55 protein-coding genes and 2 tRNA genes (1 of these 57 running past the window's edge) are annotated in these 57671 nt (G+C 54.9%); 4 read left to right on the plus strand and 53 right to left on the minus strand.

The window, feature by feature from the left end; translation table 11 throughout:
- Nucleotides 1–2 precede the first annotated feature (2 nt).
- A tRNA-Gly gene (locus tag FGQ86_RS00775) sits at nucleotides 3–75 on the plus strand.
- 84 nt (nucleotides 76–159) lie between these two features.
- On the opposite strand, the gene FGQ86_RS00780 is transcribed toward FGQ86_RS00775, so the two are convergent.
- On the minus strand, nucleotides 160–897 hold the full coding sequence (locus tag FGQ86_RS00780) for a metallophosphoesterase (RefSeq protein WP_033126622.1): 738 nt from the start codon (nucleotides 895–897) through the stop codon (nucleotides 160–162).
- A 146-nt stretch (nucleotides 898–1043) separates the two neighbouring features.
- On the opposite strand from FGQ86_RS00780, the gene FGQ86_RS00785 reads away from it, so the two are divergent.
- A tRNA-Gly gene (locus FGQ86_RS00785) sits at nucleotides 1044–1116 on the plus strand.
- Nucleotides 1117–1279: 163 nt separating this feature from the next.
- On the opposite strand, the gene FGQ86_RS00790 is transcribed toward FGQ86_RS00785, so the two are convergent.
- The 16 genes from FGQ86_RS00790 to FGQ86_RS00865 form a co-directional block, all read right to left on the minus strand.
- Nucleotides 1280–1546 carry a hypothetical protein gene (locus FGQ86_RS00790; protein WP_138302732.1) on the minus strand — a complete coding sequence of 89 codons (267 nt, stop codon included), beginning with the start codon at nucleotides 1544–1546 and terminating at the stop codon, nucleotides 1280–1282.
- Between the two features lie 197 nt (nucleotides 1547–1743).
- Nucleotides 1744–3540: an aspartate--tRNA ligase gene (gene aspS, locus FGQ86_RS00795; RefSeq protein ID WP_138302733.1), complete on the minus strand. Its 1797-nt coding sequence runs from the start codon at nucleotides 3538–3540 to the stop codon at nucleotides 1744–1746.
- A gap of 79 nt (nucleotides 3541–3619) precedes the next feature.
- Complete coding sequence (hisS, locus tag FGQ86_RS00800) at nucleotides 3620–4885, minus strand: histidine--tRNA ligase (RefSeq protein ID WP_330635913.1); 1266 nt, start codon at nucleotides 4883–4885, stop codon at nucleotides 3620–3622.
- Nucleotides 4876–6351 (minus strand): coproporphyrinogen dehydrogenase HemZ, encoded by a 1476-nt coding sequence (gene hemZ / locus FGQ86_RS00805; protein ID WP_138302734.1) that lies wholly within the window; start codon nucleotides 6349–6351, stop codon nucleotides 4876–4878. Before hemZ ends, hisS begins: the two co-directional genes overlap by 10 nt.
- Nucleotides 6352–6470: 119 nt before the next feature.
- Nucleotides 6471–7091 (minus strand): MBL fold metallo-hydrolase, encoded by a 621-nt coding sequence (locus tag FGQ86_RS00810; protein WP_033126627.1) that lies wholly within the window; start codon nucleotides 7089–7091, stop codon nucleotides 6471–6473.
- Nucleotides 7092–7185: 94 nt separating this feature from the next.
- Nucleotides 7186–9474 carry a bifunctional (p)ppGpp synthetase/guanosine-3',5'-bis(diphosphate) 3'-pyrophosphohydrolase gene (locus FGQ86_RS00815; protein WP_033126642.1) on the minus strand — a complete coding sequence of 763 codons (2289 nt, stop codon included), beginning with the start codon at nucleotides 9472–9474 and terminating at the stop codon, nucleotides 7186–7188.
- Nucleotides 9475–9589: 115 nt separating this feature from the next.
- Entirely contained in the window at nucleotides 9590–10114 is a 525-nt protein-coding gene (locus FGQ86_RS00820; protein WP_033126628.1) for an adenine phosphoribosyltransferase, read from the minus strand.
- 71 nt (nucleotides 10115–10185) lie between these two features.
- Nucleotides 10186–11961, minus strand: coding sequence for a single-stranded-DNA-specific exonuclease RecJ (gene recJ, locus FGQ86_RS00825; protein ID WP_033126629.1), 1776 nt, complete (start codon nucleotides 11959–11961; stop codon nucleotides 10186–10188).
- Between the two features lie 120 nt (nucleotides 11962–12081).
- Entirely contained in the window at nucleotides 12082–14259 is a 2178-nt protein-coding gene (locus tag FGQ86_RS00830; protein ID WP_033126630.1) for a protein translocase subunit SecDF, read from the minus strand.
- A 34-nt stretch (nucleotides 14260–14293) separates the two neighbouring features.
- On the minus strand, nucleotides 14294–15697 hold the full coding sequence (gene scfB, locus FGQ86_RS00835) for a thioether cross-link-forming SCIFF peptide maturase (protein WP_138302735.1): 1404 nt from the start codon (nucleotides 15695–15697) through the stop codon (nucleotides 14294–14296).
- Between the two features lie 98 nt (nucleotides 15698–15795).
- A complete protein-coding gene (gene scfA, locus FGQ86_RS00840; RefSeq protein WP_033126632.1) occupies nucleotides 15796–15939 on the minus strand; it encodes a six-cysteine ranthipeptide SCIFF in 144 nt (47 codons plus the stop codon).
- Nucleotides 15940–16026: 87 nt separating this feature from the next.
- Nucleotides 16027–16401 carry a TIGR04086 family membrane protein gene (locus FGQ86_RS00845; protein ID WP_138302736.1) on the minus strand — a complete coding sequence of 125 codons (375 nt, stop codon included), beginning with the start codon at nucleotides 16399–16401 and terminating at the stop codon, nucleotides 16027–16029.
- Between the two features lie 93 nt (nucleotides 16402–16494).
- A complete protein-coding gene (gene spoVT, locus FGQ86_RS00850) occupies nucleotides 16495–17043 on the minus strand; it encodes a stage V sporulation protein T (protein ID WP_033126634.1) in 549 nt (182 codons plus the stop codon).
- 92 nt (nucleotides 17044–17135) lie between these two features.
- The gene (locus FGQ86_RS00855) at nucleotides 17136–17678 is read right to left on the minus strand and encodes a hypothetical protein (RefSeq protein WP_033126635.1); all 543 of its coding nucleotides are present in this window, start codon (nucleotides 17676–17678) and stop codon (nucleotides 17136–17138) included.
- Nucleotides 17669–18376: a DnaJ domain-containing protein gene (locus FGQ86_RS00860; protein ID WP_138302737.1), complete on the minus strand. Its 708-nt coding sequence runs from the start codon at nucleotides 18374–18376 to the stop codon at nucleotides 17669–17671. Before FGQ86_RS00860 ends, FGQ86_RS00855 begins: the two co-directional genes overlap by 10 nt.
- The gene (locus tag FGQ86_RS00865; RefSeq protein ID WP_138302738.1) at nucleotides 18369–19211 is read right to left on the minus strand and encodes a DUF5685 family protein; all 843 of its coding nucleotides are present in this window, start codon (nucleotides 19209–19211) and stop codon (nucleotides 18369–18371) included. The genes FGQ86_RS00860 and FGQ86_RS00865 overlap by 8 nt, the downstream gene beginning before the upstream one ends.
- A gap of 174 nt (nucleotides 19212–19385) precedes the next feature.
- Between FGQ86_RS00865 and FGQ86_RS00870 the strand changes: the two genes are divergently transcribed.
- On the plus strand, nucleotides 19386–19829 hold the full coding sequence (locus FGQ86_RS00870; RefSeq protein WP_033126638.1) for a GatB/YqeY domain-containing protein: 444 nt from the start codon (nucleotides 19386–19388) through the stop codon (nucleotides 19827–19829).
- Between the two features lie 103 nt (nucleotides 19830–19932).
- Here the strand turns inward: FGQ86_RS00870 and FGQ86_RS00875 are convergent, their stop codons facing one another.
- From FGQ86_RS00875 to pth, 9 genes are all read right to left on the minus strand, one after another.
- Nucleotides 19933–21117: a M20 family metallopeptidase gene (locus tag FGQ86_RS00875; protein WP_138302739.1), complete on the minus strand. Its 1185-nt coding sequence runs from the start codon at nucleotides 21115–21117 to the stop codon at nucleotides 19933–19935.
- A gap of 4 nt (nucleotides 21118–21121) precedes the next feature.
- Nucleotides 21122–22306, minus strand: coding sequence for a PatB family C-S lyase (locus tag FGQ86_RS00880; RefSeq protein WP_138302740.1), 1185 nt, complete (start codon nucleotides 22304–22306; stop codon nucleotides 21122–21124).
- A 24-nt stretch (nucleotides 22307–22330) separates the two neighbouring features.
- Nucleotides 22331–23065 (minus strand): amino acid ABC transporter ATP-binding protein, encoded by a 735-nt coding sequence (locus FGQ86_RS00885; RefSeq protein ID WP_138302741.1) that lies wholly within the window; start codon nucleotides 23063–23065, stop codon nucleotides 22331–22333.
- Between the two features lie 58 nt (nucleotides 23066–23123).
- Nucleotides 23124–23807: an amino acid ABC transporter permease gene (locus tag FGQ86_RS00890; RefSeq protein ID WP_138302742.1), complete on the minus strand. Its 684-nt coding sequence runs from the start codon at nucleotides 23805–23807 to the stop codon at nucleotides 23124–23126.
- Nucleotides 23808–23816: 9 nt separating this feature from the next.
- Nucleotides 23817–24668, minus strand: coding sequence for a transporter substrate-binding domain-containing protein (locus FGQ86_RS00895; protein WP_138302743.1), 852 nt, complete (start codon nucleotides 24666–24668; stop codon nucleotides 23817–23819).
- A gap of 197 nt (nucleotides 24669–24865) precedes the next feature.
- Entirely contained in the window at nucleotides 24866–26095 is a 1230-nt protein-coding gene (locus FGQ86_RS00900; protein ID WP_138302744.1) for an acetylornithine/succinylornithine family transaminase, read from the minus strand.
- A 168-nt stretch (nucleotides 26096–26263) separates the two neighbouring features.
- A complete protein-coding gene (locus FGQ86_RS00905; RefSeq protein ID WP_033127057.1) occupies nucleotides 26264–27328 on the minus strand; it encodes a peptidyl-prolyl cis-trans isomerase in 1065 nt (354 codons plus the stop codon).
- 53 nt (nucleotides 27329–27381) lie between these two features.
- Complete coding sequence (mfd, locus tag FGQ86_RS00910; protein WP_138302745.1) at nucleotides 27382–30720, minus strand: transcription-repair coupling factor; 3339 nt, start codon at nucleotides 30718–30720, stop codon at nucleotides 27382–27384.
- A 4-nt stretch (nucleotides 30721–30724) separates the two neighbouring features.
- Nucleotides 30725–31309: an aminoacyl-tRNA hydrolase gene (gene pth, locus FGQ86_RS00915; RefSeq protein ID WP_138302746.1), complete on the minus strand. Its 585-nt coding sequence runs from the start codon at nucleotides 31307–31309 to the stop codon at nucleotides 30725–30727.
- A gap of 145 nt (nucleotides 31310–31454) precedes the next feature.
- Between pth and FGQ86_RS00920 the strand changes: the two genes are divergently transcribed.
- The gene (locus tag FGQ86_RS00920) at nucleotides 31455–31883 is read left to right on the plus strand and encodes a hypothetical protein (RefSeq protein ID WP_033127161.1); all 429 of its coding nucleotides are present in this window, start codon (nucleotides 31455–31457) and stop codon (nucleotides 31881–31883) included.
- A gap of 63 nt (nucleotides 31884–31946) precedes the next feature.
- Here the strand turns inward: FGQ86_RS00920 and FGQ86_RS00925 are convergent, their stop codons facing one another.
- The 27 genes from FGQ86_RS00925 to glmS all read right to left on the minus strand — a co-directional run.
- Nucleotides 31947–32210, minus strand: a complete 264-nt coding sequence (locus FGQ86_RS00925) for a hypothetical protein (protein ID WP_033126509.1) — start codon at nucleotides 32208–32210, stop codon at nucleotides 31947–31949.
- A 138-nt stretch (nucleotides 32211–32348) separates the two neighbouring features.
- Nucleotides 32349–33008, minus strand: coding sequence for an HAD-IA family hydrolase (locus FGQ86_RS00930; protein WP_033126508.1), 660 nt, complete (start codon nucleotides 33006–33008; stop codon nucleotides 32349–32351).
- A gap of 130 nt (nucleotides 33009–33138) precedes the next feature.
- Nucleotides 33139–33918 (minus strand): RNA polymerase sporulation sigma factor SigG, encoded by a 780-nt coding sequence (sigG, locus tag FGQ86_RS00935; RefSeq protein ID WP_033126516.1) that lies wholly within the window; start codon nucleotides 33916–33918, stop codon nucleotides 33139–33141.
- Between the two features lie 185 nt (nucleotides 33919–34103).
- Entirely contained in the window at nucleotides 34104–35711 is a 1608-nt protein-coding gene (locus FGQ86_RS00940) for an MBL fold metallo-hydrolase (RefSeq protein WP_033126507.1), read from the minus strand.
- A 50-nt stretch (nucleotides 35712–35761) separates the two neighbouring features.
- Nucleotides 35762–36502: an RNA polymerase sporulation sigma factor SigE gene (gene sigE, locus FGQ86_RS00945; RefSeq protein ID WP_033126506.1), complete on the minus strand. Its 741-nt coding sequence runs from the start codon at nucleotides 36500–36502 to the stop codon at nucleotides 35762–35764.
- 23 nt (nucleotides 36503–36525) lie between these two features.
- The gene (locus FGQ86_RS00950; protein ID WP_033126505.1) at nucleotides 36526–37314 is read right to left on the minus strand and encodes a sigma-E processing peptidase SpoIIGA; all 789 of its coding nucleotides are present in this window, start codon (nucleotides 37312–37314) and stop codon (nucleotides 36526–36528) included.
- 233 nt (nucleotides 37315–37547) lie between these two features.
- Nucleotides 37548–38777, minus strand: coding sequence for a cell division protein FtsZ (gene ftsZ, locus FGQ86_RS00955; RefSeq protein ID WP_033126504.1), 1230 nt, complete (start codon nucleotides 38775–38777; stop codon nucleotides 37548–37550).
- Between the two features lie 168 nt (nucleotides 38778–38945).
- A complete protein-coding gene (locus tag FGQ86_RS00960) occupies nucleotides 38946–39689 on the minus strand; it encodes a hypothetical protein (RefSeq protein ID WP_033126503.1) in 744 nt (247 codons plus the stop codon).
- Nucleotides 39690–39740: 51 nt separating this feature from the next.
- Nucleotides 39741–40826 (minus strand): putative peptidoglycan glycosyltransferase FtsW, encoded by a 1086-nt coding sequence (locus FGQ86_RS00965; protein WP_033126502.1) that lies wholly within the window; start codon nucleotides 40824–40826, stop codon nucleotides 39741–39743.
- A gap of 13 nt (nucleotides 40827–40839) precedes the next feature.
- Nucleotides 40840–42198 (minus strand): UDP-N-acetylmuramoyl-L-alanine--D-glutamate ligase, encoded by a 1359-nt coding sequence (gene murD / locus FGQ86_RS00970; protein WP_033126501.1) that lies wholly within the window; start codon nucleotides 42196–42198, stop codon nucleotides 40840–40842.
- Nucleotides 42199–42220: 22 nt separating this feature from the next.
- Entirely contained in the window at nucleotides 42221–43177 is a 957-nt protein-coding gene (gene mraY / locus FGQ86_RS00975) for a phospho-N-acetylmuramoyl-pentapeptide-transferase (RefSeq protein ID WP_033126500.1), read from the minus strand.
- Between the two features lie 84 nt (nucleotides 43178–43261).
- Nucleotides 43262–44890, minus strand: coding sequence for a penicillin-binding transpeptidase domain-containing protein (locus FGQ86_RS00980; protein WP_347562462.1), 1629 nt, complete (start codon nucleotides 44888–44890; stop codon nucleotides 43262–43264).
- Between the two features lie 188 nt (nucleotides 44891–45078).
- Nucleotides 45079–46887, minus strand: a complete 1809-nt coding sequence (locus tag FGQ86_RS00985) for a penicillin-binding transpeptidase domain-containing protein (RefSeq protein ID WP_242842861.1) — start codon at nucleotides 46885–46887, stop codon at nucleotides 45079–45081.
- 57 nt (nucleotides 46888–46944) lie between these two features.
- Nucleotides 46945–47502: a hypothetical protein gene (locus tag FGQ86_RS00990; RefSeq protein ID WP_033126497.1), complete on the minus strand. Its 558-nt coding sequence runs from the start codon at nucleotides 47500–47502 to the stop codon at nucleotides 46945–46947.
- A gap of 40 nt (nucleotides 47503–47542) precedes the next feature.
- Nucleotides 47543–48478 (minus strand): 16S rRNA (cytosine(1402)-N(4))-methyltransferase RsmH, encoded by a 936-nt coding sequence (gene rsmH / locus FGQ86_RS00995; protein ID WP_033126496.1) that lies wholly within the window; start codon nucleotides 48476–48478, stop codon nucleotides 47543–47545.
- An 11-nt stretch (nucleotides 48479–48489) separates the two neighbouring features.
- Nucleotides 48490–48930, minus strand: coding sequence for a division/cell wall cluster transcriptional repressor MraZ (mraZ, locus tag FGQ86_RS01000; protein ID WP_033126495.1), 441 nt, complete (start codon nucleotides 48928–48930; stop codon nucleotides 48490–48492).
- A gap of 320 nt (nucleotides 48931–49250) precedes the next feature.
- Entirely contained in the window at nucleotides 49251–49493 is a 243-nt protein-coding gene (locus tag FGQ86_RS01005) for a hypothetical protein (RefSeq protein ID WP_033126494.1), read from the minus strand.
- 59 nt (nucleotides 49494–49552) lie between these two features.
- On the minus strand, nucleotides 49553–50392 hold the full coding sequence (locus FGQ86_RS01010) for a DegV family protein (protein ID WP_033126493.1): 840 nt from the start codon (nucleotides 50390–50392) through the stop codon (nucleotides 49553–49555).
- A gap of 129 nt (nucleotides 50393–50521) precedes the next feature.
- Nucleotides 50522–51757 carry a putative peptidoglycan glycosyltransferase FtsW gene (locus tag FGQ86_RS01015; protein ID WP_242842860.1) on the minus strand — a complete coding sequence of 412 codons (1236 nt, stop codon included), beginning with the start codon at nucleotides 51755–51757 and terminating at the stop codon, nucleotides 50522–50524.
- Nucleotides 51758–51901: 144 nt separating this feature from the next.
- The gene (locus FGQ86_RS01020) at nucleotides 51902–52504 is read right to left on the minus strand and encodes a manganese catalase family protein (RefSeq protein ID WP_033126492.1); all 603 of its coding nucleotides are present in this window, start codon (nucleotides 52502–52504) and stop codon (nucleotides 51902–51904) included.
- Between the two features lie 3 nt (nucleotides 52505–52507).
- The gene (locus FGQ86_RS01025; protein ID WP_033126491.1) at nucleotides 52508–52780 is read right to left on the minus strand and encodes a spore coat protein CotJB; all 273 of its coding nucleotides are present in this window, start codon (nucleotides 52778–52780) and stop codon (nucleotides 52508–52510) included.
- A complete protein-coding gene (locus FGQ86_RS01030; RefSeq protein WP_033126490.1) occupies nucleotides 52780–53109 on the minus strand; it encodes a spore coat associated protein CotJA in 330 nt (109 codons plus the stop codon). The genes FGQ86_RS01025 and FGQ86_RS01030 overlap by 1 nt, the downstream gene beginning before the upstream one ends.
- Nucleotides 53110–53261: 152 nt before the next feature.
- A complete protein-coding gene (locus FGQ86_RS01035) occupies nucleotides 53262–53540 on the minus strand; it encodes a metal-sensing transcriptional repressor (protein ID WP_033126514.1) in 279 nt (92 codons plus the stop codon).
- Nucleotides 53541–53604: 64 nt separating this feature from the next.
- Nucleotides 53605–54840, minus strand: coding sequence for a serine hydroxymethyltransferase (gene glyA / locus FGQ86_RS01040; protein ID WP_033126489.1), 1236 nt, complete (start codon nucleotides 54838–54840; stop codon nucleotides 53605–53607).
- A gap of 162 nt (nucleotides 54841–55002) precedes the next feature.
- Entirely contained in the window at nucleotides 55003–56265 is a 1263-nt protein-coding gene (locus FGQ86_RS01045) for a trypsin-like peptidase domain-containing protein (protein WP_138302747.1), read from the minus strand.
- Nucleotides 56266–56376: 111 nt separating this feature from the next.
- Nucleotides 56377–57480 (minus strand): UDP-galactopyranose mutase, encoded by a 1104-nt coding sequence (gene glf / locus FGQ86_RS01050; protein ID WP_347562464.1) that lies wholly within the window; start codon nucleotides 57478–57480, stop codon nucleotides 56377–56379.
- Between the two features lie 38 nt (nucleotides 57481–57518).
- Nucleotides 57519–57671, minus strand: partial view of a glutamine--fructose-6-phosphate transaminase (isomerizing) gene (glmS, locus tag FGQ86_RS01055; RefSeq protein WP_033126486.1) — the end only. The gene runs 1674 nt beyond the window's last position; only the last 153 of its 1827 coding nucleotides appear in the window; its start codon lies off the right edge, out of view; it ends in the stop codon at nucleotides 57519–57521.

The following is a 57671-nucleotide window of genomic DNA, read 5'->3' on the forward strand; positions in this document are numbered from 1 at the left end:
ATGCGACAGTGGCTCAGTTGGTAGAGTACGACCTTGCCAAGGTCGGGGTCGCGGGTTCGAGCCCCGTCTGTCGCTCTCATTTAAAAAGCGTTGAAGCCTGATTCTTATAGTGGTTTCAACGCTTTTTCTTTTCTGGTTTTTGCAGACAACCGCTGATTGTTACGCGATCCTCACAATCTGTTCATATATAATAATTTCTTTATCATTAATAGCATAGTTATCGTGGTAGTGCCCCATAAACCATTTTTTAAAGACAGCCTTCTGTCTGATTTCTTCCAGATAATCTGTGAGAACATCTGGTTTATATTCACCAAGAGAATACAATAATGTGCTGCTGGTAGCACCGCAATGAGTAACGATAAAGTCCACCCTATTATCTGTATTCGCTAAATTTTTGCGCCCTTCTTCCATTTCCTCTTGGGATGGCAATTCTTCTCTCCACCAGGATACATGATTGACCCTGAACATCTTTTCATAATCATGTTTCCATTTCTTAATTCTGGGATCATCCTTTTCCAAAATGCCATCTTGAATATCATGGCTGCCTGCGCCGCCGAAGGTCCAGAATGCCCTTCCTTCGATATGAAAGATCTGGCCGCGCATAAGGTGGATCACGGAAGGACGGATAAAATGTACTTTTCCTCCGCGCCACTTCGCGACCGACATGGAATACAATCTGTCAAAATTTTCATGATTGCCATCTACGAACAGTGTCGTAAACGATCTGTCTTCCAGCCAGTCCAGATTGTATTTTTCCTTCTTTGTGTCATTCCAAATTCCAAAATCCCCACAAATAATCACATAGTCCTGTTTCGTCATACTCTTTTGCTCTGGAAAAGCATTTGTATTTAGTCTGCTCATCCAGTCACCGTGAGTATCTCCCGTAATATAGATCATAAGCACTCCTCTTTGCGCATGTTTGCGCAGAAAAAAACAGCATGCAGCTGAAGTTGATTTTTGGTTGTCTAATTTCAAAAAAAGTATTGACATTTCTCCTTTCATATAGTATATTATTTTTTGTTCTGAGGAACACAAAAATGCATGCGACAGTGGCTCAGTTGGTAGAGTACGACCTTGCCAAGGTCGGGGTCGCGGGTTCGAGCCCCGTCTGTCGCTCTCATTCAAAAAGCGTTGAAGCTTGTATTTGGACTTGCTTCAGCGCTTTTCTTTTAATGCCGTGCGGGTTCAAGTCCCATCCTCCGCTTTCATAAAAAGGAGCCATTGCTCTCCAGATAGATAATTATATATCTGTCTTGCAACAGCCCCATATGGTTCGTTCTTATGCGCTCTCGCTCTCCAGCTTTTCCACGCGCCGCTTCAGGTCATCCGTAATCTTAAGTATCAGCGTTGTATTTTCCTGCTCCAGTCTGGAAATCCTGTAGTACCGGCTCATCTCGTCCACACTGGCCTGCACCTTCTCCACCTTTTTGTCCAGCTCATCATACACTCGGCTGATTTCATCGTACAGGCTGTTTTCCTCCTTCTTTGCTGTGTTTCTGATGTTACATATCAGATACTCCCGGAAAACATCCTCCTCCTCTCTCACTGTAAACGGATTATAACATATAAACGCTTCTATATCCAGATACTTTTCTGAGAAATATGCCTCTCACACTCTTCTGATCAATTGTCCTCACAGGCCGGAGACAAGCTGCGAACGGGGAGCTTTACGTATACAAAAGAGACATCCCCCGTCAGGAGATGTCCCTTTTATCCTATAGCTCTTATCAATCAACTGTCAGTCTACTGGTTCTCTTCCTCGTCCACAATGGCCAGCCCAAGCTCGTCCAGCTGCTTCTGGTCAACCGGCGTGGGAGCCTCTGTCATGAGGTCTGAGGCGTCCTTCACCTTGGGGAAGGCAATCACGTCGCGGATGCTGTCCTGCTTTGCCATGAGCATGACAAGGCGGTCCAGACCGTAGGCCAGGCCTGCGTGGGGCGGAACACCGTACTTGAAGGCGGTCAGAAGGAAGCCGAACTGCTCTTGGGCTCTCTCCGGTGTAAAGCCCAGCACCTCGAACATCTTGCTCTGGATCTCCGGATTAAAGATACGGACGCTTCCGCCGCCGATCTCATTTCCGTTCAGCACGATGTCGTAGGCCTTGGCCCGCACTCTGCCCGGCTCGCTGTCGATGTACTGGAGATCCTCCTCCATGGGCATGGTGAAGGGATGGTGCATGGCTGTGTAGCGGTTCTCCTCCTCACTCCACTCAAGGAGAGGGAACTCTGTGATCCAGATGAATTTGTACTCGCTCTTGTCCAGCAGATCCATCTGACGGGCCAGCTCCAGCCGCAGATTGCCCAGCACATCCCAGACAACCTTGTTTTTGTCAGCCGCAAAGAGAAGCAGATCGCCGTTCTCCCCCTCCATGGCATCGATGAGGGCCTTCATCTCCTCCTCTGTCATGAATTTGGCAAAGGAGGATTTCACAGTCCCATCCTCCTGGATGGCAATGTAGGCAAGTCCCTTTGCGCCGAAATCCTTTGCAAAGGAGACCAGCTTGTCGATTTTCTTTCTCGGCATGCCGCCCTGTCCCTTGGCGTTGATGCCGCGGACCGTGCCGCCGTTCTCGATCGCGCCCTTGAACACGGCAAACTCGCTGTCCTTCACTGCCTCTGTCACGTCGCGAAGCTCCATGCCGAAGCGAATATCCGGCTTATCAGAGCCGTAGCGGTCCATGGCCTCCTGCCAGGTCATCCTTGGGATGGGAAGAGATACCTCCACGCCCAGAATCTCCCGGAACAGCTTTTCCAGGAGACGCTCATTTACATCAATGACATCATCCACGTCCACAAAGGAGAGCTCCATGTCGATCTGGGTGAACTCCGGCTGGCGGTCCGCCCGCAGATCCTCGTCCCGGAAGCACTTTGCCAGCTGGAAATAGCGGTCGCACCCGGAGCACATGAGGAGCTGCTTGAAGAGCTGAGGAGACTGGGGCAGCGCATAGAAATGGCCGTGGTGAATACGGCTGGGCACAAGGTAATCCCTGGCTCCCTCGGGCGTGCTGCCCACCAGCACCGGCGTCTCGATCTCCAGAAAGCCTTCGTCCGCAAGGAACTGACGGGTCAGCGTGGCCACCCGGCTCCTCATGAGAAGGTTGCGCTGCATATCCGGCCGGCGCAGATCCAGATAGCGATATTTCAGGCGCACCTCCTCCTTGGTCTTTGAATTCTCCTCCACCTGGAAGGGGGGCGTCTCTGCCTCAGACAGCACCCTCAGCTCCTGAGGGATGATCTCGATCTCACCGGTGGAAATATTGGTGTTGACAGCTCCGGAGCGTCTCTCCACCTTTCCCACGATGGCTACCACGTACTCTGCCCGGAGCTTTGCCGCCTTCTCGAGAAGAGCGCTGTCTGTCTTGCCCTCCTCAAACACTGCCTGTATGATCCCGGAGCGGTCTCTCACGTCCACAAAGTCGAGACCTCCTTTGTTCCGGTTTTTCTGCACCCAGCCCATGATGGTGACTGTCTCGCCGATATTGGCGGCAGACAGCTCGCCGCAGCGGTGGGTCCTCTTTAAGCCCTGCATTGACTCTGCCATTTTCTCTCTTCTCCTTTTTATTTATTTCTGCATATTCTCTGTCCGTACACTCCGCGCCCGCAAAGTTTCCATGTATCCTCTACAGTCTGTCCACGGAGTCCGCGTAGCAGTCCACGATGGTCCCGTAGCCCTCCTGCGTGAGCTGCTCCTTCTGGAACTTCTTGTTCTTCTTCATGTTGGCCACAAGCACCTGCTTTCCAGCCTTCCGATCCTCCCTCGCCAGGGAGAGCACTTTGAGAACGCCCTCTTTTGGCATGTTCTTCTCCATCAGATAGGCCTTCTTCTCCCCCTTTGAGGGAACCTGGTAGCCGTTCTCAAGGAGCAGCATGACGATGCGCTCAAAGCCGATGGAAAATCCGCAGGCAGGGGTGTCCTGACCGGTAAATTTTCCGATCATCTTGTCATAGCGGCCGCCGCCCGCCACGGAGCCCCCGAAGTCGTCCATGACCACCTCAAAAATAGTGCCCGTGTAGTAGGACTGCCCCCGCACCATGGTAGGGGTGAAGCGGATCTTAAACTCCGCCTCCTTTGCGGTCTCCACACTGGACATGATCATCTCCATGCTCTCTGCGGTCTCGTCGCTCAAATAGTCTCCCAACTTCTCCTTCAGGAAGCGGATGCCGCTGACATCCTGGGGTGTCTGGTCAAAGAGTCCCAGGTAGGTATCCACATTTTCCTTTGTGTAGCCCAGCTCCATCAGCTCCCGGCCCACGGCCTCGGGACCGATCTTGTCCATCTTGTCCAGGATGATGAAAACCTCGTCGTAATCCTCCTCGGCAAATCCGCTGTAGGCTGCCATGGCCTTCAAGATATTCCGGTCGTTGATGCAGACGGTAAAATTCTCAAATCCCATTTTCCCCAGCATGGCCGTGGTGGCAAGGATCAGCTCGATCTCCGCCAGATTGCCGGCCTCCCCGAGGATGTCGATGTCACACTGCACGAACTGGCGGAAACGGCCCTTCTGGGGACGGTCAGCCCGCCATACATTTCCGATCTGCAGCGCCTTGAAGGGGGAGGGAAGCTCGCTTACGTGGTTGGAATAGTATCTGGCGAGGGGGACTGTCAGGTCATAGCGCAGACCGCCGTCCACCACGTCGCTCTCCTCCTGGGCCTCCTTTATCTTCAGCTTCTCTCCTCTTTTCAGGATCTTGAAGATCAGCTTCTCATTGTCTCCGCCCTGCTTGCTGCACAGATTTTCAATGTGCTCCACACAGGGGGTCTCCATGGACATAAATCCATAGGTCTTGTAAGTGTCTTTGATCATCTGGATCACGTAATCCCTGATCTCCATCTCACGGGGAAGAATGTCCTTCATGCCCGTGACCGGCTTTTTCTTCAGCGCCATAACCATTCTCCTTTTCGATTTATCATTTCATCAATGCGGGTGATGTACTCCCGGATGTTCTTCACATTCTCCGCCCGCACAAGCGTTGTCTTTCTGCCATGTCTGCTGCCCGGAACTGTGATGGGCTCATCCAGCAGGATCTTTGTGGAGGAGCCGGCTCCGGCCGCAATTATGGACTGTTTTTCTTCCATAATAAGTATATTGTAAATTCCCGCTTTGTCAACCTTTGCAAAGCCAACATTTTCAAAATTGCCGGCAATATTCTTCTGTCGGTACAGATAGTAGGGGAAAAGTCCCATCCTGCCGGCCGCCCCGTAGGCCTCCTCGATCATGGCCGAGAGCTCACGGGCCATCACCGCCGGATCCCCGGCCAGGGCCGCGATGCTGCCTGTGGCGCTCTTTTCCTGCCCCAGCTTCGCCGCCCTCTTGATGGCGAGGGAATGGACCGTCAGGCTGTCCGGTCCTAGGGCTCTAATCTTCTCCAGAGTGTCCGCCATGTCAGCGGCGGTCTCCCCGGGCAGTCCGGCAATGAGATCCATATTGATATTGTCAAAGCCAAGGCTCCGGGCCATGTGGAAGCTGTCCTCTATCTCTCCGGCTGTGTGGCGCCTTCCGATAAGGTCCAGGGTCTTCTGCTGCATGGTCTGGGGATTGATGGAGATGCGGGTGATCCCGTGTCCCTCAAGAACCCTCAGCTTGCCCTCTGTAATGCTGTCCGGCCGTCCCGCCTCCACGGTGTACTCAAGAAGCTCCCCTCTGGGAAAGCAGAAGTCTATGTGGGAGAGGAGCCTCTCCAGCTGGTCCTCGCTAAGAGTGGTGGGGGTGCCTCCGCCGATGTAAATGGTGTTCAGCTTCTTCCCCTTTTCCCCGGCTCTCTCCCCAATCCAGGAGAGCTCCTTCATCAGCGCCTTAAGATAGTCCTCCACAGAGTCCCTCCAGTAGTCAATGGGTCCGGAGCTGAAGGAGCAGTAGCTGCACACAGAAGGGCAGAAGGGGATGCCCACATAGAGGCTGTAGCCGTCCCGGTAGTCCAGGCGCTCCAGGATCCTCTTCTCCCTCCCGGCGATCTGCCAGGCGAGAGCCGCCTTCTCGGGGCTCACAAAGGAGTCCTCATGGAACCACTCCACAAAGGAGGCCTCATCCATCCCCTGCTCCTGCTTCTGCATGGCGATCTTTGTGGGGCGTACCCCGGTCAGGATGCCCCAGGCCAGATCCCTCCCCGTGTATTCCCGGCAGGCCCTGTAGAGGGCCACGTCCACGGCGTACTTCTTCCCGCCGCGGTCCGCCCCCTCCGGGATATCTTCTGTCTTTACCGCAAAGACACGGCCGTCAGGGAAGGTGATCCGAAAGACATCCTCCATATTTTCCGCCACATTTTGTTGCATTTCCTCCTCCGGGAAAAACGCTTTGGCAAGGTGATAAGTGTTGTATGTATACATATCGTTGCTGCAGCTCAAAAAAATCATGATCTTGTATGTCCATCCTTCCTGTTGTGGATATTGTTTCAGACACGATGCACAATTACGCGGGGGTTGACGCAATTCCGGACGTAATACTTTTGAAAAGTATTACGTCCGGAATTGCGTTAAATAAACGGATTATACTTCCTCTCGTGTCCGATGGTCGTCTCGCCCATATGCCCCGGATACACCTTCACGTCGTCTGGCAGCTTCATGACCTTCTCCCTGAGGGACCGGATCAGATCCGACATGCTGCTGTTCGGGAAGTCCGTGCGGCCCACCGAGTTCTGGAACAGGGTATCTCCGCTGAACAGCACGCCCTCACTCTCCAGGTAGTAGCAGACCCCTCCGGGCGTGTGGCCCGGTGTGTGTATGACCTGGAAGGAAAATCCCGCCAGCTCCAGCCTCTGTCCGTCCCGGATATAGTCAGCCCCGTCAAAGGTGTAGCCATTCGTGTAGCTGGAGGAGAGGTTCAGGGCCGGATCCAGGAGGGTCTCTCTGTCCCCCTCATGGACGTACACCGGAACCGGGAACTCCCTGCGGAGGTCATCGATCCCCATAATATGGTCAAAATGGCCGTGGGTCAGGAGGATGGCCTCCACCTGCAGTCCTTCGCTCTTCATATGTCCCATCAGGTAGGAGGGACAGGCCGCCGGGTCGATAACAACGGTCTGCTTTGTCTCCTCGTTGATGACAAGATAGCAGTTTGTGCTGATGATACCTGTGACAAATTTCTCTATTTTCATATCGCGTCTGTTCCTCCGTGCCTTCTAAAGCCCTGTCTTCGCTCCTGTTTTGTTCTCCTGTTTACTCCGGCATCCCGGCAGTCTGCCGGGCGCTCTAGCCCGCGGCCCTCTCGATGTCGATGATACCGTCCAGCTGCCGCAGCTTCTTGGACACCGCGGCGAGCTCCTCCCTGCCGTGGACGATAAATCCTGCCTCGATGGTGGCAGTGCCCTTCTTGCTTGTGCGCACGTTCAGAGACTTCACATCCAGCTTTGCCTCTGTAAAGATCTTGGAGATCTCCATGAGAAGTCCCTGCCGGTCGTAGGCGTACATCTTGATCTCCGCCAGGTACTGGCCACCCTCTTCCTCAGCCACCTCGCTCTCCCACTCCACGTCGATGAGCCGGGCCCGCTCCGCGTCCGTCAGGTGGATCATGTTGACGCAGTCTGTCCTGTGGATGGAAAGACCTCTTCCCCTGGTGACAAAGCCCACGATCTCATCTCCCGGCACAGGATTGCAGCACCTGGAGAAACGGACCGCCATGTCGTCGATGCCCTTCACCACAATGCCGCTCTTGGACTTGGCGATGTGCACCTTGTTCCTGGATGCTTCCGCCACCTTCTCCAGCACCACCTCGTCGGTGAGCTCCTGCTTGTGCTCCTTGCTGTACTCCTCCATGAGCCGGTTCACCACCTGGCCCTCCTTCAGCCCGCCGTGGCCGATGGCCGCCAGCACAGAATCCCAGTCCCGGAAGCCGTACTTCTTCTGGACGACCTCCTGATACTTTGGCTTCATGATGTTGGACAGATTGATGGTCTTGGCCTTGCAGTAGCTGGCGATGAGCTCCTTGCCCCGGACGATGTTGTCCTCCTTGAACTCCTTCTTAAACCACTGATTGATCTTGTTCTTGGCCTGGGTGCTCTTGACAATGTTCAGCCAGTCACGGCTGGGCCCCCTGGAATTCTGGGAGGTGAGGATCTCGATCCTGTCTCCGTTCTGGATCTTGTAGTCGATGTTGACCAGCTTGCCGTTGACCCTGGCTCCCACCATCTTGTTGCCCACCGCGCTGTGGATGGCGTAGGCGAAATCCACCGGCGTGGAGCCGGCAGGCAGGCTCTTCACATCCCCGCCCGGGGTAAAGCAGTAGACGTCCTCCGCGAAGAGATCCAAATCTCCCTTGAGCATGCTTAAGAATTCCCTGTTGTCGGACATATCTCTCTGCCACTCCAGGATCTGGCGCAGCCAGTTCAGCTTCTCCTCCTCCTGGGCCTTCACGTTCTTCTTCCCGTCGTTGGACTCCTTGTATTTCCAGTGGGCGGCGATACCGTACTCAGCCGTCTTGTGCATCTCCTGAGTCCGGATCTGTATCTCAAAGGGCTGCCCGACGGAGCTCATGAGGGTGGTGTGAAGGGACTGGTACATGTTGGCCTTCGGCATGGCGATGTAATCCTTGAACCTGCCGGGTATGGGCGTGTACATCTCGTGGATCACGCCAAGGGCCGCGTAGCAGTCCTTCACAGAGTCCACGATAATGCGCACCGCAAAGAGATCGTAGATCTGATCCACCGTCTTGTCCTGGTTCACCATCTTTTTATAAATACTGAAGAAATGCTTCACCCGTCCGTTGACCTCAGCCTTGATCCCCGCGTTTTTGATGTGCTGGGAGACCTCCTCCACGATCTGCTGGACGAACTCCTCCCTCTCCGTCTTCCTGGCGTTGATCTGGTCCACCAGATCATAGAACACCTCCGGCTGGGAGTACTTGAGGGCCAGGTCATCCAGCTCTGTCTTGATCTTGGAGATACCGAGCCTCTGAGCAATGGGAGCGTAGATGTCCATGGTCTCCCTTGCTTTCTCCTTCTGCTTCTCCGGGCGCATAAACTGGAGGGTCCGCATATTGTGGAGACGATCCGCCAGCTTAATGATGATGACCCGGATATCCTTTGCCATGGCCAGGAACATCTTCCGCAGGTTCTCCGCCTGCACCTCCAGCTTATCTGAGGAGTAGGACAGCTGTCCCAGCTTGGTGACGCCGTCCACCAGGAGGGCCACCTCGTCGCCGAACTCCTGACGGATCTGCTCGTCTGTCACAGCCGTATCCTCCACTACATCGTGGAGCATCCCTGCCACAATGGTCTCCTTGTCCATCTCCAGGTCCGCCAGGATGATGGCCACCCAGAGGGGATGGATAATATAGGGCTCACCGGATTTTCTGCACTGCCCGTTGTGAGCCTCCTTTGCCAGATTAAACGCCTTCTCTATCATGGAAACATCCGTGGAAGGATGATATTTGCGGATGCGGGCGATGAGCATCTGGTAGAGCTGCTCCGGATCCTGGTAGTCCTCCGGAGATTTCACCGCGTGTCCGTCCACGATCTCAAGCCCGAGCATCTGATTTTCCATTATAGATTCGGGCGCAATACGATTTTTATTGTCCGATTCATAGGTCATGACTGCCATATCAGTTCCCTCCTCCTTTTCCATGTTTTCCCCGCTCTCTCACGCTTCCTGCTGCGCCTCAGTTTCCGGGGTAGGTGATCACAGAGTCCAGATCATAGTCCTTCAGCCGCTGGCGGCCCTTCAGTCCGGCCAGCTCCATGAGGAAAATGACCTTTGACACTTCTCCTCCCATGCCCTCCACCAGCTTGATGATAGCCTCCGTGGTTCCCCCGGTGGCGATCAGGTCGTCGACAATGACCACTCTCTGCCCGGGCTTTATGGAGTCTCTGTGCATCTCAATGGAGGCAGTGCCGTACTCCAGCTCGTACTCGATGGATACAGTCTCCCGGGGCAGCTTGCCTTTTTTCCGCACCGGCACGAAGGGCTTGCGCAGATTGTAGGCGATGGGCACCCCGAAAATAAATCCCCTGGACTCAGGCCCCACGACCACATCAAAATCCAGCCCCTCCAGCTTCTCCTGCATCAGGTCAATGGCAAGATGCAGTCCCTCCGCATCCTGGAGCACACTTGTCACATCTCTGAAAATAACCCCCTGTTCAGGAAAATCCGGTATACTGACCACATATTCTTCTATTGGCTTCATCCTTACTGCCTCCTTCAGACCAACTGTCGATAAAATGTCATTCTTTAGTATATCATCTATTTTCTGTTTTTTCAAACAATTTGATAGTGGGTGATGACAATCTGCATGGATTTTCGTCCCATATACTCGTTTATCCCCGGATAATAGGTGACAGAGAGACGAATTCTGCGGTATTCCCCCTCGAAAAATCTCTCCCGCACTGCCCGGCCGTATTTTGCCTCCACCTCGTCGAGAAATCCGGCGGCGTCCCCGAAGTACACCGCGTCCATGTCCGTGCCGGCCCCGTCCAGGAGACGAATCCTGAGCATGTTCCTGTTTTTCCCGATGAGACGGCAGGAGACGATGGACACATTTTTCTCTGCAAACACAGGCTTTGTGTTTCCCTTCCCAAAGGGCTCCAAAAGCTTTAGCTCCTCCAGCAGCTCCTCCGTCACACAGGAGAAGGGCATCTGCATGTCAATGGACACCTTCTCTGTCATGTCCGCCTCAGTCAGGGTGCACACCGCGTTGATGTCCTGGCGGAATTTCTCAATATTTTTCTTCTCCAGGGTCAACCCGGCGGCCAGCCTGTGGCCCCCGAACTTCACGAACAGTCCCCTGCACTTGTTCAGCTCCTCATACATATGGTAGGCCTCGATGGACCGGCCGGAGCCCTTGGCCAGCTCCCCGTCGCCGCTATCTGTGACGACAAAGGCGGGCCGGCAGTACCGCTCCCTGATCCTGCCCGCCACGATCCCGGCCAGACTCTCATGGCAGTCCGGCAGGTAGAGAACCAGCACCCTCTGGCGTCCGGCTTCCGTGTGCTCCACCTGTTCCACCGCCTCCCGCACCGCGGCCTCGGTCATCTCCTTTCGGCTGTCGTTTAATGCCTTCAGATCCCCGGCCAGCAGGTCCGCCTCCTGCTTTGACCTGGCTGCCAGCAGGGAGAGGGCCCTCTTGGCCGTGTCCAGCCTGCCGCTGGCGTTGAGGCAGGGCCCCAGCACAAAGCCGATATGGTAGGTACTGACAGACTTCCGGTCAATGCCCGTGCACTCCATGAGGGAGCGCAGTCCCGGGTTGGAGGTGAACTGGAGCATTTCCAGGCCCTGGCGGACAAAGATCCGGTTCTCCCCTGTCAGATCCATCACATCCCCCACTGTGGCAAAGGCCACCTCCTCCATGAGATAGTCGATGTCCGAGGAGTCCCTGCCCATGGACTCATAGAGGGCCTCCATCAGCTTGTAGGCCACGGCGGCGCCGCACAGTCCTTTGAAGGGGTAGGGGCAGTCCGCCCGCTTCGGGTCCACCACCGCGTCCGCAGGGGGCAGATGATACTGCTTCTCCCCCTCCTCCTCGTCAAAGGGCACCTCGTGGTGATCTGTCACGATCACGGTCATCCCCATTTCTCTCGCGCAGGCAATCTCCTCCGCGGCCGCGATGCCGTTGTCGCAGGTCACGATGGTGTCTGTCCCCGCCTCAAAGGCCCGGTCGATCAGATGCCTGCTCAGGCCGTACCCGTCCGCGATCCGATCCGGGATGTCCGTGTCCACCACAGCCCCCAGCCCCTTCAGCCCCTCCAGGAGAATGTAGGTGGCGCAGACACCGTCAATGTCGTAGTCCCCGATGATGCGGATGGAGGCTCCCTCCCGCACCTTCTCCATCAGGATCTCCACCGCCCGGTCCATGTCCCGCATCAGCATGCCGTCCTCCAGGTCGGCGATGGTGCCGTACAGATAGCTTTCTATATTCTCGTCTCCTATGATATCCCGGTTTCGGATCAGGCAGGCCAGCCGGGGACTGATGTGAAACCGCTCCCCGATCCCGGCGAAATCCGCCCCTTTTCTCAGCAAAACCCAGCGTTCTTTCATCCTCTTCTCTCCTCCGATTACTCTTTTCATCCCGCCCGCGGCCGCAAGAGGGCCGACAGGAAGAACGGTACAAAAAGGGGTATGCAGTCACCCGCACACCCCTTACTGTATTTTTCTTACCTATTTTTTCTTCTTTCCGGATTTCTCCGCTTCTTTCTTCTTTCCACCGATCTTTGTCTTCATAACGTACCAGAGCGGACCTGTGACACATACAGAAGAGTAGGCGCCGCACACAACGCCCACCATCAGCGGCAGAGCGAACTCCCTGATGGAGCTTACGCCCATAACAAAGAGAACCGCAATGGTGATAAAGGTTGTGAGGGAGGTGTAGATGCTCCTCGTCAGCGTCTGTGTGATACTCTTGTTAACAGTGTATGCGAGATCCTGTCCCTTGGGCGCCAGCTTCAGCTCCTCGCGGATACGGTCGAAGATGACGATGGTGGCGTTGATGGAGTATCCAAAGATGGTCAGGATACATGCGATAAATGTATTGCCCACGGAAATCCTTGCCACCGCGTAGAACAGAGCTACGATCAGCACATCGTGGAGCAGGGCCAGAACCGCGCTTGTTGCAAAGCGGATGTCCTTAAACCGGAACCAGATGTAGAGGAGCATGAGCACTGTGGCGATAACGACCGCCACGATGGCGTCGGTCCTCATCTCGCTGCTGACTGTGGAGCTGATATTCTCAAAGGTGATCAGAGACTCGTCCACCTGGAAGTTGTCCACCAGAGCCTGATCAAGCGCCTCCCTTGCGTCCAGATCCAGGGTGGACGTCTTGAAGATGATCTGGTTGCTTCCCTCCACCTTCTGGGCCTGCACATTGTGGTCTCCTGTGGCTTCCTCCACCACGGGGATGATCTGGGCGTCAATCTCATCGATGGTGTAGTCCTGGTCAAAGGTCACGTTCGTGGAGGTTCCTCCCTGGAACTCCAGGCTGTAGTTCATAGCTCCGTTTCCTCTGGCCGCATTGTAGCCCGCGACGCCAAAGCCCGCCGCGATAAGGATCAGGGAAATGGCAAAGAAAATGGCTTTCCTGCCCACAAAGTTAATGGGCTCTCTTGGCTTTTTCGGCCGGTAGTACAGCTTCTCGTTGCGGATGCCCACCGCGTAGAAGGCGTACACGATCATGCGGGTGATCACAAGGGCTGTGAACATGGACACGATAATGCCGATGGCCAGCGTCTGGGCAAATCCCTTCACGCTTCCGCTGCCCCTGAACCAGAGCACAGCCGCTGCGATCAGGGTGGTCACATTGCCGTCCACGATGGCGGACATAGCCTTGTGGAAGCCCGCCTTCAGAGAGTTCCTCACACTCTTTCCCTTTGTCATCTCCTCCTTCACGCGGGCGAAGATGATGACGTTGGCATCCACCGCCATACCGATACCCAGGATGATACCAGCGATACCCGGCAGGGTCAAAGTGACGTTAAAGGCGTTCAGGATCACCAGCACGATGCCTGTGTAGATCAGCAGGGCCAGGCTGGAGGCAAGGCCCGGAAGCAGGTACACAAAGCACATGAAGAGGAACACGAGGGCCAGTCCCACCGCTCCGGCCTGCACGCTGGTAGTGACTGCCTGCTGTCCAAGCTGCGCGCCCACCACGTTGGAGCGGAGCTCCTCCAGCTGCAGCTGGAGCCCTCCGATGCGGATGGTGGAGGCCAGATTTTCCGCCTCCTCGTATGTAAAGTTGCCGGTGATGTAGGCCTGCCCGCCTGTGATGGCCTCGTTGACCACCGGACTGCTGATGGTCTCACCGTCATAGATGATGGCGATCTGTTTTCCCACATTGGCCTCTGTGGCCTCCGCAAACTTCTGGGCGCCATCGTCCGTCAGGTCCAGCTCAACGGTGTACTCTGTATTTCCCATATCGTCCTTCCCGGATCTGGCGGAGGCTGTCTCCACGTCCGCTCCGGTGAGGACGGTCTGGCCGTCAGAGGTCTGGAACTCCAGAGCTCCCGGCTTTCCCAGCTCCTCCAGGATGGCGTTGGCGTCTGTCACGCCGGGGATCTCAATGCTGATCCGGTCGTCCCCCTCCTGGTATACAGTGGCCTCTGTGCTGTACTGCTCCACACGGCGCTGGAGCTTGTAAATGGTGTCGCTCATCTGCTCATCTGTAGGGTTTTTATCCTTTACCTGGTAGGTGATGCTGACACCGCCGGCCAGGTCAAGGCCCAGCTTGATATTTTTGGAAGCTCCTGTGCCTGTTGGCCCAAAGCCCACAATACAGGTGTAGGCGAGAAGTATGATCAGTACGGCTGTCAGTATCAGGCTCAGTATGCCTTTTTTCTTGTTCATGATCTGTATCCTCTTTTCTGTTTTTTATTACACCTTACGCCTCATCGGCTGCGTCGGCCAGAGCCGCCTTCATCATGATGGCGCACTCCACTCTCTTGCGCTGCATCTCGCATCCGATGTCGTAGGCCTCATGGATGGTGCCATGGAAATTGTAGGCGTTGGCCATGCATCCGCCGCTGCAGTAAAACTTGGCAAAGCAGTTCCTGCATTTCTCCTTGGAGTAGACGCTGCAGCTTCTGAACTCATCCGCGATCTCCGGTCGGGTGATCCCCTCGTCCACATTTCCCATGAGGAACTCCTCCTGGCCCACAAACTGGTGACAGGGATAGAGATCTCCCCAGGGCGTCACGGCCAGGTACTCTGTGCCGGAGCCGCAGCCCGACAGCCTCTTGGACACGCAGGGTCCGCCCTCCAGGTCGATCATAAAGTGGAAGAAATTAAATCCCTTCCCCTCCTTCTCCCTCTCGATCATGATTTTTGCCAGGCGGTCGTACTCCTCGCAGATCTTCGGGATGTCCTCCTCCCGGATGGCGTAGGGATCGGACTCATCTCCCACCACCGGCTCGACGGACATCTGCTTGAAGCCAAGGTCTGCAAAGTGCAGCACGTCGTTGGAGAAATCCAGGTTGTTTCTCGTGAAGGTGCCGCGGACGTAATACCTCTCCTGGTTCCTGCTGTCCGCCAGCTTCTGGAACTTGGGAACAATGAGGTCGTAGCTTCCCTTGCCGCTGCGGAAGGGGCGCATGGCATCGTTCACCTCTTTGCGGCCATCCAGGCTGAGGACCACGTTGTCCATCTCCTTGTTGATAAATTCCTGTATCTCGTCATTTAAGAGCACCCCGTTGGTGGTCACAGTAAAGCGGAAGTGCTTGTCGTGCAGCTTCTCCTGCTGCCGGCCGTAGGCGACCAGGTCCTTCACCACCTGCCAGTTCATGAGCGGCTCGCCGCCGAAGAAATCCACCTCCAGGTTCCTCCTGTTTCCGGAGGAGGCGATGAGGAAATCCAGCGCCTTCTTTCCCACCTCATAGCTCATGAGGGCACGGCGGCCGTGGTACTCTCCTTCCTCCGCAAAGCAGTATTTGCACGCCAGGTTACAGTCGTGGGCAATGTGGAGGCACAGCGCCTTGACCACGGTCTTCCTCTGCTTCACCTGGTCGATCATGGGCTCAAAAACATCCCTGGTAAAAAGCCTTCCCTCCTGGGTCAGCTCTTTAATATCCTCCCAGGCCTCCCGGATCTGCCCGGCCTCGTACCTGTCTCCCAGCGCCTCCTGGAGTCCCTCCAGCGTCTCCGGCTTTTCCAGGGCAGCCAGATCCGGCTCCTCCCCCGCCGCCAGATGGGCGATGGCGTCATAGCAGAGCTCATCCACCACATGGACAGCGCCGCTGTTCACATCCAGGACAATGTTGTATCCATTATTCCGGTACTGATGTATCACTTCAGATACCCCTTTCTGTCTTCATTTTTTCCTATACCACAAGAAACAGCGGCCGAAAGCCGCTGCCCCCTTAGTAGATACTTTTTAATTCCAACTGACTATTTCTTCTGCTCGCAGGTCTGATTTCCCACTGTGCAGGATGTCTTGCAAGCTGACTGGCAGGATGTCTGACATTCTCCGCAGCCGCCTTTTTTCATTGTATTTGTCAATGTCTGTGTATTTAATGTCTTTACATGTTTCATCTTGTACACCCTCCTTCGCATCTTTGACTTCTGATATTATAGCACAAGGCTCTCTGTTTTGGAAGTATTTTTTCGTCTTTTGCAAGGTCAGGAGATCATGCCGCCGATCATGCCGCCTCCCGCGCACAGCGCAAAGGTGGTGGCCATGTGGATGCCGCTGCCGTCCAGGGTCCGGTACACCCCCAGGGTGATGAGGATGAGGAGCACAAAATACAGGACTCCCGTCATGAGCCCCCACAGAAATCTCCGCGACTTTGCCATCTTTCCCGCCGCCAGCCCGCCGATCAGGGTGGCGGCGATATAGATGGCCACGATCCCCGCCGACACCGCCTGCTCATCAAGCTGCAGCCTGTACAGAAGAAGGGCCAGCAGAAGAAGGAGGGCCCCCGTCACCACGTAGGACAGCAGCAGCGCCTTGAGGATCCAGAGTATCTTTATCTCTTTTCCGGCTTTTTTATCCATATTCTCTTTCTCCTTGTCCAGTTATTTCCTATCTAATGGATATGAAACGCCCGGACTGATTATGAGTTCCATATGGATTTTTCTCCCGCTTCCTCACTGCTCCATCTGCCTGCCCAGAAATCCCGCCGCGCAGGAGGCCAGCTTCAGCTCTGTCTCCCCCAGCTTCCTCTTCTCGTCCTTTCCAAGGATCATGACTCCTCCGATCACATCCCCCTCGCAGAGGATGGGGCAGATGACCTGCTGGGTGCAGCCGTCGTCCTCCTCCCCGGTGACCCGGATGAACCTCTTCTCCCCCTCCGCGGCCAGGATATCCTTCCTCTCCTCCAGCGCCTTCTCCAGAGGCCTGGCGATATATTTCTCCTGGAAATCCTTCTTCCCGCTGCCCGCGGCGGCCACGATCTGATCCATATCGCAGATGCACACGAGATACCCCGCCGTCTGGGCCAGACTGTCTGCATACTGCCTGGCGAAGGCGGACAGCTCCCCGATGGGAGAATATTTCTTCAGGATGATCTCTCCCTCCCGGTCCGTAAATATCTCCAGCGGGTCGCCCTCCCGTATCCGGAGGGTTCTTCGTATCTCCTTTGGGATCACCACTCTCCCCAGATCATCGATCCTTCTTACAATCCCGGTTGCCTTCATATAAAAATTTCCTCCATCTTACATTCTATCCATTTATCTTTCTTGCTGTAGATAATGGTAGTATCTGTAAAGACAGAGGAAATTATACATTTTCACTCTCCCGGCCGGAGCAGCCTGCCCCGCAGCCTGGTCCAGATTTGAGCCTGGGCATATTCGTAGGCGTTGTCATAGATCCACAGACCTGCCTGCCCTGCCGCCAGGACGCCCGCAAGAACCGCCGGCGACAGCTCCCTGGAAAAAAGGAGCCCCTGGAGCAAAAAGACTGCCGGGATGTACATGACGTTGAACACCAGATACTTGATCACCCAGAACAAACCTCTTTTCCGCGCCCTGCCGGAGCTTTTGGCGAGAAGCCTCCAGGCCCCCTCGACAGCCAGGATATAGAGCCCCATAGCCCCAAAGGTCACTACGTAGAATTTGTTGGGCGCCAGGATAAAGCCAAGGAGGACGGCCGCCAGATAGAAGGCCAGCCCCAGCTTCATCCCCGCCTCCCGGATGACGATCCCCACGAAGAAGGAGGACGCTGCCAGGAAAAACAGGGTCCCCGTCTCAAAGACGCTCCCCAGCGCCATAAAAAGAATACAGAGGGCGAGGGCGAGCCCGCCGAACGCCATCATTCTCGATTTTATATGCATGTGCAAAGATCTCCTCCCATACACTCGCAGAGCTGGTCCGCGATACAAAGGTCACAGCACATATTGCCTGTGCCGCAGCTTCCGCCTGATCCGTAATAGCCTCCCCCGTATGGATTGTTCTGATACCTGCGGCTGTTGAATTCAATCTGATTGAGGAGCTGCCGGTACTGCACGTTGTTCGGCTCCATGTTCACTGCCGTGGCCGCCTGGTCCCTGGCCAGCACATTGTTCCCAAGCCCGGCGTTTGCGAAAGCGCTGGCGTAGTACCACATGGAGGTGCGGTTCTGCATCCGGTTCAGCACGTTCAGGGCGTCCTGGTAGCGCCTACTGTTGATAAAGTTGATGGCCGCCTGCATCTCCACATCCTGCTGGCTTCCGCCGGACTGCTGCCCATAGCCCTGGCCATAGCCCTGGCCCTGATAGCCGTAGCTTCCGTATCCCCCTGCGGAGGACCTGCCGCCCCCGTAGGAGCCGCCGCGGGAGCTGCCGTAAGAGCCTCCTCCCTGGGAGCGCTGCCGCATGATCTCATCGTAGGCCTCCTGGACCTCCTTGAATTTCTCCTCAGCCAGGTCTGCCAGCGGATTGTCCACATTGGCGTCCGGATGGTACTTCCGGCTCAGCTCCCTGTATGCTTTCTTCACTTCATCATCCGACGCGTTCTGGGAGACGCCCAGCACGTCATAAGGATTTTTATTCATCTTCCTTTTTGTCCTCCTGTTTTTTCTTCTGTACGAGCCGGTAGCGGTTCCACACTCCATCATACAGAATGTTTCTCAAAATGTCTATGTCTGCAAGGCAGGGCAGCTTTTCAAACTCCGCGCTGCACTCGCCCATCATCATGCACAGGATATCCCCCACTCTCTGCTCATAGTCCTCTCTTTTGTACAACTCCCGCAGGGGATTGTAGCATTTTTTCTTCAGGTCCTCCTCCAGGTCCTCATAGGCGTCCATAATATAGATGAACTTGCCCATAAAGAAACCGATCCGGCGCAGAGTGGGCTCCCACACGTCCTTTTTATATACAAAAAGCTCTTCCATGAGCCGGCCGAAGCATCCGGCCGTCCTGTCTATGTCTGTGCTCCTCTCCTTCTCAAGGCGGGACAGCTCTCCTAATGCAGCCTCGAACACCCGGGCCTGGCGCCTGTACTTTTCCGCGATCCTCCCCGCCTTCTTCTTCAGCAGCCTTTCCGCCGCCAGGCTGGACACCTTCCGCTCGTCCGCCCAGTCGTCCTTCAGATGATACCAGGCCAGGAGCAGGTTCATATCCGCCGCGTAGGTGGTCACCGGGCCGCGCAGCATCCGCTGCCTCTTTGCCGGGTGCACCCTGCAGCGGTGCCTCTCCTCCTCCGTCTCCATCTCGTAGAGGGATGTGAGGAGAAGGATGAGAAAGGTCATGTCGTAGGTGAGGGTCATCTGGCCGCCCAGACCGTACCTCTCCTTCAGCTCCTGGCACAGGCCGCAGTAATAGCCCCTGTACTTTTCAAAGTCCTTTATCTTCAGTTCCGGTTTGCAGATTGTGATATATCCGAACATATGCCTCCCCACTGACATGCGCGCCTGATGCACGCATCTGAACGTTATTTTACCAGATTTGCCTGTATCCTGCATTATTTTATTTTCATATTTCACAAAAAGTTTATAACATCCTTTTCATTTTCTCCCCTCTCCGCTATAATATAGGAAGATAGCAAGAGGAGGAATAATCACATGAGCAAAATCGATGAAGTGAGAAGCGCTATGGTCCAGGCCATGAAGGCAGGGGACAAGCAGACAAAGGAGACCCTTTCCATGCTCCTTGCGGCGCTGAAGAACAAAGCCATAGACAAGAGAGCCGACCTCACCGAGGAGGAGGAGACACAGGTCATCTTAAAGGAGATCAAGCAGACAAAGGAGACGCTGGAGATGACTCCGCCGGACCGCACAGAGATCATCGAGGAGTGCAACCACCGGCTGTCTGTCCTTGAGCAGTACGCGCCCAAGATGATGGACGAGTCCCAGATCCAGGAGGTCATAGACGCCACTCTCGCCGAGCTGGGCATCGACGCCCCCACGGCAAAGGACAAGGGCCGCATCATGAAGACGCTGATGCCCAAGGTCAAGGGAAAAGCGGACGGAAAGCTGGTCAGCGACCTGGTAGGGAAATTATTCTAACTAAAAATTATTCTAACTATATCTCAGCTGTATTTCAGGTCCGCCCTGAGCGGGCGGACCGTCAAAAGAGCTCCGGGAGACATCTCCGGAGCTCTTTTTTCTGTCATTTTTTATGGATTTCTTTTTGAGGTAAATAAAAAGTGAGAAGAAAACAGCTGATTACTCTGATAGCAGACTCCATCATATTTTCATCTGCGTAAAATTTTGAACTGTGAAGAGGAAATCTCATGCTTTTTCTCTTGTCTCCCACGCCGGAAAAAAGGAAAAAAGAGGGAACTCTGTCCGATATCTCCGCAAAATCTTCTCCTCCCATAAATACCCAGGGCTTTGTTTCAAGAGCGTCTGTCCCCAGCTCCCGGTCAATGACTCTCCTCATTCTCTCAGCCATATCAGACTGATTGTAAACTGAATTCATAGAAGTCCTGAAGGCAATCTCAACTCTCGCCCCTGAGTTTTCTTCCGCTTTCCTGCACACATCCACAAGAGCCGCGCGGATAGTCTCTGTCTGATTTTCAGAAAACGTCCGTACTGTTCCTGCCATCTGACACGTCTCCGAAATAACATTCTGCGTTTCCCCTCCATGAAACATTGTCACTGATATTACAGCCTGTCTCTCTCTGTATGTTGCTTCCAATGTACTAATCTTTTCATAAATGTAGTGGCCTACCTTAAGCGGATCTATACATTGTTCCGGATAGGAAGCATGTCCGCCTCTACCCGTTATCGCAATCTCAAACCAAGACGGAGAAGAGGTCACACCTCCGCTCGCAACAAAAAAGCGGCCCGTCTCAATATCCGGTGTAACATGCATGCCGATCGCAGCATCCACCCGGGGCCTCTCTAACACCCCCGCCTCTATCATCTGTTTTGCTCCCCCAGGCTGACGTTCCTCACATGGCTGAAACATGAATTTGACACTTCCATGCAGTCTGTCTCTAAAATGATCTAATACCCTTGCTGTTCCCAGAGCACAGGCCATATGCAGATCATGCCCGCACGCATGCATTGCTCCCTCATTCTGGGACGCAAAAGAAAGTCCTGTTTCCTCCTTTATAGGAAGTCCATCCATATCTGCCCGATACAATAGAACAGGACCTTCATACTTTCCTTTTATTGTGCCCACAATACCTGTATGACACATTTTCTCTATATGCATCCCTAATTTTCTCAGTTCTGCCTCAATAATCTCTGAGGTTTTGTACTCCTCTAATCCAAGCTCTGGATATCGGTGAAGTTCTCTGCGAAGATCCACAACCTCTTTTATAATTGATTTGATATACTCTTCCACACTTTCACACTCCCTCTATGTATCCTGCTTTACGAAAAGCCACCTCCATCTTCTCAAGCACACTTTGCAGAGAGTCTCTTTGACAGGCAACATTAAAACGAACATACTGGCTTCCCCCAGTCCCAAACTCTCTTCCGTCGCTCAGGGCCAAGCGGCAATTCTGTACCCAAAATGTTTTCAATTCCTCATCGTCTAAATTCATAGAGTGACAATCCACCCACATAAGATAAGTAGCCTCCGACGGGATCACGCGTAAAACCGGAATATTCGCAGCGATAAACTCTTCAAAAATAAGGCGGTTTTCGCCCAGGTACTCCAGTAATTCATCCAGCCAGCTTTCACTTTCCATGTATGCTCCTACTGTGACTGCTTCCGCAAAGCTATGTTCAAAAGGATAAGACATCTCCTTCATTTTCTTCTGTACAGCACAGCGGATACCCTCATCTTCAATAATCATACTGGCCGTCTGCAAACCCGCAACATTAAACGATTTACCCGGAGATACAAAAGTGAGAACCTTCAGCCCGCTGTCCCTCTTCTGGGAAGCTGTCATATAATGTCTTCCCCTGAATACAAGATCAAAATGTATCTCGTCAGAAAAAAGCACGAGATGATGACGTTGGCAGAAATCTATAATTTTCTCCAACTCTTTCTGTGTCCAGACCCGGCCCGTTGGATTGTGAGGACTGCAAAGCAGAAATGCTTTTGTCCTCTTTGACACCGCCCTTTCCATCTCATCCATTTCAAAGGTCATCCTTCCGCCTCTTTCCACGAGCGGGACCTCCTTCGTCTTGCGCACGCAGCCATGAATAGTATGAAAAAAATTCCCATATATGGGAGGGTTAATGAGAATTTCATCCCCTTCCTCTGTCAAAGCCTGCAGAGCAGCACTCAATCCGGTCATAACAGAGGAACAATAGACAACCCAGTCCGTGTTGATCTCATAACCATGTCTCTTTTCAAGCCAGTATTTTACAGCCTTCCCATACTCGTCTGACAGGAGCTCATATCCAAACGTTCCCTCTTGTGCTCTATCAAGTATCCTTTTTTTAATGGCAGGTGAGGTCTCAAATTCCATGTCTGCGACCCACATAGGGTATAGGCTCTCATCTCCATACAGATTTTTCAACGCTTTCCATTTAAAGGCATTTGTCTCTTTTCTGGCCGTATCTTTATCAAAATCAAACATACCTGTTCTCCCAGTTCTGCCATTTTATTCCATATTTGTCTGGATAAACTGTCTTGTTCTCTCCTTCTCCGGACTGGTGAAAAACTTTTCAGGCGGTGCCTGCTCCACAATGTGTCCACCTTCCATAAAAACTATCTCGTCTGCCACACTTCTTGCAAATTTCATTTCATGTGTCACAATCAGCATTGTCGTATGCTGTCTGGCCAGTTCTCTGATCACGTCCAGCACTTCATTTACAAGCTCAGGATCCAGCGCGGAAGTCGGCTCATCAAATAATATAATATCTGGATTTACCGCCATTGCCCTGGCAATCCCGACTCTCTGCCTCTCTCCTCCTGAGAGCGTCTCCGGGTAGGCATCTCTCTTTTCCAGCATCCCCACTTTTTTCAAAAGTTCCAGCCCCGTCTTTTCCGCCTCCTCCCGGTTTATCTTTTTCACAAGGGTCAGCGGCGTTGTAATATTCTGCAGTGCAGTCTTGTTTCTGTACAGATTGGAATTCTGAAAAACCATAGATGTTCTCGATCTCAATGTCTGTATATCCTGCTTTGATATAGTAGCAAAATCTGTTTCAAATCCTTCCAGCCGTATATGACCTTCCTCTGGTCTTTCCAATACATTGATGCACCTTAGCAGTGTGGATTTTCCTGTCCCTGAGGGACCGATCACCACAACTACTTTTCCTTTCTCTATCCTCAGGTCTATGTGATCCAGCACCTGCTGATCACCAAATTTTTTGCACAAGCCTTTTATTTCTATCATATTCTACTCCTGATATCTTTCTTTAGAAAAAGATGCCGCACAGGCGGCATCCTAATACTTATTTCTGATAGGCAGCACTCACTTTTTTCTCTATCTTCTTCTGGATCTTTCCCAAAACAATCGCCAGCACCCAGTAAAACGCCGCCGCAATAATATATGTTTCAAAGGTTTTATAATAGGTAGCTGCTGTCAGCTGTGCCTCCCCCATAATATCCTGTATACCGATTGTCATACCAAGAGATGACATTTTAATAATATCCATACAGGAGTTTGTTATAGGAGGTATGGCCGCCACAGCTGCCTGCGGAAGCACGATCCTGGTCATCATCTGGTATCTCGTCATACCAAAGGCCAGACTGGCTTCATACTGTCCCTGCTCTACACTGTCAATAGCACCTCTGATCGCCTCAGAAATGTAAGCTGCGCTGTTCAAGGCAAGACATATAATCAGAGCCAGCACTTTCGGGCACTGCTTCATGACATCAAACACCATCGGAAGTCCATAGTAAAACAGAAAAAGCTGTATCAGCAGAGGGGTTCCCCGAAAGTACGAAATATATAATTTCACCAGCCATGCAAGTCCTTTAACCTTAAAATGCTGAATGACCGCAAGGACGGCTCCCAAAATAGTACTAAGAACAAAGGCCGCCGCTGAAACATACAAAGTAATCTGCAGTCCCTCAATAAGAAGAGGGGTCAGAATACGGGCATATGGCAAAAAAGTTTCTGTAATGTATTCCATATTCCCACCTTATTCCTTTTCTACTGATATGTCTTCTCCTATCCATTTTTCAGATATTTCTGATAAGGTTCCGTCTTCCCGAAGATCCGCCAGAAATGCATTGACTGCATCTGCTAATTCCGTACTGCTCTTGTCCATAACAAGACATCCCTCTGAGTACTGGAAAGGATCCAACACTTTCACCTTCAGCTCTTCGTTGGCCTGCATAGCCATATAAGTCTGAATATCCTGGGCAAGAACAGCATCAATTCTGCCATATACCAGATCAGTCAGCATGGCTTCCAGCGTAGCGGACGTATATGTCTCAAATGTCACGTCTCCATCCGGATACATTTCCTCAACAACCTGCTGCATATTGTTACCCGAACCGGTTCCCACCACTTTTCCAGAGAGATCTTCCACACTCTGAATTTCATCATTGTCTTCAGCCACTACCACCGTAGAGCCATAGTAGGACACGGGATCCGAGAAGATAAAGCTCTCTTCTCTCTCTTCTGTCGGAGACATCTGAGCTGCTACCACATCTGCCTTTCCAGACTGCAAAAGTCCGAGGAGTCCGCTGAAGTCAGTATACTCCCACTCTACCTCAATTCCGGTGCGTTCCTCAAATTCCTTCCAGATGTCTACATCATACCCCATCAATTCTCCGTCTTCCTCATATTCAAAGGGTTCATATCCCGGAGAAGTCGCCACAACAATCTTGTCCATATCCAGACCGTAGGTATTCGTATCTTCTCCATCACCGGCTTCTGACGCGTCTGTTTCTGACGTATTGCTCTCCTCCGTATTCCCGCCACATCCGGCTATAGCTGCAGTACACATCACCAGGCACAGCATAATGCTTACCATTCTTTTCTTCATTTGTTTTCCTCCTCAATGCAAATTTTATTCAATAAAAAAATTTTATCATTTTTACCCCCCCCGGCAAATTGGTAATTTCTATATAGTTATTTGCATTATCTATATATCAGTAGGATTGTAACTCACAAAAAATGACTTTCTGGCCAGTATTGACACAGAAAGTCATTTGTCTTTCAAAGCTTTTTTCAGTTATGACGCTACGCTGCCTGCACTGCAGTCGCCGCCTCCATAACGGCGCCTCTCATCCTCTCCACAAGCAGGTCCACATCCTCCTTTGTGGCGATAAGTGGCGGGATCATGCGGTTGATGCTGTCGCCGATGGCTGTGATCAGAGCGTGTCTTCTGAATGCGCCCCACTTCACTTCCATGGCGATGGGGATATCGTACTCAACGCCCACCAGCAGGCCGCGGCCCCTCACCTCTTTGACGTGGGGCAGTGTGGCAAGCTGTTCCATCAGATAGTCACCCACCTCCTTCGCGTTCTCGGAGAGGTGTTTGTCGAGGATCTCAGAGATGGATGCCAGGGCGGAAGCACAGGCGATGGGGCTGCCGCCGTAGGTGGAACCGTGGGTTCCGCTTCCCAGGGCCTCAGCCACTTCCTTTCTGGCGCAGCAGGCTCCGATGGGCATTCCGCCTCCCATGGCCTTTGCCATGGAGACTGCGTCCGGCTTCACGCCGTATCCCATGTAAGCCATGGGCGCTCCTGTTCTTCCCCATCCTGTCTGCACCTCATCCAGGAGCAGCAGCAGGTGATTGTCATCGCAGAGCTTTCTCAGCCCCTCCATAAACTCCTGTGTAGCCGGGTGTACGCCTCCCTCGCCCTGCACAGGCTCTATCATAATGGCGATCGTATTTTCTGTGATCTTGGATGCAAAGTCCTCCAGGTCATTGAACTTCGCGTAGACAAATCCGGGAACCATGGATCCAAAGCCCTCCTGGATAGCTGTCTCCGGCTGTCCTGTAGCGGCCATGGAGCCGAAGGTCCTTCCGTGGAAGCCGTCCACTGCCGTGATGATCTGGTACTTCTCCGGCCCGAAATGGTCGGTGCCGTACTTTCTGGCCATCTTGATCATACACTCGTTGGCCTCTGTTCCGGAGTTCTGGTAAAAAATCTTATCCATTCCGATGGTGTCGCAGATCTTCTTGGCCAGAAGAGCCTGAGGGATGGTATAGGGATAATTGAATGTATGGATGATGTCATCCGCCTGATCCTTGATGGCTGCCACCACCTTCTCGTTTCTGTTGCCCGGGCTGTTCACAGCCACGCCGCCGTAGAAATCAAGGTAAGCCTCTCCCTTCTCATCGTACAGGAACATCCCTTCCGCCCTCTCTGCCACGAAGTCAAATCTGGGGTATGTCTCTACCATATACTTTTTCACCATTGCCTTCAGTTCCTTTGCTGTAAGTCCAGTATCTTTCAATCTCATACGTAACGCCTTCCTTTCCATGATGCAAATGCAAAAAAGGTGCCACACATTTTCATGTGTGACACCTTTGCCTTAACAATTACCAAGTATAAATGCCGCTTTTTGATCTGTCAAGCAGATTTTTTGTATTTTTTCCAATACAATTTCCTCGATGCGACCGCACTCTTTCTACTCTCCCGCATCCTCCGCCTGGTCGTCGGTCTGGACTTCATCTGTGTAGGGATCCGCCTCGTCCTGCTTCATGGTGACGGTGAGGGTGGTGAAATCAACCTTGTCCCACACTTTCTCGTGAACCTCTATGTCTGCGTCCTCCCGCCATCCGTCGATGGTGTCATCCAGGAGCTCCTGCTGCCGCTGGGATACGATCTCCTGCTTCTTGGCATCTGTGGCCTCCCGGTCCAGAAGACTGGTGACTCTGGCCACATAGTAGCCGTTGTCCCCCTCCACAAGTCCTGTGGTCTCTCCCTCGCCCAGGGCATCCGCCGCCTCCACAAGCTGGGTAGGAAGCGTGGTGGTCTCCCCGTCAAAGGTAGCGTCCTGGGAGGTCTGTCCCTGCTGCGCGGCGTAGGCCGCAAAGTCAGCCGCCCCCGCGGCGCCCGCGGCAAAGCTCTCCGCCGTCGTCTTAAGCTCCGCCTTCTCCTCGTCCGTCAGGTCCACGGAGTTGCCCTCCTCGTCGGTGCTGGTGAAGGGGAAGACCACATACTGCATGCTCTTCTGGGCCGCCTCCTCGTCGGAGACCTCTGTGTCCGCCCCCGCCTCTATGGCGTCCTGCACCTTCTTCTGGATCGTCAGAAGCTCAAGAACCCGCTCCACATTGTCTGTGCTCCCGGAGACCTTCTCCTTCTCCGACAGGCCGTTGGCCGAGTCAAACTCGCTGGCCGCCTCCTTGATGGCGTTCTTCTCCTCGTCGCTCAGAGAAACCTCATACTCGTCCATGTGCTGCTCCATGAGGTACATGTTCTCCAGGGACTCAAGGATGGAGTCCTTGACCGTGTCCTGATAGGTCTCTCCGTCCTCCCCCTCGCCGGACCACATATCGTCTCCCATGTATCCCGCGTAGTAGGTCTCATACTGGGCCTGGGTGTACCTGGCAAGGAAATTTGCCACGCCCGCTGTAATATCTGTATCATTCACAGTTGCCACTACGTCACTGTCCTCCAGGCTCCCGCACCCGGTCAGTGATCCGGCCGCCAGCAGGCCGGCCAGCAGCAAAATGACTGCTCTCTTTTTCATGATCGCTTTTATCCTCCTTTAAAATGCCTATTCCCCATTATAGCTTTTTTTGTCTATTCAAGCAATCCCTCCAGGGAAATTAACACTTTTTTCACGACTTCCAGAGCGTCCTCATCCTTCGCCCTCCGGCTGCCGCCCTTCTTCTCATAGACAAAGCTGGGGGGCTCCTCCGCCCGGAAGACCAGATCTCCCCTGTATGAGGAGAGCATATCCGGTATTTTCAAAGGATTGACCCTGGCCTTCTCGTACATGGTAAATACATACTGGCTTCCCTTCTGCTCCACGGCCGTCACGTAGACCCTGTGGGCCCGGGCCTTGAGGCCCGCAATGTTCAGAAGCTGCTGAACCTTGCGTGGGATGTCCCCGAACCGGTCGATCAGCTCCTCCAGCATATCCTCCATCTCCTCCTCGTTCTCGATGGCCGCGATCCGCTTGTACACGTCCAGCTTCTGGTACTCGTTGGGGATGTAGGTGTCCGGGATAAAGGCGTCCACGTTAAGGTCGATGGTGGTGGAGAAGGTCTCCTCTTCCTCCGTCTCTCCCTTAAGGTGCTTCACCGCCTCGTTCAGCATCTTGCAGTAGAGATCGTAGCCCACCGCCTCCATGTGTCCGTGCTGCTCAGCTCCCAGAAGATTGCCTGCGCCGCGGATCTCCAGATCCCTCATGGCGATCCGGAACCCGGATCCAAGGTCTGTGAACTCCCGGATAGCGGAGAGCCTTTTCTCCGCCACCTCCTTCAGAAGCTTATCCTTCCGGTAGAGAAGGAATGCGTAGGCCATGCGGCTGGACCTGCCCACCCGACCCCTAAGCTGGTAGAGCTGGGAGAGACCCAGCCGGTCCGCGTCGTGGATGATCATGGTGTTGGCGTTGGAGATGTCCAGCCCCGTCTCAATGATGGTGGTGGACACAAGGACGTCGATCTCCCGGTTGATAAAGGCGTACATGATCTTCTCCAGCTCATGCTCCCGCATCTGCCCGTGGGCAAAGGCCACCGTCACATCCGGCACCAGCCTCTGGATCCGGGCCGTCACCTCGACGATGTCCTCCACCCGGTTGTAGACGTAGTACACCTGCCCCTGGCGGGCGCACTCCCGCTCGACGGCCTCCCGCACCATCTCATCGTTGTACTCCATAACATAGGTCTGGATGGGCATCCTCTCCTCCGGCGCCTCCTCCAGGACGCTCATGTCCCGGATGCCGATGAGGCTCATGTGGAGCGTCCTCGGGATAGGAGTGGCGGTCAGAGTCAGTACGTCGATATTTTCCTTCAGCTTTTTGATCTTCTCCTTGTGCTGCACGCCGAACCTCTGCTCCTCGTCGATGATGAGGAGCCCTAAGTCCTTGTATTTCAGGTCGTCGCTCAGGACCCGGTGGGTGCCGATGATGATGTCTACAAGCCCCCGCTTCGTGTCCTCAATGGTCTTCTTCTGCTGGGCCGGAGTGCGGAAACGGCACATCAGATCCACCCGCACCGGGAACTCCTTCATCCTCTGGACAAAGGTGTTGTAGTGCTGCTGGGCCAGGATAGTGGTGGGAACCAGGTAGACCACCTGCTTGTTCTCCTGAACCGCCTTGAAGGCCGCCCGGATGGCGATCTCCGTCTTCCCGTAGCCCACGTCCCCGCAGATGAGCCGGTCCATGATCTTGGGGCTCTCCATATCATGCTTCACAGCCTCGATGGCCGCAAGCTGGTCCTCCGTCTCCTCAAAGGGGAACATCTCCTCAAACTCCCGCTGCCAGACCGTGTCCGGGCCGTAGACATAGCCCTCCTGCTCCTGCCGGGCCGCATAGAGAGCCACCAGGTCCTTTGCGATCTCCCGGACCGCTCCCCGCACTCTCGTCCTGGTCTTTGTCCACTCCTGGGTCCCCAGCCGGTTCAGCTTCGGCTTCTTGGCGTCCGCATTGGCGTACTTCTGGATCAGATCCAGCTGAGTGGCAGGGATGTAGAGGTTGCCCCCCTGGGCGTAGGAAATCTTCATGTAGTCCTTGGCCACCTTGTCCACCTCGATCTTCTCGATGCCCTGGTAGATGCCGATGCCATGGTTTTCATGGACCACATAGTCTCCCACCTTCAGCTCGGAGAATCTCTGGATCTTCCTGCCCTCGTAGGTGCGGCGCTTCTTTTTCTTCTTTACCTTCCCGAAAATGTCTGTCTCCGAGATGACCTCGAACTTCAGCAGAGGGTACTCGTACCCCTCCCCCACGTGGCCGTAGGCGGTCATGATCTGCCCCGGCTCCACCTCCCGGTCCATCTCGTCGCTGTAAAAGCTGCTCAGATTGTAGTCCCGCAGATCCTCCGCCAGGCGCTTTGCCCTGGTTCTTGAGCCGGACAGGAGGACTACCCTGTAGCCCTCTCTCTTCAGCCGCTTCAGATCCCGGGTGAGCATCTCAAAGCTGTTGTTGTAGGGGTTCACGCTCTTTGTCTCCAGGCTGTATTTTCCCCGAATCTTAAACTCCGGGCACCTGGTCTCCAGGGCGCACAGCCCCACACAGGGGTACTGGTTCATCTTCTTCGCGATATCCGCCGGATGGTAGAGGATCATCTCCCCGTCGCTGACCTGGTAACCGCTCTCCATCCGCTTGGCCTGGGCCTCCACGAACTCGCTCTCCACCGCGTCCCCCTTCTCCAGGAGGCGCACCGGCTCATCCAGATAGAGAATGGTGTCCTCCCCGGGAAAATAGTCCAGAAAGGAGACTCTCTTTCCCTCCTTTTCCGCGTCCTCACAGGGATACACAAGAACCCGGTCCAGATTCTCCACAGACCGCTGGCTCTCCACGTCAAAGGTGCGCACAGAGTCCACCTCGTCTCCCCACAGCTCGATCCGCACAGGCAGCTCCTCGGTAATGGGAAAGATGTCCAGTATGCCACCCCGCACCGCGAACTGTCCCGGCCCCTCCACCTGGGCCTCCCTGTCATACCCGGCCTGCGCCAGACGCCTCTGCACCTGCTGAAAGTCAATGGCAGCCCCGTTCTCAATGGCTATGGCCTGATCCCGCACGGCCCCCGGGAGAGGCAGGGCGTCCATGAGGGCGTCAAAGCTCAGCACTACCGTGATCCTCTCCTGCTCCAGCACAGCCTGGATGACGGACATCCGCTGGCTCATCAGCTCCTTGCTGCGGATATCCGCCTGGTAAAAGAGGAAATCCTTGGCCGGATAGAACCGGACATCGCTGTCAAGAAAGCGGTATTCCTCATACATCTGCCTGGCCTTCGACTCGCTGGCGCAGACGATGACGCGCCTTCCCGCCTCGCCGGAGAGGGCGTAGACAAGATGGGTCTTCTGTGAGCGGACACAGCCCGACACCTGCAGGACTCCCTTTCCCTTTTTCTGCTCTTTTTTTATCTCCTCAAATTCCGCAAGCTCCTCAAGCGGCATTGTCAGCGCTCTCATATCCCTACAGCTCCTTTGGTCTCACTTTCCGGTTGTACTCGTTCATGGCCTCGTCCACCCGGTCTGTCACCATGTACTTTACCGCCTCTGCGGCATGGCGGTAGCCCTCCGCCATCTGCTCTCTTTCCTCTCTGGAGAAATGCCCCAGCACATAGTCCGCCAGATCGTACTGCCTGGGCTTCTGGCCCACCCCCACTTTGACCCGGGGAAACACCTCCGTGCCCAGGTGGGCGATGATGCTTTTTATTCCGTTGTGGCCGCCGGCGCTGCCCTTCTTCCGGATCCGGATCTGACCGGGATCCAAGCTCACGTCGTCGTAGATGACGATGAGCTCCGACTCCTCGTCCACCTTGTAGTAGTCCACAAGTCCCCGGATGCTCTCCCCGCTCAGGTTCATGTAGGTCTGGGGCTTGGCCAGGATCACCTTCTGCCCCTCTATGATGCCCTTTCCGATGAGGGCCCTGTTTTTCCGATAATCCACGGAGATATTATACGCTTCCGCCAGCACATCTATGACATCAAACCCGGCATTATGCCTTGTCCCCTCATAGGGCTGCCCCGGATTTCCAAGTCCAGCTATGATATACATTGTCTTCCACCTTTCCTTTCACACTCCCTCCATTCTACAGGAAGAAGGGCTGTTTGTCACGCAAAAGCCGGGAATATTTTCCCGGTTCCCGGCATACGTTTATAGAGAATAAAAATACTGCCATAATGGTACAGGAGGGCTTTTTATGAGTTCCAGAACAAAAATCGTGGTGCTCCACATGAAGGAGATCATCTATACCGTCATTTTCGCCGTGCTGGCCATTCTTCTGATCCTGCTGCTCGTCTTCATGTTCTTCCCCGGAGACAAAAAAGAGAGCGGCTCGTCAGGCAAATACAAAGCCGGCGTCTACACCTCCTCCCTTACCTTAAACAATACAGACCTGGAAGTGGAGGTCTCGGTGGACGACTCGGGGATCAGCTCCATCCGCTTCACCAACATGGACGAGACGACGGCGGCCATGCTCCCCTTAGCCCAGCCGGCCATGGAGGACATTGCGGAGCAGATCTGCCAGTCCCAGTCTCTTGACAACCTGGAATTTTCCGCTGACTCGGCCTACACCTCCCAGGTCATCGTGGACGCTGTCAGGGAAGCCCTGAAAAAGGCAGAAAAATAGAGGAGCCGCCCACGCCGGGCGGCTCCTTTCTCGCCGGGCCCTCCCCATGCAGGGCCCCTCCTCCTATCCTTCCACGATCAGATATTTGCCGCTTGGCAGGGCAAAGACCTCCGAGGCCTCCTCCAGCTCCTCGAGGGACATGCCGTCCACGTCCACACCCTCCTCCTGGAAGTAGTTTGCCACCTCCTGGATGCTGTCCACCACAACGGCCATACAGTCCTCCAGGAAAGCCTCCGCCTCCTCTAAGGTCCCGGCCACCGGCTCGTCGAACAGCTGTCCCTGCTTGTCAAGGAACACCTGCAGACATTCTTCATCATACTCATACATACGTTTTTCCTCCCTTCTTTCTTTTCCTTTCTATATCCCGTATGCTCTCATTGTCCTTTTGCTTCTTTCTCTATGCCGCAGCTTCCCGCCATACGCAGTCCCGGCCAGCCGCGGCTTCGCTTTATCTGCGGCTTCGCTTTATCCGCGGCTTCGCAGAAAATCCACCAGCTCTCCCGGATGGTCGATGAGCACGGCGGCCCCGGCCTCCTCAAGGACCTGTCTGCTGCGAAATCCCCATGTGACGGCCAGCTCCGTCACGCCGGCTGCCCTGGCGGTGGCCACATCCACCTCCGAGTCTCCCACGTAGACGCAGTCCTCCTTTTTGACGCCCATCTTATCCAGCAGGTACAAAACCCCGGCCGGATCCGGCTTCCTCGGCAGCTCCTCGCTCTGCCCCTGCACAAAGTCAAAGACTCCCTCTCCAAAGATCTGTCTCACCACATCCACGGCCTGCCCGTGGGGCTTGTTGGACAGCACCGCCAGTCGGATGCCCATGGCCCTCAGATCCCCCAGCATCTCTGTGATCCCGTCGTAGGGTGTTACATGATATGTACAGTTGTCATGGAATATTCTGCCGTAGACCTTAAGTCCCTCCTCCAGGCGGCTCAGGTTCTCGTCCCCGCAGGCCCTCAGCGTCCTCTCGATCAGCTTTCTGGCGCCTTCTCCCACAAATCTTCTGCACTGGTCCATCGTGATGGATGGAAGGCCCATCTCTTTCATAGTCAGGTTTACAGAATAGGTCAGTGACTCCAATGTATTCGTCAATGTTCCGTCCAGATCAAATATACAGCCTCTCATAATACACGGCACTCCTTTTCCTCTTTCTTCTCCCCTATCATAGTATGAAGCGGCCGAAATTTCAACGGGTATTTGCATATCCTGCCGTTTTCCTGTTGTTTTCGCCGCTTCTTTTTGTCTCCTTTTTTCGTCAGCCGTTCAGATACTGCCGCATGACCCTCAGGGCGTGCTTTTCCAGCCGGCTCACCTGGGCCTGGGAGATCTCTATCTCCTCCGCCACCTCCATCTGGGTCTTTCCCTCAAAAAACCGGAGCCTTATGATGTACTGCTCCCGGTCGCTCAAGTGCTCCATGGCCGCCTCCAGGGACAGATCCTCGATCCACTTCTCCTCCCGGTTCTTCTTGTCGCTGATCTGATCCATCACGTAGAGGGCGTCCCCGCCGTCGCTGTACACCGGCTCCTGCAGGCTCACCGGGGCCTGTATGGCGTCCAGGGCAAAGACGATGTCCTCCCCCGAGATGCCGATCTCCTCCGCGATCTCCTGGACCGTGGGCTCTTTTAAGTGCTGCTTCATGTAGCTCTCCCTGGCGTAGATCGCCTTGTAGGCTGTATCCCGCAGGGAGCGGCTCACCCGGATGGAATTGTTGTCCCTCATGTAGCGCCGGATCTCCCCGATGATCATGGGGACCGCGTAGGTGGAGAATTTCACATCCAGCTCCGTATTAAAATTGTTGACCGCCTTGATCAGCCCGATGCAGCCGATCTGAAACAGGTCGTCGGGATTTTCATTGCTGGAGGAGAAGCGCTTTATGACGCTCAGCACCAGCCGCAGGTTTCCCTTGATGTACCGGTCCTTCGCCTCCTCGTCCCCCTCCTTGATGCGGGCCAGCAGCTCCTCCTTTTCCTCCTCTGTAAGAAGCGGGAGCTTTGACGTGTTCACCCCGCAGATCTCAACCTTCCCCTGTGCCATCATCTTCAAACCTCCTTGTTCTCCGTCGTCATCTGATCTCGTACAGTATTGATTTTTCTCAATCAGGCCCGGGCTTATACCGGCCCAGGGGAAAATAAAAAAAGTTTTAGCCCTTGACAAAGGGCCAAAACTTTACATGTCTTTCTTCACTTTTTCTCTCTTCTTATGTGACCTTTTTTGACAGATCACCTGTCCCACTTGTCCGCCAGATTCTGGATCTGGGTCTCGAATTTTGCCAGGTCCTTGTTGGAGAGTCCTTCGTTTTTCACGACCACCTCCATGAGGCGTCTGGCCGCTGCCACCACTCTCTCAAAGGCCGCTCTCGCCCTCGCCTTGGCAGGCTTCTCGGCCGCCTTCCTGGGGATCCGCACCCCCTCCGACAGGATCTGTCCCGTGGCCAGGTCCATGCAGCCGCCGGAGAAGGGAGCAAAGGCAGGGCAGCCGATCCTCTCCTCCACAGTCCGGGCAAAGCTCTCCGTCACAGTGTCCTCCCCGTGGACCACGATGACCCGGTCCGGCTTCTTCTCAAAGCCCTCCAGCCAGGCCAGCAGACCGTTCATGTCCGCATGGCCGCTGATGCCCTTGATGGACTCGATCCGGGCGTTGACTGAGATGGTCTCCCCGAAGAGCTTCACCACCTGGGCACCCTCCAGAAGCTTCCTTCCCAGAGTCCCCACCGCCTGGTAGCCCACAAAGCAGATGGTGCACTCGCTGCGCCACAGATTGTGCTTCAGATGGTGGCGGATCCGGCCCGCCTCGCACATGCCGGAGGCGGAGATGATGACCTTGGGCCGGTCGTCCAGATTGATCTGCTTGGACTCCTCCGTGGTGATGCTTGTCTTCAGCCCAGGGAAAACGAGCGGGTTGATGCCCTGCTCCACAAGAGCCATGGCCTCCTCGTCAAAGCAGGAACGGACATTCTTATTGAAGACCGTAGTGGCCTCGATGGCCAGAGGACTGTCCACATAGACCTCAAAGGAGGGGTATTCGGGCAGGAGATTTTTCTCCTTGATCTCCCGGATAAAGTAGAGCAGCTCCTGGGTCCTGCCCACGGCGAAGGAGGGGATAACCACATTGCCGCCCCGGTCAAAGGTCTCCCGCAGGATCCGGGTAAACTCACCCACATAGTCCGGGATCTCATCCCCGTGGAGCCTGTCTCCGTAGGTGGACTCTATGACCACGTAGTCCGCCTCCCTCACAGGCTGGGGATCCCGGATGATGGGCTGGTTTATATTTCCCACATCCCCGGAGAACACCACCTTCTTTGTCACGTCCCCCTCCGTCACCCACACCTCGATGCTGGCAGAGCCAAGGAGATGGCCCATGTCGTTAAACCGGACACGGATCCCGGGACACAGGTCGATGGTCTGTCCGTAGTCGCAGGGGGCGAAGAGCTGGATGGCCGCGTCCGCGTCCGCCATGGTGTACACCGGCTCGTACAGCTCTCCTCCGCTGCGGCGGGCCTTCCGGTTTCTCCACTGGGCCTCAAACTCCTGGATGTGGGCGCTGTCTCGCAGCATGATGCTGCACAGGTCCGAGGTGGCAAAGGTGGTGACCACCTCGCCTGAAAATCCCTGTTTGCACAGGAGCGGGATGTTTCCCGAGTGGTCGATGTGGGCGTGGGTCAGAAGCACGTAGTCGATCTCCCCCGCCGTCACCGGCAGCTTCTGGTTCTCATACAGATCCGGCCCCTGCTCCATTCCACAGTCGATGAGAACCCGTTTCCCGCAGGCTTCCAGAAGATGACAGCTGCCTGTCACCTCGTGGGCCGCGCCGATAAAAGTAAGCTTCATATACCTCAACCCCTTTTTGTTTTTATTGTATCATTTTACCCGGGCCGTGGCTATGAATATTTTACCATTTCCCTCTTCAGCCGCTGCATGATCTTCTTCTCCAGCCGGGAGATGTAGGACTGGGAGATGCCCAGCACATCCGCCACCTCCTTCTGTGTCTTCTCCTCTCCGCCGGGCACTCCCAGGCCGAACCGGAGGCGCACGATAGTCTGCTCCCTGCTGGTGAGCCTCTCCAGGGCCTTCCCCAGCACCTTCCGCTCCGCCTCCTGCTCCAGGTCCCGGTAGATGGTATCCTCCTCCGTACCAAGGATATCCGACAGGAGCAGCTCATTGCCGTCCCAGTCCACATTGAGAGGCTCGTCGATGGACACCTCCATCCTTGTCTTGTTGTTCCTGCGCAGGTACATGAGAATTTCATTTTCAATGCACCGGGAGGCGTAGGTGGCCAGCTTGATCTTTTTCTTCGGGTCGTAGGTGTTGATGGCCTTGATGAGGCCGATGGTGCCGATGGAGATCAGATCCTCCACCCCCACGCCCGTGTTGTCAAATTTCTTTGCTATGTACACCACCAGCCGGAGGTTGTGCTCGATGAGCAGCTTCCTGGCCGCCTTGTCCTCCTCCGTCCCCAGCCTTCCGATGGCATCGGCCTCCTCCTCGGCCTCCAGGGGCGCCGGGAGGATGTCTGAGCCGCCGATATAGTGCACGTCCCCCCTCTCCGGGAAAAGCAAAGTCCTGAAATTCGGTATCACCTTGAGTTTAAATTGATTTGGCACCGCTACTTTTATCATCATGTCTTTCTATCCTCCAATCTATGCTACAGATCCGGATGAATGAGCATCCGGTATGTTCCGTCTGAAGATACTGCGTCCTCGCTGATCCCCACAAGAGGCCCCTGTATCCACCTGGGCCCCCTCTCATATATGCAGAGCCTTTCCAGCCTCACAGCCGGAAGCACTCCATCCTTCCTTCCAACTGAGCGGTACGGGATATACCGCAGCTCCTCCGGCAGCCGGCCCTGAAACAGCTCCTCCGCCGCCTCCCTCTCCAGGATGCTGACGGGCTCCCCGGTGAAGGGATCCTTCAGGGAGTTGCCGGTGTCCACAAGGGCTGTCAGCGTCACCTTCCTGTCCCTCCAGAAAAGATCCGCCCGGCACCTGCCGCGGCCTCTCTGAAGTCCCAGGGACACAAGCCAGAGCACGCCGGAGGCCAGGTAATAGCTCCCGGCCGTCAGGGCGAAAAAGAGGCTTCCCACCTCCAGCCAGTCCCCGTACTGGGCCAGCCAGCCCATGATCCCGCCTGTCAGGAACCCTGCCGCGTACAGAAGGAAGAAAGCGTACACCATCTTCCTCCCCCAGGGTATCCCAAGGCCCGCCCGCAGCATGGCCACACTGACCATGCCGTGGAACAGAAAAAATTTTATGAACGGACAGGGAAGCGGACAGGCGATCACCACACACATGAGCGCGGATCCCGCCAGTGCTCCCAGGGCGATACGTCCAAGCGTGGCAGGGCTTTTCAGTATCCGCCTGACAAGAAGGAGCAGTATGTGATCCATCATAAAATTTTCCAGGAAAAAAATATCTATATACAGTTCATACTCCACATTACACCTTCTTTCTCTTTTGTGCAGACATCGCGTACTGCTTTACTGTACCCGGGCAGGATTTATTATAAAGAGAAGGGGGCTTCAAAATTTGTCAGATGGTGCCGGGAGGCCGGCAGATTTTCTCGACAGAAAAATATGGTTTCCGCAGAAATACAGAAGTTTTCGAAAAAGGGCAGAAAAAAGGAAGCCGCGCTCTTCGCGCGGCCTCCCGGGTAAGACGTTACATATTTTTATTTTTTAAAGAAATCCGGAATCTTGATGGACTGCTCCTTCACCTTGCTGGTGGGTGTCCTCGGTGTCTCCAGTGAGGGGGTTGTCCCTCCCAGCGGACGCTTCAGCCCGCTTCCGCTGTTAGACGGCGCTGTTCCCGCCTCCTGCCTCGGAGCATGAGTGGTGTGGGATGTGTGCGTCGTGTGGGCAGAATTCAGCTGTCTGTCATAGCTGCTGGCCGGTGGAACCATTCCGGAGCGTCCCTCCAGTCTGGATTTCAGCTTGGAGGAGGTTCCGCCTACATTATGTAAGCCTGTCGCAATGACAGTGATGGTGGCTTCGTCGGCTCTGGAGTCATCGTACATAGCGCCAAAGATAATGTTGGCATCCTCTCCCGCCAGATCCTGCACGAACTCAGCCGCATCGGATGCGTCCATGAGGGTGATGTCGCCGGAAATATTGATGATGACATGGGAAGCCCCCGCAATGGTGGTCTCAAGCAGCGGGCTGGCCACAGCCTGCTTCACAGCCTCCAGCGCCTTGTCGTCGCCTCGGCCCTGTCCGATACCGATGTGGGCGATACCCTTGTCCGTCATAACAGTCTGTACGTCCGCAAAGTCCAGGTTGATCAGGGACGGAACATTGATCAGATCCGTGATACCCTGGATACCCTGCTGCAGCACCTCATCCGCCTTCTTCAGAGCCTCCGGCATGGTGGTGCGTCTGTCCACCACCTCCAGCAGCTTGTCGTTGGGGATGACGATCAGTGTATCGACATTTTCTTTTAATTTATCAATTCCAGCCAGAGCGTTGTTCATGCGGGTCTTGGACTCAAAGCGGAAAGGCTTTGTGACAACGCCTACGGTCAGAGCCCCCTGCTCCTTTGCGATGCGGGCGACAACGGGCGTAGCTCCGGTTCCGGTTCCGCCTCCCATACCGCAGGTAACAAATACCATGTCAGCGCCCTTCAGAGCCGCCGAGATCTCCTCCGCGCTCTCCTCTGCCGCCTTCTCTCCGATCTCCGGGCGGGCTCCCGCGCCCAGTCCCTTGGTAATCTTGTCACCGATCTGCATCAGTGTAGGCGCCTTACATAACTGCAGGGCCTGCTTGTCTGTATTAATAGCGATAAATTCAACGCCGGCGATCTGTTCGTCAATCATTCGGTTGACAGCGTTGTTTCCGCCGCCTCCAACTCCAACAACAATAATTTTTGCCGCCGCTTCCGACTCGTTTGTTTTAATTTCTAGCAAGGGTTTCTCCTCCTTTGTTTCTATCCTTATTATATAATTATACATCCCATAACGGCGGACTGCCAGTCCGCCATATATACTATATAATATAGGCTTTTGTGCAAAATATCAATAGAATTTTCTCTATTTTTATGGATTTCCGCTCATTTTTATGTGGAAAACAGGCATTTACTCGGGCAGCACATCCGGCGTGAAGGAAACCGCATCCCCCTTCTCCACAAAGTGCTCCAGGTGGAGTGTTCCCCGCTGTCCCTCCAGCTTCGCCAGAATGGGGGAAATCTGGGCAATCTTGTCGGCGGTGATGTCGTCCCCCAAAAGCACGCATATTTCGCCGAACCAGAGCTGGATGTCCCCGTCGCTGCACACGATCCGGTCCGGGGAGAGTGCAAATTCCGCCACCTCCCGGGTCACCTCCAGGATGGATTTAAACAGGGCCTCATCCCCGTTCTCAAGGGGCTTGTAGAGCTCCGCCCCAGACACATCCAGCCCCTCGATACAGGGCACTCCCTCCAGGACCTCGCTGCTCATCTTCACAACCAGCCCCTCCTCGTCGAAGTACACATTCTGCTCGCCGCCTGGCACGCAGGCCAGTATCTTCTTCTCATCCACAGTCACCTTTACGGACCAGGGGGCCGTAAGAGTCACCTTCATGGAGTTCAGGCTGCCCGGCATATCATAGTCCGTAAAGCGGTACTTGTACAGGAGATAGAGCGAATTCTTGGAGAGCGGATCCTCCTCCACAAGATCCACGATCTCCTGGCTGTCTGTGTACTCATTTCCCTTCACTTCGATCTTCTGCACATAGAAGAGCAGAAACAGGGCCAGCAGGATAATGGCAAGCCCCAGAACAATGACTGTCAGCGCGTATATTTTATGGGACATTTTGTAGCCCCTGTTTTTCTTTTGCTTCATGTAAAGCCTCCTGTATTCCCGCCGGCCGCCATGGCAGCCGGCACTTTCCTGTTATTTTACCAGAGATGACACGCTCAGCACAAGCCCCATTTCCAGCAGGAGGAACACCACCGAGGTACCCCCGTAGCTGATAAAGGGCAGGGTGATGCCTGTGTTGGGAATGGTGTTGGTCACTACCGCGATGTTCAGGATCACCTGGATCAGCATGTGACCCATGGCCCCGGCGGCGATAAGGGCCCCGAAGAGGTCCGGGGCTCTGCTGGCGATGACGTAGAACCGCCAGATCAGGATGAGAAAGAGCAGGAGGATAAAGCCGGCCCCGAAAAGTCCCAGCTCCTCACAGATGATGGAGAAGATCATGTCGTTCTGGGCCTCCGGGACAAATCCCAGCTTCTGCACACTGTTTCCCAGCCCCCGGCCAAAAAGTCCCCCGGAGCCGATGGCGTAGAGCCCCTGCAGAGTCTGGTAGCCCTTCTCGTAGGCCTCCGGGTTTCTCCAAATGGCCAGCCGCTCCAGGCGGTAGCTCTCCAGAGCCAGAAAGACGGCCAGAAAGGCACAGCCAATGACTCCCATCCAGACAAACTGCCCGTACTTCGGGCTGGCGATGAACACAAGGATTACCCCGATGCCCAGGATGATGATGGCTGTGCTTAAGTTGCTGGCTCCCACAAGGCCGGCCACCGGCAGGACCAGGATCATGATCCCCGCCATAACCCGCATCTTCTTTACCCTGTCCGCGCACTTCGTCACAAGATCGGCCAGGAAGAGGATCACTGCCACCTTGGCGAACTCTGAGGGCTGAAAAGAAAACGGGCCCAAAGAAAGCCATCTTCTGGACCCGTTGTACTCATCTCCCACAAGAAGGACAGCGACGGACAATAGCACTGCTGCCAGGTAGGCCGGCAGGGCGAGACGGCGCAGGGCATGGTAGTCCATATTGGCTGTCACGAACATGGCCGCTATCCCGATGGTTGTGGCAAAAACCTGCTTTTTCAGATAATAATAAGGATCGTTAAACTTCACTTCCCCGTTCCAGGCGCTGGTGCTCTGCAGGATCACAAGCCCCGCCAGGAGGAGAAGAGACAGCGCCGCAAGCAGCGTGTAGTCATATTTTTTCTTTCTGGATGAACCCGGCAATCTATGCTCTCCCTTACAAGGAATTTACAATCTCTTTGAATTTATCTCCCCGTTCTTCATAGCTCCTGAACATATCCCAGCTGGCGCAGGCGGGTGACAGAAGAACCGCATCCCCAGGCGCCGCGGCGGATGCCGCTCTTTGGACTGCCTCGTCGAAGCTATCCGCAAACACATAGTCTGTAAAGCCGCACTCCTTTGCCTGGGCGGCGATCTTCTCCTTTGTGGCTCCCAGGAGCACAAGGAGCTTCACCTTCCCTCCAAAGCTCTCGATCCACTCTCTGTAGTCGGACTGCTTGTCATAGCCTCCCCCGATCAGCACAGTGGGCCTCTTCATGGCCTGGACCGCCTTGATAGCCGCATCCGGATTGGTGCCCTTGGAGTCATTGTAGTAGGCCACGCCCCCCTTTTCCGCCACGAACTCGATCCGGTGCTCCACACCCCTGAAGGCCTTCACCGTATCACGTATCACGTCCATGGGGACGCCGTAGGCGATGGCCATGGCGGAGGCCGCCATCACATTCTCATAGTTGTGGGTGCCCAGAAGCTGGAGCTCATCCACGCTGCACAGCAGCTCCTCCGCCCCTTTGGCTCCCCTGTATATTATATGACCATCCTCCAGATAAATGCCTGCCTCCAGCTTCCTGGCGCTGGAAAACCAGATCACCTGCGCCCGCAGGCTCTCCCCGAATTTGCGGAGCACCTCGTCCTCGTAGTTGAGGACGCAGAAATCCTCCTCTGTCTGGTTCCTCGTGATATTCTCCTTTGCCTGGATGTAGGCCTCCATGGTGTGGTGCCGGTTCAGATGATCTGGTGTCAGGTTGAGAATGGCGGACACCCTGGGACGGAAGGTAACGATGCTCTCCAGCTGAAAGCTGCTCATCTCCGCCACGATGACGGAATCGTCCCTGGTCTGGTCCACCACTGCGGTGTAGGGATTGCCAATATTTCCCACCACAAAGACACTGTCAAAGGCGTTCTTCGCAATCTCCCCCAGAAGAGAGGTGGTGGTGGTCTTCCCGTTGGTGCCTGTGATGGCCAGGATCTCTCCTCTGCCAAAGAGGTAGGCCAGCTCAATTTCCCCGATGATCTCTATCCCCATCTCCCTCATCTTCTCTATGACGGGCAGATCTGTGGGCACGCCGGGGCTGAGCACCACAAGGTCCAGCTCCCCCAGCAGCTCCTCCGGGAAAGGCCCCGTGATGATTCTGGCACTGCTGTCCTCTCCCAGTTGTTCTCTGATCTTATCCTTGTCCAGCTTTTCATTGCCGTCATAGAGAACCACACGGGCGCCTCTCTTCTCCAGCAGGGATCCAGCGCCGATGCCGCTGATCCCCAGGCCGAACACGAGTACTTCTTTTCCTGCTGTATCCATTGTATCCCTTCTCTCCTTCCTGCTACATGGCCATGAGAGCGATCAGGCAGAGGATGGCTGTGATGATGGAAAACACGGCCACAACCTTTGTCTCCGACCACCCGCAGAGCTCAAAATGATGGTGGATGGGGGCCATCTTGAAAAACCGCTTGCCCCCGGTTTTCTTAAAGTATGTAACCTGGATCATGACGGAGAGCACCTCCACCACATAGATCAGTCCCACGATGATAATGAAAATGGGCATCTGCAGCATGTAGGCTGTGGAGGCCACAAAGCCGCCAAGGGCCAGGGAACCTGTGTCCCCCATAAACACGCTGGCCGGGTACACATTGAACAGAAGGAACCCGAGGAGGGCGCCCACCACCGCGCAGGTGATCGGCTCGATGCCGCTCTTCGTCCCCACTGCCACCACCGTGAAGAAGGTGGCCACAAGTACGGTCACGCTGGAGGCCAGACCGTCCAGGCCGTCTGTAAAGTTCACCCCGTTGACCGTACCGATCACCGCCACAAAGAGCAGGGGGATGGCCAGCCATCCGATATCCAGGTATCTGCCGCCGGAGAAGGGGATGAGCATCGTCAAAGGCACGTCTGTAAACTTCACAAGGTAGAAGGCAAAGACCGCCGTCACAAGGATCTGCAGGGCCATCTTCTGCCTGGGGAAGAGCCCGTCAGACCTCTTGAGCACCACCTTCAGATAATCGTCCAGAAATCCGATAAGTCCAAATCCCAGAGTCACAAAGAGAATGGGAATAATGTTCGGATACCGCCCGATGTAGATAACGGATGTGAGTACCACCGCGGTCAGGATGATGACTCCTCCCATGGTGGGAGTGCCCGCCTTCTTTAGGTGGGATTTCACACCCTCCTCCCTCTCCGTCTGGTCCATTTTCAATCTGCGGAGCACCGGAATCACAACCGGGCCCATGATCACGCTCAGCGCAAAGGAAATGAGCACTGGCACAAAAATTGTATAGTCCATAGATACACCTCTCGTCTCTTTCGTTATTTTCCTGGCCCAGGACTGCCGGGGCAATCCATAGCTCCATTCAGTATACTTCATTTCTCACTCTTTTTCAACGCCAAGATAGGGGAGGATGTTCTCAAAAATGTCCCGTATCACCGGCGCCGCAATGGTTCCCCCATAGTAGACTCCCTGGGGATTGTATATAATGCACATGCCAAGCACCTGAGGGTCGTCCGCCGGCGCAAATCCGATGAAGGAGGAGATATATTTGTTCGCGCTCCTGGGGAGCGTCTGGGAGGTGGCTGTCTTGCCCCCGATCCGGTATCCCGCTATGGCCGCGTTTTTACCCGAGCCCTCCGCCACCACCTTCTCCAGGATCGTGCGCATGGTCCGGGAGGTCTCCTCCGAGACGATGCGGTCCTTCTTTCCCTGGTTCAGCGTCAGCTTCTCCCGCCCCTCCTCATCCAGCACCCGGACTCCCACATGGGGCGTCACCCGGTAGCCGCCATTTATGATAGAGCTGACAGTGGCCGCCATCTGGATGGGTGTGACCTGGAAGGACTGGCCAAAGGACATAGTGGCAAGCTCCACAGTACCTATATTTTCCCGCTTGTGCATGATGGTCCCGGCCTCCCCTGGCAGGTCCACTCCGGTCAGGTCAAGGAGACCGAACTGCTGATAGTAATCGCAGAAGGTGTCCGCCCCCAGCCGCAGCCCCACATCGATAAACACCGGATTACAGGAGTTCATGACACCCTCCACAAAGGTCTCCTGCCCGTGTCCTCCCACCTTGTGGCAGCGGATCTTCCGGTCCTCCACCACCCGGTAGCCGGGGCAGCTGAAGGTGTCATCCAGAGACACCACGCCCTCCTCCAGAGCCGCCGAGGCGGTGATGATCTTGAAGGTAGATCCGGGCTCGTAGGTGTCGTTGATGCACCGGTTTCTCCACATCTGGTTCAGAGCGTCCTGCTTCTCCTCGTCCGACAAAGCGGAGGTATCTGTCCCTGTGTTCAGGGTGAATGGGTCGTTCAGATCGAATTCAGGCACATTCACCATGGCCATTATCTCCCCGCTTTGCGGGTTCATGAGAAGGATGGAGACGCCGTCGGCCTGTTTCTCCTCCATCACCTTCTCCGCCATCTGCTGGGCGTACATCTGCAGATTGTAGTCAAGACTTGTCTGCAGGTCGTTTCCGGCCACCGGCTCGATCCGGTCCTCCGCCTCCCCGGGAAGCTCTATGCCCCGGGCGTCCGTGGTGGTCAGTATGGTGCCGTTCTGCCCCTTCAGGTACTCCTCATACTTCACCTCGAGGCCGATGATCCCCTGGTTATCCGCCCCGGTAAACCCAAGCACTGTGGAGGCCAGGTCCCCGTATGGGTAATACCGCTTGAAATCCTCATCCACCTTCACCCCGTCAAGGCCCATATTCCGTATAATGTCCCCGGTCTCCTTCTCCACGTTGGTTCTGATCCGCTCCATGGAGGAGACCTTCTCCACCTTCTCCCTGACCTCACTCTCCTCCATCTCCAGCGTCTGGGACAGAGCGCGTATCACCGCCTCAGGGTCCGTGATCTGGCTGTGGATGACGGAGATGGTGCACACGGTCCGGTTATCCGCCAGCACATGGCCTGATGCGTCCAGTATCCTCCCCCTGGCCGCCTTGATCTCCCTCTCCCGCTCATGGAGAGCCTCCGCCTTCTCCTGGTAGTAGTCCGCCTCAAAGACCATCAGCCAGACAAGGCGCCCGGCCAGGAAAAGCAGGATGAACAGGGCCCCGAGAAAAACGATGAAGAGTTTCTTCTTATTATATGTCCGGTTGCGCACAGAAAAACCTCACAAAAGCCTTTCTACAATTTATGAGTGCTTCTGTGAGGTTATACATCTGCCCGTATGCTGTTTTCCCTTTGCGCTGCTTTCTACTGATCCGAGCCGGCTGACGCGTCCGCCGTCTGGCTGATGCCCAGGTAGGGGAAAATCTCCTTCATGATGTCGCTGGCCATCTGGACGGCCAGAGAGCTCTGGGCCTGGTCGTATTCGTTGGGCTCATCGATAACTACATAAATGGCGATCTCCGGATTTTCCTGGGGTGCGTAGGCGATGAAGGAAACAAGGTTTTTGCCGTCGCTTCGGGGCAGCTTCTCCGCCGTCCCCGTCTTTCCTCCCACCTCGTAGCCCTCTATGTTGGCTGCTTTGCCGCTGCCCTCCAGAACCACGCCTCTCATGTAGTCCTTCACCAGAGTGCTCGTATCCTCCGATATGGTCCTCTTCACAAGGACAGGGTCCACATTCTCGATCACGTTCCCGTTCTCATCCTGGATCTGCTTCACGATGTGGGGCTCATAGTAGTAGCCGCCGTTGATGAGAGAGCAGAAGCCCGCCATCATCTGAGTCATGGTCACGTTGAAGTTCTGTCCAAAGGCATTGGTGGCAAGGCTGGTCTCGTCCATGTTGTCCGCCGTATAGAGAAGGGCCGAAGTCTCCGCCTCACCCGGCAGGTCGATGCCGGTCATCTCGCCAAAGCCGAAGGTGTGCTGATATTTGGAGAAATCCACCGCTCCGATCATCTCCCCGATCTGCATCAGAGCCACGTTGCAGGAGTTCTCTATCGCCCCCTTCACCGTCAGGGTTCCGTGTCCATCCCGGTTGATGCAGTGGATATCATAGTCCCCGATGTGGAGAGAGCCGCCGCAGTAAAAGGTCTCATCCCCGGTGAGGGCGCCCGTCTCAAGCGCCGCCGCCACAGTGAAGGGCTTGATGGTGGAGCCGGGCTCATAGGTGTCGGTGACGCAGAAGTTCTTCCACAGGCTGTTGAGGACGTCCAGCGTCTCCTCGTCACTCATGGCGTCGATCTCTTCCTGGGTGTAGTATTTCGTCAGATCCCTGGGATTGTTCAGGTCAAAGTTTGGATAGCTGGCCTCCGCCAGGATCTCCCCGTTCTGGGGGTTCATGACCATGACCGCCGTGTTCTTGCTCCCCTCCCCGGGAGTGGCGTTGTTTTTCCTCTCATCGTTGAACTGCTGGATATACTTTTCCACCACGCTCTGCACCTGCAGGTCAATGGTGGACACCACGGTCTTTCCGTTCACCGGCTCCTTCACGGTCCGCTCCACGGAGGAGCCGCTGTCCAGATAGCCGTACTCCCGGCCGTCGGTGCCGTTGAGAGTGGAGTTATAGTACCCTTCTATGCCCCCATTTCCCACATTTCCATCCACAGTGAACCCAAGCACGTCGGAGGCCAGGGTGCTGTAGGGGTAGGTCCTGTGATAGTCATCCTCCAGCCAGATCCCCTGGACATTGGGATAGTTCTCATCATCGTCATCAATGGCGTTGAAATTCTGGGCCGTCTCGTAGTCGATCCCCTTTACGAGGATGCTGTACCGGCTGTCCGGGCTGTTCTCTATGAGACTGTCCACCGTCTCCTCCTCGACGCCAAAGCAGTCCTTCAGCACCTGCTTTGTGGGCTCCACGTAATCCTCATCGCTGAGCATGGTCTTTACGTCCAGGATCACATTGTACACCCGCTCGCTGGTGGCCAGCTTGGTGCCGTTCCGGTCCACGATATCCCCCCTCTTGTAAGGGATGACCCGGCTGTCATACTGCTGCTGATCCAGCACGATCTTTGTATATTCCTCTCCGCTGGCCGCATTGATGTAGGTGATCCTCACCACAAGACCAGCAAAAGCTAGTATGATCCCCACATAGAGGATAACTAGCTTTTTCTGCATAAATTTGGGAAATTTCTTCCGCAATAATTTCTTTACTTTTTTGGTCATCTTTACACCTTAGTCCTGTACATTGTCTGCGCTCGCAATGATACCACTCTCCGGTATCTGCTCATACTGTGTCACGTAATCCCCCTCAGGACTGTCATATTCTACAATCTGGCCGCTCTGGGCGGGCACCATTCCCAGCTCACCCTCCGCCTTCTGCTTGATCTGATCCATGTTGACGGAGTCGACAATGGAATTGTATTTCGTGTTGTTCGCCTCCCGCATGTCAGCCAGCTCCTCCTGCAGCGCTGTGATGTTGCTGGAGCGGCCGGCAATCTCTGACTGGAGGCGCACATAGTTTACGCAGATAAAAAGGGCCAGCACCGCTGCCACGGAGAGAAAGATCACGTATCGCTTCCCGACCCGCAGCTCTCTTCTCTGGTTCTGGCGTACCCGCCGGCTCTGACGGCTGCTTTTCCCTCGCCTGAGCTCCCGCGACGGCTCCCCACGCCGCTGGGGCTCGTAATCCGGCTTTGGCACCGCGTTGCCGTACACGTACATAGAACGGGAATCAGCGCCGCTTCTTCTGTATGTATTTGTCCTTCTGGATGATGCTCTTCCCGCAGCCATCTGATAATCCCCTTTCTATATACTCCCTGCGCCTGCCCGCCTACTTTCTCTCGAAGATCCGGAGCTTCGCGCTCTTGGAACGGCTGTTCTCCTCCATCTCCTCCTGGCTCGGCAGAATAGGTTTTCTAGTTAAAATACTCCCTTTTGAGACCTTTCCGCACACGCACACCGGAAAATCCTTCGGGCATGTACAGGGATCCTCATTTTTCTTAAATGCGCTTTTCACAATCCGATCCTCCAGTGAGTGGAAGGTGATGATGCAAAGCCTTCCCCCCGGATTTAGCAGATCGATCATATCGTCCAGAGAATTCTTCAGCACATCCAGCTCTCTGTTCAGCTCGATCCGGATGGCCTGAAAGGTCCTCTTGGCCGGATGCCCGGACTTTTTCTGGAATTTCATGGGAATGGCTCCCCTGATGATCTCCGTCAGCTGTCCGGTTGTTTCGATGGACCTCTTCTCGCGTTCGATCACGATATGCTTGGCAATGTTCTTGGCAAACCTATCCTCCCCGTAATCTCTGATAACGCGATAGAGGTCCTTCTCACTGTAGTCATTGACAATGTCCCTGGCCGTCATCGTCTGACGCCTGTCCATTCTCATATCCAGGGGTGCATCTTCGCGATAGGAGAATCCCCTCTCTGCCGTATCTAACTGATAAGATGATACGCCCAGATCGAGCACGATCCCATCGACCTTGTCAATGCCTAATCCTTGGAGCACGGACTTCATTTCACAATAGTTGCTCCGGACTATCGTGACCTTCTCCCCGAAGTCCTTTAAGCGGATGCCCGCCGCCTCTATGGCAGCCTCATCCTGGTCTATTCCTACAATACTCCCCTTGTCACCGAGACGTCTGCATATCTCGTACGCATGTCCGCCTCCACCAAGCGTTCCGTCCACATAAATGCCGTCCGGCCTGATGTTTAATCCATTGACAGTTTCTTCAAGTAATACTGACCTGTGTTTAAATTCCATATCTTCTCCCTCTAGATACTGAATCCACTCTCCTCCATATCAGATGCAATATCCTCAATCGTGAGCTCCAGTTCAGCATTCTTTTCATCCCATCTGGCCTTGTCCCAGATCTCGGCACGCTTCCCCATACCGATAAACACAACCTCTTTCTCGAGCTTCGCGTAGCTGCGCAGGGCCGGTGGGATTAAAGTTCTACCTTGCTTGTCAAGGTCGCCGTCATTTGCGCTTCCCTGAAAGAAATGCGCAAAAGCACGGGCTTTTTTGTCTGTGGTCGTTGGTAAGGCGTTAAGCTTCTCTTCAAAGGCGGTCCATTCGTCTTCAGGATACACGTACAGGCAGTTCTCCATGCCTTTTGTTATGACGAAATGCTCCCCCAGATCGTCACGGAACTTGGCTGGAATGATCACCCTCCCCTTAGGGTCGATATTGTGACTGTACTCTCCTTTCAACATCAGAACTCACCCTCTTTCAAAGTGGCCTGCCACTTTTGCACCACTTTGTACCACTTTTCACCACTTTCTACCACTTGAAACCATTGTAAACCACTTCATTGGTGATTTCAACCCCTTTTTTTGCAAAAATCCAAAATATAGCGCACAGTCGCCTGCCGGATGCCCGCTCGCGGGGGCACGGCAGTCACCCTACGGACATATCGCACAAAAAAAGAAGACAGGCTTTCCTGTCTTCTCTCGTCTTCCATTATAGTGTATTTCCCGGGGATCTCCCCCGCTGCTGCCCGCTCCGTCCCGGATCTGCCGGCTCTGCCGTCATCCTACTGCGCCGTATTCAGGCTTGTCTCGTAATCCGTGATAGCGTTATAATCCACCTCCGCGGTCTCCACAGGCCTGCTGCTCTCATACCTGCTGAAGGCGGAATAGCCGATCCATCCCACAAGGGCCACAGCAAGGACCGCAACCACACAGCGGCGGATATAATACTGAATCTTCTCCTTTTTCATGGTCTTCCTGCGGTTGGCTTTTTCCTTTTTATATCTGTCCACTTTTTCCTGGCTCATCTTCATGCACTCCTTCTATCACTCATCAGCTAGTGCCTATTTTACCATAAAAGCCCGGATTATACAACCACGATTATGCCTCCGTCGGCCGCGTACATACTGCTGATCCCAGCCGTATCCAGCACGATTACATCCTTGGGCCGTATCCTTTCAAGGAGCAGCTCCTTCACCTTCTTGGCCCGCTCAGGGCAGTTGCAGTGGCTGATGGCCAGCACCTTCTCCTCCGGCTTTTTCACACCCCGGACGATCTCGTCGATCATTTTCTCCAGAGCCTTCCTGATGCCTCTGGCCTGCCCCAGCTGACAGATGGTCCCCTGGGGGGTGGAGCCCATGACTGGCTTGATATTCAGGGCGGAGGCCATCAGAGATTTGATGCCCTTCAGCCGGCCGTTCTTGCGGAGCGTCTCCAGCGTCTCCAGCACAAAGTAGGTGTGCTGTCCCTCAATGTAGGCCTCCACTGTGCGGACCACCTCTTCAAACTCCATGCCGGCCTCCTCGCACTCCTGGATCTTCAGGGCGATCAGCGTCTCTCCGATGGAGGCGGACCGGGAGTTAAAGACATAGATATCCTTCTCTCCGTACTCCTCGTGGTACAGATTTTTCCCCAGCACAGCGCTGTTGTAGGAGCCGCTGAGCTCAGCTGACAGAGTCACCGCGTAGACGTGCTCAGCCTCGCAGTGATATCCCTCCATGTAGGTCTCCGGCGAGGGACAGGAGGACTTGGGCGAATTAGGGCTCTGGGCGATGAGGGCCAGGAACCTCTTCTGGTCAAATGTCTCATCGTCCACGATGTGATGCTCATCAATATCAATGCTCAATGAAGCCGTCTCGAAATGCCCGCAGCGCTTCATCTCCTCCGTAAGCTCTCCGCAGCTGTCCACAATAATCTTATAACTCATTTCCGATCAATCCTCCGCGTTATCCATTGCTATTATACATAGTATCAAAAACCACTTTATACATCATAGCACAATAACGCGCGCTTGAAAAGGGTTTTATCAAATCCTCCCGGCAATGACTTTCGGCAATCATCCCATCCTGATCTGCCTGGATATTCCAAGGGCCAGTCCCATCTCCGCCATGAGAAAGAGGATCGACGTGCCTCCGTAGCTGATGAAGGGCAGCGTAATGCCCGTGTTGGGGATCAGATTGATCACCACTGCCACGTTCAGGATCACCTGGAGAGCAATATGACAGAAGATGCCGCTGGCCACAAGGGCGCCGTACATATCCGGCGCGTTCTGGGCAATCACCATCAGGCGATACAGAAGGAGTCCAAAGAGGAGGAGCACCATGATGGCCCCGAACACTCCCAGCTCCTCGCAGATAACCGACAGGATCATATCATTCTGCACCTCAGGGATAAACTGCTTCTGGGCACTGTTTCCCAGCCCCTTTCCAAAGAAGCCGCCGGAGCCCACCGCGTAGAGCCCCTGCACCACCTGGTAGCCGATACCGGAGGAGTACCGCTCCGGATCCAGCCACACGAGCAGTCTTCCCAGGCGGAAGTTCCCGGAAAAATCCCCAGCCTCCACGAGAGGCCCCAGGATCACGGGTATAAGGAGCACCGCCGCCACCCCCGCCACAACGGGCACAATGAACATGGCTTTCTTCGGATGGACGATAAAGACCATCAGAAAAGAAATGCCGAACACGATGATGGCTGTACTTAAGTTCTCCGTCAGGAAAAAGACGCAGGCTGCCGACAGAGCTCCCCAGCAGAGCACTCTCACAATCCCCGCCAGCGTATTGATCTGCTTTCCTACCTGGCAGATCACCACGGGGATAAAGAGGATGACCGCGATCTTGGCAAGCTCCGAGGGCTGCAGCTGCTGGCCCAGGGGCAGCTTAATCCACCGTCTGGCGCCGTTCACCTCTTTCCCCAAAGGCGTCTGCACGAGGGCCATAACGATCAGGGATAGGAAGAAAATCTTCTTCGCCAGCCTGGACCAGATATGATAGTCGATCAGCGAAACCAGATAGGCGCCCAACGCGCCTGCCAGGCAGAAGAGGATCTGCCTCTTAAAATAGTACATGCTGTCCCCGTAGTCCACCTGGGCCGCATAGGCGCTGGCGCTGTAGAGCATGACCAGCCCAAAGCAGATCAGAAAGACCATGGAGGCCACCAGACTGTAATCAAAGTACCGTATACTGCTTTTCACTCTCGCCCGCACCTTCTCCGATCTGGCGGAGGCTTCCCCCGGGCGGCTGTTTCCCCTGCTGCTGTCAGGCATCTGCCTGACCTTGCTGTTTCTGTTGTCCATTACATTTACACTCCAATCATTGTGCCAGTCTACACCGACGCATATATTATAACGGCAACCGGGGATAAAAACAAGCCCGGAACAGGAGGGCGCCCCGCAGAGGCTCCTCCCGTCCGGGCTGAAGGCTTCTATGCTCCTTCTCTTCTATTTTCCCAGGTCAAAGGCCGGGTTGAAGGCGTAGAAGTTGCGGCTGTCCAGATGGTCCTGGACAATGCGCAGGCTCTCGCCAAAGCGCTGGTAGTGGACAATCTCCCGCTCCCGCAGGAACCGGATGGGATCAGCCACCTCCGGGTCCTTCACAAGCCGGAGAATGTTGTCGTAGGTGGTCCTTGCCTTCTGCTCTGCCGCCATGTCCTCGTGCAGATCCGTGATGGGATCCCCCTTGGACTGGAACACCGTGGCGCTCCAGGGCACGCCGCCGGCGGACTGAGGCCACAGGGCCAGCGTATGATCCACATAGTATTTGTCAAATCCGGACCGTTCGATCTCCTCCGGGGACAGATTTTTCGTGAGCTGGTAGACGATGGCACAGATCATCTCCATGTGGGCCAGTTCCTCCGTCCCGATATCCGTCAGCGTCCCTGTCACTTCCCTGTAGGGCATGGTGTATCTCTGTGACAGATAGCGCATGGAGGCGGCCAGCTCGCCGTCCGGGCCTCCGAACTGGCTGATGATCACCTGGGCCAGCTTCGGGTTGGTCTGGGTGATCTTCACCGGGTACTGCAGTCTCTTCTCATAATTCCACATAGATCAGCATCCTCCTTCCTGCCATGGCCACGGTTCACCTGTCCAGTTCCACCTGTCCGTCTCGGAGGCGTCCGCCGTATCGATGGTGAGGGGCCCGTAATATTTGGCATATTCCTTCAGAGCCCGGTTTCTCTTTTCCTGGCACTCGTCAAAAAAGGCCAGCGCCTCCCTGTCATCAGGATGAGTGTCCAGAAAAAGGGTGGTGTCATTCACCGCAAAACTGATCACATTGATCCAGTGAAGCAGGTCTCTCCTGCACGGTCTGTTGTCTGCCATCAGCGTCTCCCTCCTGCTCCGGTAAATGGTTTGTTCAGCTCCTCAAAGATCGTCCCGCAGCAAAAGCCTTTTTCCAGGTCAAATATTCCATACCACTCCTGCCACGGCACATAGGCCATAGCGACAGGCAGGTCAGAGAGCTGCCGGGCGTCTCTTCCGCACGCATGGGCCCGCCCCATGGCCGACTGCTGCATATTCCCGCGCTGCCGCGCGTCCTGCTGCGCCTGCTGCCTGCCGCTTTGCTGCGCTCCCCGGTACATGCCCTGGTTCGGACAGCTCCGTCCCTGCCGGCTCTGACAGTCCTGTGTCTGATAACGGTAATTCGGCATGTCATTTACTCCTTCCATTACAATCTGCACTATTATTTTATGGAAGGGCCGGGAAAATGTGACAAAAGAGGAGCCCCCCGGCAGGCGCGCCCCCGGACAAAGCTCCTCTTTTTATGGCTCTTCATTCTGTTTTCGCAAAAATTATATCAGAATTATTTCATCAGCTTTTTGATGGACTCGCAGAGCTCATCCACCACCTCCGTATTTCCCTTCTGGATCTCCTCCACCACGCAGGAGTGGATATGGCTGGATAAAAGCTCCTTGTTGAACGCATTCAGAGCCGCCTGTATGGCAGACACCTGGGTGAGGATATCCACACAGTACTGCTCCTCCTCCAGCATCTTCTTGACGCCCCGCACCTGTCCCTCCACTCTGTTCAGCCGGTTCATCAGTTTCCTCAGCTCTTCGTCATCTCTGTGCTTTGTCTTCATGTCTGTCTTTCCTTTCGTCACCGCTGCCCGGCCATGTACCGGCATCTCCTGATGCCGGACCGGGTCAGATCAGAGGATACTTCTTCGTAAGGCCGGCCACGATCTCCCTGGCCTTCTCAATATTCTCCTCGCCTGCAAGTACAAGCCTGATCGCCTCAGCGATCTGCTCCATATCGTCCTCCTTCATACCCCTGGTGGTGACAGCCGGCGTGCCGAGTCGGATGCCGCTTGTGACCATGGGGGAACGGGGATCATTTGGAATGGTGTTCTTGTTGCATGTGATGCCCGCCTGGTCCAGACGCTTCTCCAGCTCTTTTCCGGTCACGTCCTCTCCGCTCAGATCCATGAGCATCAGGTGGTTATCCGTTCCTCCGGACACCAGCTTCATTCCCTTTGCCATGAGAGCCTCGGACAGGGCCTTCGCGTTCTTCACAATCTGCTTCTGGTATTCCTTGAACTCCGGCTGCAGCGCTTCCTTGAAGCAGACCGCCTTCCCGGCGATCACATGCTCCAGGGGGCCTCCCTGGATGCCCGGGAACACTGCCTTGTTGAACTTGAACTTATCTGCCGCCTCCTGGCTGGAGAGGATCATACCGCCTCTGGGTCCCCGCAGCGTCTTGTGGGTGGTGGTAGTCACCACATCCGCATAGGGGATGGGGCTCTCGTGGAGTCCCGCCGCCACCAGTCCGGCGATGTGGGCCATATCCACCATGAGGTAAGCTCCCGCCTCATCCGCAATCTCCCGGAATTTCTTAAAGTCAATCCTTCTGGCGTAGGCGCTGGCTCCCGCGATGATCATTTTGGGCTTCTCCTCCAGAGCAATCCTGCGGACCTCATCGTAATCGATAAATCCCTCATCATTCACGCCGTAGAAGGATGTCACAAAATAGCTGCCGGAAAAGTTCACCGGTGAGCCGTGGGTCAGGTGTCCGCCGTGATCCAGGTTCATGCCCAGGATCTTGTCACCGGGCTTTAACATGGCGAAAAATACGGCCATGTTCGCCTGTGCGCCGGAGTGGGGCTGCACATTGACATACTCACAGCCAAACAGCTCCTTTGCCCTCTCCCGGGCCAGGTTCTCCACCACGTCCACGTACTCGCAGCCGCCGTAGTAGCGCCTTCCCGGATAGCCTTCCGCGTATTTATTGGTCAGCGGGCTTCCCATGGCAGCCATAACCGCCTTGCTCACCCAGTTCTCGGAGGCAATCAGCTCGATATGGGAGTTCTGTCTCTCCATCTCATGCCGGATTGCCTCTGCCACCTCGCTGTCTGTCTTCTGGATCTCCTCAAAACTGTACATTTTCTCTCCTCCTTGTAGCTAGTCTATCGCTGTCTGTTATGTTTTAGCAGGCATCGCAACCACGATGCTCATATTATATCATACATCCCCGGGCAAAAAAAGGAGTATGGCGCCACTTTCTGCCACACTCCTTTGCGTGCCCTTTTTGTAAGCCCTGTCTGCTTAGTTGGGATTGGGTCCCAAAGTCACGGAGACGGTCTGCTCCTGATATTCCCCACCGCTTGCGGGAACCTGGACAGTCAGCTCCACAGTCTCGCCCACCGCATAGTAGGAGAGCTGATCCTGCAGCGTCTCCATGCTGTCTATGGTAACGCCCTCCATGCCAGTGATGATGGTTCCCCTGGCAAGTCCTGCCTGTTCGGCGCCGCCTCCCTTTGTCACCTCAGAGATGTACACGCCTGTTGGCATATTGTAAGCCTCGCCGATGTCAGAGGAGACATCCTGGCCTGTGATACCCAGATAGCCTCTCTCCTCGTCAGAGACTCTGGTTCTGGTCTCCCGGTTCATCAGATTAGTCAGCACTTCGCTGGCGTCTGAGATGGGAATGGCATAGCCCATCCCCTCCGCCACGCTGGAGCTGATCTTGGCCGTGTTGATGCCGATGACCGCCCCGTTGGCGTTGAGCAGGACCCCGCCGCTGTTGCCCGGGTTGATGGCCGCGTCTGTCTGGATGAGCTCACTGTCAAATCCATCCATGTCGATCTGCCGGTTTGTGGCTGAGACAATGCCCGTTGTCACGGACTGTCCGTAGCCCAGGGCATTGCCGATGGCAATAGCCGGCTCGCCCACCTGCACCTCATTGGAGTCACCGAGAGTGGCAATGGCGATGGCGTCCATGGTGGAGTCCTTGATGGACTCCAGGGGAACGGCCACGATAGCCAGATCCTTGGAGGGGTCTGTTCCCTTTATATTGGCCTCCACATTTTCATCATCCACAAATGTGACAGTCAGGGTGTCCGCTCCCTCCACCACATGATTGTTAGTGGCGATCAGAAGCTCTGTGTCAGACTGCTGAACGATGATGCCGGAGCCGAGGCTCTCGCTCTCCTGCTCCTGGGTCTGTCCAAAGAAGCTCTGAACCTCCTGAATACTCATATTAGTGATGGACACAATGGAGGGCATAGCCTGCTCCACAATGTCGGACACGTCGGAGGTCACTGTGCTGGAGGTCTGGTTCAGCTGAGTCGCCGTGGATGTCTGGCGCACCTCCTTTGTGTCCTCTCCGACAGCCCGGTCCACAATGATGTTCCCCGCCCGGAAGGCCGCGCAGGCCACAAGGCCAAACACGAGTCCTCCGCTGACGATGGACAGCCATCTCTTCGAGCTGCCGCCCCTCTTTTTCTTCGGCGGCTTCTCTGTCTGCTGCCCGTTAAATATATTCTGATCATCCGGCCCCGGATTGTAGTAGTTGTACTGATTATCCATAGTGCAGACTCCTTTCATAATCTCATGCTTTCTATGACTGTAGTCTAACGTATAATTGTGTTTAAACTGTGATGAATTGATTAAATAATGTTAAAACTCGTCTGCAGCCTTTTATGCCAGTTCTTTTTTCGCAAGCTCCAGGGCACTGGCGATCACCTTGTCCATGTCGTAATACCGGTAGGCTCCCAGCCTGCCGCCGAAGATCACGTTTTTCTCCTCCGCTGCCAGGGCGGCGTACTCCTCATAGAGGTGGGAGTTCTTTTCGTCATTAACCGGGTAGTAGGGCTCATCCCCCACCTTCCACTCAGAGGAATACTCCCGGGAGATCACGGTCTTTTCCTGGGTTCCGAACTCAAAATGCTTATGCTCGATGATCCTGGTCCAGGGCACCTCCCTGTCCGTGTAGTTGACCACCGCGTTCCCCTGGTAGTTGTCACAGTCCAGCACCTCTGTCTCGAACCGGACGCTCCTGTACTCCAGAGGTCCCAGCCTGTAGCCGTAGTACTCATCGATCATGCCGGTGAAAACGATCCTCCCAGCGGCGCCCTCATAGGCCTCTCTCTCCTTCAGGTAGTCCACGCCCGTCCGAACATCCGCCCCCTTAAGGAGCTTCCGGACGATACTGGTATAGCCGCCGATGGGGATGCCCTGATACCTGTCATTGAAATAATTGTTGTCATAGGTGAAGCGCAGGGGCAGCCTGCGGATGATAAAGGCGGGCAGATCCTTGCAGTCTCTTCCCCACTGCTTCTCCGTGTAGCCCTTCACCAGCTTCTCGTACACATCCCGCCCCACAAGGGAGAGTGCCTGCTCCTCCAGGTTCCCCGGCTCCTCGATATGCAGATCCGCGATCTGCCCCTCGATGATCTCCTTAGCCTCCCGGGGCGTGCGGATGTTCCACATCCGGCTGAAGGTGTTCATGTTAAAGGGGAGATTGTACAGCTCATCCCTGTACACAGCCACCGGAGAGTTGATATAGTTGTTAAACTCCGCGTACCGGTTGATGTAATCCCAGACTCTCCTGTCCGAGGTATGGAAAATGTGGGCCCCGTACCGGTGTACCTGGATGCCCTCTATCTCTTCTGTGTAAATATTTCCCCCAATGTGGTCCCTTCTGTCCAGCACAAGGCAGGTCTTTCCCCTGTCCATGGCCTCCCTGGCAAACACCGCGCCAAAAAGGCCGGCTCCCACTATAAGATAATCGTATTTCATCAGCAAATTCCTCTTCCACTTTCTTTCGTACTGCTGATATCTTACTCTACTGTGACGGATTTGGCAAGGTTTCTCGGCTTATCCACATCGCATCCCCTGCCCACAGCCACGTAGTAGCCAAAGAGCTGCAGCGGGATGATGGCCAGTGAATTAGTGAAATACTTGTTCGTCTTCGGGATGTAGACAACGTAGTC

Source organism: Clostridium sp. BSD2780061688st1 H5 (assembly GCF_005845155.1).
Taxonomy (GTDB): domain Bacteria; phylum Bacillota; class Clostridia; order Lachnospirales; family Lachnospiraceae; genus Claveliimonas; species Claveliimonas intestinigallinarum.

Coding starts and splice junctions, on each gene's coding strand:
- FGQ86_RS01015 (WP_242842860.1), bottom strand. CDS start 51,757: ATGGACAACAGAAACAGCAAGGTCAGGCAGATGCCTGACAGCAGCAGG.
- FGQ86_RS01045 (WP_138302747.1), bottom strand. CDS start 56,265: ATGGATAATCAGTACAACTACTACAATCCGGGGCCGGATGATCAGAAT.
- FGQ86_RS00810 (WP_033126627.1), bottom strand. CDS start 7,091: ATGAAAATAGAGAAATTTGTCACAGGTATCATCAGCACAAACTGCTAT.
- sigG (WP_033126516.1), bottom strand. CDS start 33,918: ATGGCACAGGGGAAGGTTGAGATCTGCGGGGTGAACACGTCAAAGCTC.
- hemZ (WP_138302734.1), bottom strand. CDS start 6,351: ATGATTTTTTTGAGCTGCAGCAACGATATGTATACATACAACACTTAT.
- mfd (WP_138302745.1), bottom strand. CDS start 30,720: ATGAGAGCGCTGACAATGCCGCTTGAGGAGCTTGCGGAATTTGAGGAG.
- FGQ86_RS00930 (WP_033126508.1), bottom strand. CDS start 33,008: ATGAGAGGCTGTATATTTGATCTGGACGGAACATTGACGAATACATTG.
- FGQ86_RS00920 (WP_033127161.1), top strand. CDS start 31,455: ATGAGTTCCAGAACAAAAATCGTGGTGCTCCACATGAAGGAGATCATC.
- FGQ86_RS01035 (WP_033126514.1), bottom strand. CDS start 53,540: ATGAAGACAAAGCACAGAGATGACGAAGAGCTGAGGAAACTGATGAAC.
- FGQ86_RS00905 (WP_033127057.1), bottom strand. CDS start 27,328: ATGAAAAAGAGAGCAGTCATTTTGCTGCTGGCCGGCCTGCTGGCGGCC.
- FGQ86_RS00830 (WP_033126630.1), bottom strand. CDS start 14,259: ATGAACAAGAAAAAAGGCATACTGAGCCTGATACTGACAGCCGTACTG.
- FGQ86_RS00890 (WP_138302742.1), bottom strand. CDS start 23,807: ATGGAATACATTACAGAAACTTTTTTGCCATATGCCCGTATTCTGACC.
- FGQ86_RS01020 (WP_033126492.1), bottom strand. CDS start 52,504: ATGTGGAATTATGAGAAGAGACTGCAGTACCCGGTGAAGATCACCCAG.
- FGQ86_RS01010 (WP_033126493.1), bottom strand. CDS start 50,392: ATGAGTTATAAGATTATTGTGGACAGCTGCGGAGAGCTTACGGAGGAG.
- FGQ86_RS00845 (WP_138302736.1), bottom strand. CDS start 16,401: ATGGATAAAAAAGCCGGAAAAGAGATAAAGATACTCTGGATCCTCAAG.
- FGQ86_RS00820 (WP_033126628.1), bottom strand. CDS start 10,114: ATGAAGCCAATAGAAGAATATGTGGTCAGTATACCGGATTTTCCTGAA.
- FGQ86_RS00900 (WP_138302744.1), bottom strand. CDS start 26,095: ATGAGATTGAAAGATACTGGACTTACAGCAAAGGAACTGAAGGCAATG.
- glyA (WP_033126489.1), bottom strand. CDS start 54,840: ATGTACAGTTTTGAGGAGATCCAGAAGACAGACAGCGAGGTGGCAGAG.
- murD (WP_033126501.1), bottom strand. CDS start 42,198: ATGGATACAGCAGGAAAAGAAGTACTCGTGTTCGGCCTGGGGATCAGC.
- FGQ86_RS00815 (WP_033126642.1), bottom strand. CDS start 9,474: ATGGAAAATCAGATGCTCGGGCTTGAGATCGTGGACGGACACGCGGTG.
- rsmH (WP_033126496.1), bottom strand. CDS start 48,478: ATGGAATTTAAACACAGGTCAGTATTACTTGAAGAAACTGTCAATGGA.
- recJ (WP_033126629.1), bottom strand. CDS start 11,961: ATGAAAGAACGCTGGGTTTTGCTGAGAAAAGGGGCGGATTTCGCCGGG.
- pth (WP_138302746.1), bottom strand. CDS start 31,309: ATGTATATCATAGCTGGACTTGGAAATCCGGGGCAGCCCTATGAGGGG.
- FGQ86_RS00870 (WP_033126638.1), top strand. CDS start 19,386: ATGAGCAAAATCGATGAAGTGAGAAGCGCTATGGTCCAGGCCATGAAG.
- FGQ86_RS01030 (WP_033126490.1), bottom strand. CDS start 53,109: ATGCCGAATTACCGTTATCAGACACAGGACTGTCAGAGCCGGCAGGGA.
- mraZ (WP_033126495.1), bottom strand. CDS start 48,930: ATGTTGAAAGGAGAGTACAGTCACAATATCGACCCTAAGGGGAGGGTG.
- FGQ86_RS00990 (WP_033126497.1), bottom strand. CDS start 47,502: ATGGCTGCGGGAAGAGCATCATCCAGAAGGACAAATACATACAGAAGA.
- FGQ86_RS00880 (WP_138302740.1), bottom strand. CDS start 22,306: ATGTTTGATTTTGATAAAGATACGGCCAGAAAAGAGACAAATGCCTTT.
- FGQ86_RS00860 (WP_138302737.1), bottom strand. CDS start 18,376: ATGAATAAAAATCCTTATGACGTGCTGGGCGTCTCCCAGAACGCGTCG.
- FGQ86_RS00960 (WP_033126503.1), bottom strand. CDS start 39,689: ATGAAGCAAAAGAAAAACAGGGGCTACAAAATGTCCCATAAAATATAC.
- FGQ86_RS00885 (WP_138302741.1), bottom strand. CDS start 23,065: ATGATAGAAATAAAAGGCTTGTGCAAAAAATTTGGTGATCAGCAGGTG.
- FGQ86_RS00780 (WP_033126622.1), bottom strand. CDS start 897: ATGATCTATATTACGGGAGATACTCACGGTGACTGGATGAGCAGACTA.
- FGQ86_RS00940 (WP_033126507.1), bottom strand. CDS start 35,711: ATGAAGCTTACTTTTATCGGCGCGGCCCACGAGGTGACAGGCAGCTGT.
- FGQ86_RS01025 (WP_033126491.1), bottom strand. CDS start 52,780: ATGGCAGACAACAGACCGTGCAGGAGAGACCTGCTTCACTGGATCAAT.
- FGQ86_RS00985 (WP_242842861.1), bottom strand. CDS start 46,887: ATGCAGAAAAAGCTAGTTATCCTCTATGTGGGGATCATACTAGCTTTT.
- hisS (WP_330635913.1), bottom strand. CDS start 4,885: ATGGCGCTGAAGAAAAAGCCGGTCACGGGCATGAAGGACATTCTTCCC.
- FGQ86_RS00925 (WP_033126509.1), bottom strand. CDS start 32,210: ATGTATGAGTATGATGAAGAATGTCTGCAGGTGTTCCTTGACAAGCAG.
- aspS (WP_138302733.1), bottom strand. CDS start 3,540: ATGGCAGAGTCAATGCAGGGCTTAAAGAGGACCCACCGCTGCGGCGAG.
- scfA (WP_033126632.1), bottom strand. CDS start 15,939: ATGAAACATGTAAAGACATTAAATACACAGACATTGACAAATACAATG.
- FGQ86_RS00865 (WP_138302738.1), bottom strand. CDS start 19,211: ATGTTCGGATATATCACAATCTGCAAACCGGAACTGAAGATAAAGGAC.
- FGQ86_RS00855 (WP_033126635.1), bottom strand. CDS start 17,678: ATGCATATAAAATCGAGAATGATGGCGTTCGGCGGGCTCGCCCTCGCC.
- spoVT (WP_033126634.1), bottom strand. CDS start 17,043: ATGAAGGCAACCGGGATTGTAAGAAGGATCGATGATCTGGGGAGAGTG.
- mraY (WP_033126500.1), bottom strand. CDS start 43,177: ATGGACTATACAATTTTTGTGCCAGTGCTCATTTCCTTTGCGCTGAGC.
- sigE (WP_033126506.1), bottom strand. CDS start 36,502: ATGATGATAAAAGTAGCGGTGCCAAATCAATTTAAACTCAAGGTGATA.
- FGQ86_RS01005 (WP_033126494.1), bottom strand. CDS start 49,493: ATGAGCCAGGAAAAAGTGGACAGATATAAAAAGGAAAAAGCCAACCGC.
- FGQ86_RS00895 (WP_138302743.1), bottom strand. CDS start 24,668: ATGAAGAAAAGAATGGTAAGCATTATGCTGTGCCTGGTGATGTGTACT.
- FGQ86_RS00980 (WP_347562462.1), bottom strand. CDS start 44,890: ATGGTCTTTGAGGCGGACTACTACCAGGAGAAGGCGGAGGCTCTCCAT.